Consider the following 57,671-nt stretch of genomic DNA (forward strand, 5'->3'; position numbering starts at 1 on the left):
ACAGCGCCGCGCCGACCGGCGCGCCGGGCACCGGCGGCGAGCCGACCGGCGTGCCCGACGACGACGCAGAGCGGCCCGGCGCGCCCGGAGACGGCGCGGAGCCGCCTGCTGCGCCCGGGGACCGCATCGCGGGGCCCAGCGCCCCGGCGGAGCCAGCGTCCGCCCGACCCGGGTTCACCCTGGAGGACACGCTCCCGGACGGCCTGGCGCTCGACGACGGCGACGTCGGCCCCGGACCGGACTGGAGCGCGCCCGAGCCATCGTGGAGCGCGCCCGGCGGGTCGCTCGCCTGCGTGGGCCCGCGCCACCTCGCGTACGCCGGGAGCTCCGGGTTTCGCGAGCCCGAGGTGGAGATCCTCGGCGCCGACGTCGACCCCGAGGGGTACGGCGTGTTCGAGCTGCTCAGGGATGCGCCCGCGCCGGCGCTCGCGGCGCTCCGGGTCCTCCGGCACCGGCTCGATCAGCGGCGGGGGGGCGAGCCGCTCGCGATCGCGGTGGTGAGCCCCGGCCGGGCCGAGGGCAAGACCGCGCTCGCGGCGCGCCTCGCGATGACCCTCGCCGAGGCCGAGCGCGCGCGGGTCCTGCTCGTCGAGGGCCACCTCGCGCGCCCCCGCGTCGCGGCGCTCCTCGGCCTCCGGCTGCCCCCGCACGCGAGCTTCTCGGAGCAGCTCCGCCGGCGGATGGCCGGCGAGGCCCGTCCTCTCGGCGTCATCGCCCTCAGCCCCTCGCTGTCGGTACTGGCGGAGCCGTCGCTCGAGGCGAGCTATCCAGCGGCGCTCCACTCGGTCCACTTCGAGGCCGCGATGCGCACTCTCCGGCGCTACTTCGACTACGTGGTGATTGACGGCCCGCCCGTCCTCGGGTCGGGCGACGCCAACGTCATCGAGGACGCCTCCGACGGCATCGTCCTGGTCGCTCGCGCCTCGCTGACCCGGGCATCCTCGCTCACCAGGGCCGCCGAGCAGCTCGGCGAGCGCCGCATCCTCGGCGTGGTCCTCAACGACATCGCGGCGAGGCCGGTCGCGAGGAAGCGGATCTGCATCGAGGGGGAGCCGGCGCGGCGGTCGTGTTGATGAGAAGAGAATAAAACGCGAAGGCGCCAAGGCGCCAAGGGAGAAGAGAGGAGGAGTGTACAGAAGAGAGAGGGCTCATGGCATTGCTTGCGCCCTTGATTTCTTCTCAGGTGAACTCTCTCTCCGGGTACCAGCTGGGTCTTTGCAGGTCAGAACGTGATCTTGATCGCGTCCGCCGACCTGTTCGCCGGGCCGTGATGGACGACCTCGATGTTGTTTCCGTCGGGATCGAGCACGAACGCCGCGTAGTAGTCGGAATGGTACCGTCGCGCGCCTGGAGCGCCCTGGTCCTTTCCGCCCGCGGCGAGCGCGGCGGTGTGGAAGCGCTCGACCGTGGCGCGGTCGTTCGCCTGGAAGGCGAGGTGCGTCCGGCCGGTGAGGACGCCCGCAGCTTCCTTTGAGCTCACGCTCGATACGAAGAGCTCGTCGGCCCAGAAGTGATCGTCGGCCTCGCCGCCCATCGGAATACCGATCGCTCCGAAGACTGCCTGGTAAAATTTCTTGCTCGCCGCAATGTCCGCCACGACGAGCTGGATGTGATCGATGAGACGCCCGCGGTAGAGCTGTTGGGTTTCCATAGCCTCGGATATCCCCACGACCCGTGGCGCATGGCAAGCCCGAACGACGACGATCCCCTCTGCGCGCTCGTTGAACCGGGCGCCGGGCGCGGGCGCCCCGCAGCGCACCTGCGCCGCGCGCCGGGGCCCTCAGCCGATCTTGAAGTTGATCGACTTCGGCCGCGTCAGGTGCAGGAACCCGAGCGTCGAGAGCGTCGCGCCCTTGCCGCTGTTCTTCGCGCCCGTCCACGGGAGCGCCGGATCCAGGGTGTCGCACTGGTTCATGAAGACCGTGCCGACCTCGAGCTCGCGCGCGAGCCGCGCCGCGCGCTCGCGATCCCGCGTCCAGACCGACGCGGTGAGGCCGAGATCGCTGTCGTTCATCAGCGCGAGCGCCTCCTCGTCCGACGAGACGGGCACGATCGGCAGCACCGGCCCGAACGACTCGATGCGCATCACGTCGAGATCCGGCGCCGCGTCGACAAGCAGCGTCGGCTGGAAAAAGCGCCCGCGCCCGTCGATCTGCGTCGCCCGGCCGCCGCAGAGCGCCCGCGCGCCCCGCGACAGCGCCTGATTCACCTGCGCCTCCAGGAACGCCGGCGCGTGCGGCTGCGCCATCGGACCCAGGTTCGTGCGCTCGTCGGTCGGATCGCCGAGGACGTAGCCCTTCATCAGCGCCAGCGCGGCCTCCACGAACTTCGGATAGAGATCGCGGTGAACATACGCGCGCTCGACCGCGCAGCAGCTCTGTCCGGCGTTGTAGCAGGCGCCGTCGACGATCCCGTCCACGGCCTTCTCGAGGTCCGCGTCGGCTGCGACATAGGCGCCGTCCTTCCCACCGAGCTCCAGGCCGGCGTCGACGGCCACCTTCTTCGACGTGGCCGCGTAGATCCTCCGTCCGCCTTCAACGGAACCGGTGAACGCCACGAAGCTCACGCGCGGGTCCGACGCGATGCGCTCGGACGTGGCGTGGTCGCAGTGGAAGGCCTGGACGAGGCCGGGCGGGGCGCCGGCCTCGGCGAACGCGGCCGCGAAGTGCTCCCCGCAGAGCGGCGAGCGCGGCGAGTGCTTGAGCAGCACGACATTGCCCGAGAGCACCGCGGGGATGACCACGTTCACGGCCGTGAGGAGCGGGTAATTCCAGGCAGGGAGGTTGAACACCACACCGAGCGGCGCCCGCACGATCCGCCGCTCCAGCCCCGGGAGCTCCGGGAGGACCACCTCGGCGAGCGCGCCCTCCGCGATCGAGATCATGTGCCGGGCTCGCTTGGCCATCCCCGCGACTTCATTGCGGGATTGACGCAGGGGCTTGCCCATCATGCGGGTGATGTCGGCGGCGATCGAGGGCGCGCTGGCCTCGATGCGCTCGACCGCGCGCAGGCACAGGGCGGCGCGCTCGGCGATGGATGTGCGCGAGAAGCTCCGCGCGGCGGCGGTCGCGGCGTCGAGGAGCCGGTCGACCTCGGTCTCGCCGGCGAGAGGCCGGCGGACGGCTTCTTCGAGGGTATACGGGTTGTCGATCACCAGGTCGGGCATGGCGGGGGAGATTAACCCAGTTCCCTGCGAGGCCAAGCGTCGTCTAGACTCGGGGCGAATGCGCGCCACCGCGGCAGGGCTATCGGACGTCGGCAGGGAGCGGATCCACAACGAGGACCGATACATCCTCCTCCCCGAGTTCAACGTCTACGTCGTCGCGGATGGCATGGGCGGGCACGAGGCGGGCGAGGTCGCGAGCCGCATCGCCGCCAGCGCCATCGCCGGCTACTTCCGCGAGGCGAACGGCAAGCGCCGCAAGGCGTCGACCGGCGACAGGCTCCGCGCCGCCGTGACGTACGCGAACGCGCGCATCTTCGCGCACGCCGACGACTCGCGGTTCTACCGCGGCATGGGCACCACGGTCGTCGCCGCGGCGTTCGCGCCGCGGGAGCGGAAGCTCTACGTCGCGCACGCCGGCGACAGCCGCTGCTACCTGCTCCGCGGGGGCGAGTTCGCGCAGCTGACCCGCGACCACTCGCTCATCGCGGACGCGCTCCTCGAGCGGCCCGACCTCACCGAGAGCGACCTCGCGTACCTGCCCCGCAACGTGATCACCCGCGCGCTCGGCATCAGCCCCAGCGTCGACGTCGACCTGCGCGCCGAGAGCGTCGAGGCCGGCGACGTGTTCCTCCTCTGCTCCGACGGCCTCCACGGGCTCGTCGACGATCTCGAGATCGCGCGCATCATCGAGCAGAACGCCGTGCTCGCCGAGGCGTGCTGCAAGCTCATCGACTGCGCCAACGAGAACGGTGGCCGCGACAACATCACCGCCGTCCTCGTCCGGATCGAGGAGACCGCCTCGGCGTCGCAGAGCCAACGCCAGGGCGCGAAGAGCCGCAACGCGCGGTAATATCCGGAGACGGTCGGAGGGGGCGAGGAAAGACGACGCATCGTCGCGCAGGTCGCCAGCGGCGGCGCGGCGGTCGCCTGCTCCTCTGTCGTGTGCAGTTGTGATGGAATAATGCGAGGTCATGGCATGAAAACCACGTGGATCGGGATGGGGCTCGTCGTCGGTGCGCTGCTCGCCTGGGGCTGTGGCGGCGAGGCGGCGCTCGGCGAGGCGTGCGAAGCGGAGGGCGTGGACGGCGAGTGCGAGGACGGGTCGATCTGCGGCAAGCCCGACGACAGCGCGGCGCTCGAGTGCCTGAAGACGTGCGTCGAGCAGACGGACTGCTCCGCCGACCAGGAGTGCAACGGCGTCTCCGGGTCGAGCCTCAAGGGCTGCAGGCCGAAGTAGGGCAGGCCTCGGCGGAGGCGGCGTGCTCCGAGGGGGGCGCGCCGCCGCAGCGCCGCTGGGCTCAGCGCACGCCGGCGCTGCGCCGCTGGGCTCCGCCGCGTACCGCGCTCAGAGCACGCCGGCGTGCGCGCGGTCGAGCAGCTCGTCCATCACCTCGAACAGCCGCCGGTTGCCGTCCTGGGAGTAGCTCGCGAGCTTCTCCTCGCAGCCGGGGATGGCCTTCACGAAGTCCGTGATGACCGCCGGGTCGTCGAGCGAATCGGCGGCGCGGCCGAACCCCTCGCGCTCGAGGTAGCGGGCGTTGAGCACCTGCTCGAACTGGCGGCCGAGGGGGACGGCGAGCATCGGCTTGCGCAGGTAGACCGCCTCGCCCATCAGCGTGAACCCTCCGCCGGCGATGACGGCGCGGCACGAGGCGAGGTCGTCGATGAAGCCCTCCTCGCTGAAGGGGCGGTAGCGCAGGTTCCCCTCGACCTGCTCCTCGGTGATGCTCCGGCGCATCCCGTAGATGCGGCACTCGAGCCCGGTCCTGGCGAGCGTCTCGGCGAGCGCCTCGTTCCCCTCGGCGGTCTGGTAGATGAGCAGGTGCTCCCCGGGGCGGCGGTTCGCGGCGACGACCTCGGGCCGGAGGATCGGCGGCACAAGCGTCGTCTCCTGCTTGCGGACCGGGGGGCGGAAGAACGTGGCGATGACGTAGTGCTTGCAGAACGGCAGCTTGCTCTTCACGAACGCGCGCGTGAGCTGGAAGCCCCCCTCGTGACCGGCGACGATCTCGGGGTCGTGGGTGCACCGGTTGATGATCTGCATGTTGTCGATCGAGAGGATCGGCAGCCGGTGGAGCTTGGCGTAGAGGTACGTCCACGACTCGAAGTCGCTGATCGTGAGCTCGGGGCGAAAGTCCTTGATGAGCTCGAAGTACGCGGCGATGTTCTTCGGCGTGCCCGTCGCGCCGGAGAGCACGTTGGACCAGAGCGTCTTGCCGCGGCGGACCCGGTTCTCCTCGTAGATCATGTGGAGCCCGTGAATGCGGTTCACCCCGGCGAAGCGCTTCGACAGGAAGTCGGTCGCCCGGCCGGACGCCATGATCTCGATCTCGTGTCCCAGCTCGAGCAGGCGCTCGATGACGACGCGCGAGCGCATGGCGTGTCCCATCCCTTCGCCGACGACGCCGTAGAGGATCTTCATGAAGCGCGAGTGTAGCGGGGGCCGCCGGGGGTTCGGAAGGAAACGGCGTCGCCGGGGCGCGGGCGGCGCAGGGGTCGCGGGCGTCCAGCCGCCGCCGCGCCGCGGGCGGCGGGCGTGACGCCGCGCCGCCGGATCTGGAGCGAGCTCCTGCCGCTCGAGGCGGTGCGTGCGCCTGGGACGCTCGCGCTCCTCCGGCGGTACGCGCTGGAGCTCGCGGTCGCCGTGCGGCCGGAGACGGCCGCGGGCCTGCCGGAGCTCGCGGCGGCGTGCGCGGACGCGGGGGTGGCGGTCGCTGTGTGGCCGATGATCGCGGACGAGGACGGGCGGTGGGCGAGCGCCGGCAACGCGGCGGCGTTCGGCGGGTTCGTCGCGCGGCTGCTCGACGCGCTCGACGCCCGAGGCCTGGCCGCGGCGGAGGTCGCGGTCGATCTGGAGCCGCCGATCCAGGAGGTGCGCCGGGCGCTCGCGGGCGGCCGCGGCGCGCTCGATCTGCTCGGCGGCGGCCCCCGCGGAGCGCGGGAGCGCCCGGGGGAGCGGGGTGCGTGGTGGCGCGACGCGCAGCGCGCGTACGTCGAGGTGGCGGGCGCGATCCACGCGCGCGGGGTGGCGACCTCGGCCGCGATCGTGCCGCTCGTCCTGGCCGACGGGTCGGCGGGCGGCTGGGAGCGGATCCTCGGGACGCCCGTGTCGGCGCCGCCGTGGGGGCGGGTCAGCGCGATGCTGTACACCTCGCTGCTCGAGGGCTACTCGCGCGGCGCGCTCGGCCGGGACGACGCTGTCGCGCTGCTCGCCCTGGGGTGCCGCGCCGCCGCCCGGCGGTTCGGTCCGAGGGCGGGCGTCTCGGTGGGCGCGGTGGGGAAGGGGGCGCTCGGCGACGAGCCGGTCTACCGCTCTGTCGCCGAGCTCCGCGAGGACGTGGCCGTCGCGGAGGCGGCCGGCGTCCGGGATCTCTCGCTGTTCGACCTCGGCGGGGTGCTGGCGCGGCCGCCGGCCGAGGCCTGGCTGGAGGCGTTCGTGGCGCCGCCGATCGAGCCGCGCCTGCCCCGGGCAACGCTGCGGGCGCGCGCCGCGGTGGCGGCCGCCGCGCTCGTGGGACAGGCGGCGGGCGCCTGGGGGAGCTGGTCGCGATCGTGAGAGGACCGGGGTGCGCCGTCGCCGCCGGCGAGTCGCGGAGCTCGCCGGAGCGGCTATCCGTGATGCGACTTGCCCTGGCCGCGGTAGCGCTTCCAGTGGTGTCGTTTGTTCTTGTTCTTCGGCCTGCTGTTGCTGGAGAGGCCGATAGACGTCTTCTTCGTCGGCAATGACATGGGCTGATCCGTGGCGCCGTCGCGGGCCGGGTGACAGGGGGCCGGCGTCGATTGCGGCGAGCTGGCCTCCATCGATGCGAGGCCGCGCGCGACAACCGATGAGCGAGCTCGCATGGATTGCCCGTCAGGGCGCGTGACGCACGGGAGCGATCACAAGCAGAGCTTTGCCGTCCGGTCATGGCGATTCACCCGCCGGCCGTGCTCTGGTACAGTGTCGCCCAAGTTCCTCCCTGGTTCCGTGAGGGGGAGAACTTGAACCACAGAGCGGCACAGAGGTGTCCGCCTGGTGGCCGGCGGGAGCGCACCTCGAGGAGACGCTCGGGCCTCGCTATGCCGTCATCGATTCCGCGGTCGGCGTCTCCGACGAGAACGGCATCGGCCGCCCCGAGGACGGTTCCATCGGCTGGTTGGGCGGCTTTGCAACGGGGTCACTCGTCGACAACTGACAAACTCTGTCGCTCGTACAGGGTCCAGAGACATCGGTGCTGAGCTTACCAGACGCGCCTGGGGCGAAGGAGGTTCAAACCCGAGGCGACGCCGCGTCGCTGGACGATGCCCGCGGATACGGCTAGCTCCAGTCCATGAACCTCACCCACGCCATGCGGGACCTCGGCGCGCTGTGCAACGAGAAGATGCGCGAGGTCAACGCCCGCGCCGGAGACGCCCACGGCGTGAACCTCACCCAGCTCCGCGCGCTCGCGAAGCAGCTGAAGACGGACCACGCCCTGGCCGGCGAGCTGTGGCGCACCGGGGACCCCGACGCCCGCCTCCTGGCGACGCTCGTGTTCAAGCCGAAGGCCTTCTCGGCGGACGAGCTGGACGCGATGGTTCGGGAGATCAGCTACCCCAAGCTGCTCGACTGGTTCATCGTCAACGTGGTGAAGGCGTCGCGCCACGTCGAGGAGCTGCGTGTCCGCTGGAAGGACTCCGCGAGCGAGCTGGTCGGGCGCGCTGGCTGGAGCCTGACGACGGACCGCGTCGTGAAGAGCCCTGCCGGCCTCGATCTCCCCGCGCTGCTCGACCAGATCGAGGCGGAGATGAAGGCGGCGCCGGGCCCGAAGCAGTGGTCGATGAACCACTGCCTCGCCGAGATCGGCATCCGCAACCCCGAATTGCGCGCCCGCGCAATCGCCATCGGCGAGCGGCTCGAGGTGCTCAAGGACTACCCGGCATCGCCGGGCTGCACGCCGCCGTTCGCGCCGGTCTGGATCGCGGAGATGGTGCGGCGGCAAAAGACCGAGAAGACGCGGGGCCGGTGAGGGGGTCGGGAGGCCGCCCAGGCGCTCTTCGAAGTCGAGCGCCGTCGGCTTCGCTGGAGAGCGCGCGGAGGCCGAGGACGCCGACGCAGATCGCGGGCACGCTCGCGCAGGTACGTGCGGGGCAGATCCGACTCCAAAAATCCCGCTGCCTCACTTCGAGGGTAAGAGCCGAGGACCTGGCGGCGTCTCATGGAGGCGGCGTGAGTGCCGCTTTCAACCTGTCGAGGAGGCCAGCATGAACGCTCTACATTCCACGGCCGCAGCGTCGCTGCTACGAGCTCTCGGTTCCGGGCGACGAACGGCGATCGACGCGTGGCTCGGCCGCGCGGCTCTTGTGACGCTGCGGTACGGACTCATCCTGATCCTGCTGTATTTCGGCGCCTTCAAGTTCACGGAGGTCGAGGCCCGCGCCATCGAACCCTTGATCGCGCCGAGCCCGCTGCTCGGCTGGACCTATGTGTTCATGGGTGTGCAAGGGGTCTCCAACGTGATAGGTGTGACTGAAATCCTCATCGCGTCGTTGATCGCGCTGCGCCCATGGTCGGCCAGAGCCTGCGCGATCGGCAGTCTGGCGGCGGTACCGACATTCGTCATGACGTTGAGCTTTCTGTTCACCACGCCGGGCATCTGGGTGGACGTGCCGGGCTTTGCGCTGCGCGTGCCGAACGAGCTCGGCGCCTTCGTGCTCAAGGATGTGTTCTTGCTCGGCGCAGCCCTGCTCAGCGCTGCCGAAGCCTTCGCCGCGTCTCGGCCGGCGCGAGCTGCCTCCTGAACGCCGGCGGCGAGCCACCCGAACCGACGTGGCGCACAAGCCACCTCAGGCGAAGAGGCGAAAGGTTCGGTCACGATCAGCCAGATTCACCCCGGAGAGTGCATGACCGCTTTCGAAAGAACTGACGCCGCGTGGTTGCTCGATCTGCGGGATCCAGGGCCGAAGGGTGCGCTGGCCCAGCGCGAGCTGCGCGAGCTCATCGTGCGGGCGCTGCGTCGGGGGCTCGCGCGGCGGCCGCAGGCCAGCGCTCTGATCGAGGACCTTGCGCAAGAGAGCATGTTGCGCATCCTGGCCAAGCTCGATTCATTTCGAGAAGAGAGCCGATTTTCGACCTGGGCCATTGCGATTGCCTTACGGGTTTCATTCAGCGCCTTGCGGCGCCGGCACTGGGGGGACGTGCCGCTCGATGCGCTCACCGACGGGTCCCCGATCGAAGCTACCAGCGCATCCGGCATGTCAGAGCCCTTCGAAGACAGCTCCGCGACGCCGGAGCAGGCGATCGCGAGGCGTGAGATCTTGACGCTGTTGCAGCGCTGCGTGGCAGAGACGCTCACCGAGCGGCAGCGTCAGGTCGTGCTGGCCGAGCTGCGGGGGATGCCGCAGGAAGAGATTGCAGCCCAGCTCGGAAGCAATCGCAATGCCATTTACAAACTGTGCCACGACGCACGCCGTGGCTTGCAACGAGCGCTCGAGCAGGCGGGCTACTCCGCAGAGACCGTGCGTTGGGCCTTTGAATGACTCGTCGAGAGGAAAGTCTCATGCTCTTGAAGCCGTCAGATCTGAAATTGCTCGTGCAGGCCACGCTCGTCACGCGTGAGCAGGAAATCGGCTGTGACACCTGTCTCGATCGGGTGGCTGCCTATGCCGAGGTGCATCTGGCGGGGCTGCCCACGCCCGAAGCGCTGCGCCTTGTCGAGGAACACCTGGCGATCTGCGGCGAGTGCCAGGAAGAGTTCGCGGCCCTCGCCGCGGCGCTCGATGAGGGCGCCGTCCGCTGAGCGGGGCGCAACGCCCCAGAGCGCTGCTCGTCGATGCGGCCCTCGACTACGCTCGGGGTCGTTGTTCGTGCGGAAAGCGCGGAAGGCATGCGACACGGAACATCGGAGATGGGTTGAGGTGACAGCGCTGGATGTTTCTGTCGATCGCCCCAAATAGGCCCTGCTTCCGCTGCGTGCATCGACGAGCATCGCGCAGCGTGTGATAGGCTGGCGCGGTCCGAACATTTTATCTTGCGGCTTTGGCTTGAGTGTACGGAGGTGCCTGTGAATCGAAGCAAGCGGTGGGTCCTTCACACGACGTGGGCGACGTCCGTCACGGCAGCGCATGCCAGGACGGGGGTCGTGCTCGGCGTGGTGCTCGCGGCCGCGGCGTGCTCCAGCGGGGACACGGGGACGGGCGTGGATGGCGGCGACCGGGGCGACGCGCTCACGGAGAGCGGCGCGTCGGGGTCGGGCGGCGCGCTCGCGACAGGCGGAGCCTCCGAGACGGGCGCCGGGGCTGGCGGCCCGGGGAGCACCGCGAGCGGCGGCGCGCCGGGGGACGGCGGCGCGCCGGGGGAGGGCGGTGCGCCCGGAGAGGGCGGTGCGCCGGGAGAGGGCGGCGGCGGCCCGGGCGGCGGCGCGGGCGAGGGCGGCGCGGGCGGCGCGGGCGGCGCGCCCGACACGTGCGGCAGGGCCGCGGCCTGCGGCACGCACAAGTGGGCGTGCTGGCCGATGCCCAATCCGGCGGGCAGCGACCTGCCCAACCCCGCGAGCTACACCGAGGTGGGGGACGGCGTTGTGCGCGACAACGTCACGTGCCTCGAGTGGCAGCAGAGCGCTCCCGCCGAGGCGTACACGTGGGACCAGGCGATCAGCTATTGCGACAACCTGACGCTCGGCGGGTCCTCCGACTGGCGCCTGCCGACGCGCATCGAGATGACGTCCATCGTGGACTTCACCCGGAGCCCGGCCATCGACAGGGCCGCATTTCCGGGGGCGCGGGGGGGCTTCCACAAGACGTCCTCCGACTGGATCCTCACGATCCGACAGGCAGGCGCCGGCGCCGGTCGCGACTATGCGTGGGCCTTCAACATGAGCGACGGAATCGTCAGCAACGCCTACTCCAAGGCGACCGCGGCGAGCCTGCGCTGCGTGCGAGGCAACGGCGAGGGGGAGGCGCCGAGCAGCCCGGCCGTGCCTCCGCCCGACCAGTACACCGTCGTATCGCCCGGTGAGGTGATGGACAATTACACAGGCCTCGTCTGGCAGCAGGGCTATTCGCCGGCCACGATGACCTGGGCCGAGGCGGAGAGCTACTGCGCGACGCTCGGCCTCAACGATCACACCTGGCGCTTGCCGAGCATCCGGGAGCTGGCGACCCTGGTCGATGAAGCCCAGGTGGCGCCGTCGATCCACCGGACGATGTTCCCGGACACGCAGTACGGCGCGCGCAGCAACGACTGGTACTGGGGCTCCCACGCCGCCGTGGGGAACGCCTCGGCGGCGTGGGCGCTCAACTTCGACGATGGCTTCACCGGCTTCAACGCCGGAGCCAGCGGCAAGTGGAACCACTTCACGGCCGCATGGGCGAAGTGCGTGCGCTGACGTCGCCGGCCCGGCCGCCGCTCCCGTCGGGCCATCGCGGGCAGGGCGGCGAAGGCGGCGGCCGGCGCGCCTCGTTTCGGTGGCGCGCGGCCGCCAGCGTCGGCTAGCGTGCCCGGGTGAGCCCGAACACGCTGCCGGCGCGCCCTCGCCTCGCCGCCCACGTGCTCGCGCGGCGCCACCTCGTCGGCGAGGACGAGCGCGTCATCCTGCACGACCTCCGCTCCGGGCAGCTGCTCCAGCTCGGCCCGCGGGAGTGGGCCCTGGTCTCCGCGGCCGACGGGACGCGCGACGTCGAGGGCATCGCGATCGCGGCCGCCCGCGAGGGCGCGCACGCGCGGGTGGTGGCCTAATTTGCCCCGGAATGATTCACATGAAGGCGGGAAGGCGGGAAGATCATTGAGTTTTTCTTCCCGCCTTCCCGCCTTCATGTTCAAATTAGGCCACCACCCGGCCATCGCGTTCTCGAGCGCGCCGGGGACGGCGACGCCGAGCCGCTCCGTTCTCACGCCCTGGACCCACGGGCTCCCGGTGAACCACCTGTAGAGCAGGTAGCCGGCGCCGACGGCGCCTCCCGCGACGCCGACGGCGAGGCCGATGGGCTGCGCGACCGCGGGCCCGGCCGCGTCGCCGCGCGCGATTGAAATTTGGTTGCCGAGCCAGGCGCGCTGCCGCGTCAGGCGAGGAAGCCCGGCAGGGGTCCGCAGTTCGGCTCGATGCCGATGCCGGTCGCGGCGTGGCCGAGCGCATTCATCACCGACGTGAGCAGCTTGTTCGAGCTCTGCGCGGTGGTGTTGTTGATGTACTGGCCCACGTTCACGCCCAGGTTCTTCCCGCCGATGACCAGGTACTGCATGTCCCGCGGGCTGTGGTTGTGGTTCGTGCCGCTCTCCACGCCCCAGAGCAGGATCGTGTTGTCGAGCATCGTGCCGCTGCCCTCGGGGATGCCCGCGAGCTTCTTCGCCAGGTACGCGACGTGGCTCGCCCAGAAGCGATCGAACTTCATGAAGGCCTCGCGCGTGGTCATCGATTTACCGTCGACGGTGACGCTGTCGTTCGTGCGGCTGACGTGCGCGACAACGTCGTGCCAGCTCTGACCGAAGCCGAGCAGGCCTTCGTGGTGGCCGCCGGAGAAGCTGAAGTGGTAGTCCGCGACCCGCGTGCGATCGCACGTGAACGCGTTGACGATGAGGTCGGCCTGGATCTGCGCCCAGCGCGTGATCGTGGTCGCGTTGTTGGTGCTGCCGTTGTAGCCGGAGGTGTCCACGCGCTCGCACGCGCCGCCGGTCGGGACCGACGTGTCGCTGCCCATGCCCGCGATGCGCTGCTGCAGCTCGAACAGCGCTTCCACGTGGAGCTCGAGCTTCTGGCGCTCGGCCTGGCCGAGGAAGCGCTGGAGGGTCTTGAGCTCGCCGGTGTTGATCTCGAGGATGCGCTGGTCGGCGCTGCGCTTCGCGGCCGCGACGGCGTCCGGTATCGAGGTGGGGGTCGGCGCGGTGCCGTCGAAGGTGACGCCGCTGAAGATCGTGCTGAACGCGCGCGCGGGATCGGCCGTGTGCGTCATGGGCTGGCCGGAGCCGCTGTACGAGATGATGTGGCGCTTGTCGGCGCCGCCGCGATCGGCGACGCACAGGTGGATGCTCGCGATCGGCGTGCCGCCGCGCAGGTCGGAGTTCTTGAGCAGGATCTGATCGAGCGAGGGACCGTTCGCGTGGCGTGAGCTGTCGTCGCTGAAGCGCGCGCCCGTGAACAGCTGCGCCATGCCCGCCTCGTGATGATTCCCGACCGTCCAGGCATGGTCGAGCCGGCGCAGGAACAGCATGTCGCCCTCCAGGCCGCGAAAATCGGCGAGCGGCTCCTGGAGCTGGAACGTCGACCCGCTGCCGGTCGGCCACCACTCGGGCGGGTGCGAGTCGGGCGTGAAGATCAGCACCAGCCGCTTGGGCACGAGGGTCTGCGCCCAGACCTCGCGGTGGCGCAGCAGCGGCGCCAGGAAAATCGCGCCGAGCGTCGTCTTCAGGATGTCTCGTCTGGATACGTCGAAGGGCTTAGGCATGTTCGTTCCTCGATGGGTCGGAGCTATTCGCGCACGCGCTCCACCGTGCTCGGCGAAGAGAGGAGCGCCACGAGCAGGTCGCGCAGGAGACCGGTGCGATTCAGCGCCGCCGTGCCCAGCGCGACCGGCGGAATACCGCGCGCAGACTCGGCCTGGCCGAAATAGAAGCGGAAGGCTTGCCGCGCCACGCACTCGCGGACCCAGGAGCTGCGCGACAGCGCTTCCCCCAGCTCGGCGGCGCTGTCGTACTCGCCGTCGACGTCGGTGTTGAGCAGCCGGCCCGCCGCGTTGATCGGCTGCGGCCCGGCCACGGGCGCGGTGAGCGACGGGCTCGTGTACTGCTCGAGCGTCCGATAGCGGCCCGCGCCGTCGAAGTTCTCGAGCATGTAGCCGACGTTGTCGGTCAGCGCGTGGCAGGCCTTGCAGGCCGACTGCGCGGCGTGCGTCTCGTACAGCTCGCGCGTGGTCTTCGGGGCCATGCGCTGCTCGCTCTCTTCGATCGGCGGCGGCGTGAAATTCTCGGGCAACGTGATGTGCTGGCACAGCAGCTGATCGCGGATGAACAGGCCGCGGAGCGTCGGAGACGTGAGGTACTGCTTGGCTGTCTTGGCGAGCACGGAGCCGAGCGAGAGCAGGCCGCTCCGCGTGGTGTCCGTCGCGCCCGAGGCGTCGCTGCGATAGAACGCCGAGAGCGCGGGATCGGCCTGGGTCACAGGCGCCGTGAACAGGCTCGCGATCGAGCTCTCCATGCCTCCGTTCGTACGGAGGAAGCTCTGCGTCTCGGCGAACATCGCCGCCTTCACCTCCGCGAAGCCGGGGAACACGTCCTCGAACTTCTCCACCTCGGCCTCGAACGTGTGCAACCGCAACCACTGGACGAGGAAATGACCGAGCTGGTCGGTGGCGCCCGGCGTCGAGAGCAGCTGCTCGATGTGACCCGGGAGCAGCGCGGGATCGGCCAGCTCACCGCGATCGGCGGCGGCGACCAGCGTCGCAGAGGGCGGCGCGCCGAGCGCGCTGTACGAAAGGAAGGTCGCGATCTCGTGGTTCGTCAGCCGGAACGCGGCGTTCGCCTCGTCGCTCGGCGCGCCGATCTCGGTCCGGTACAGGAAATAGGGCGAGCTCAGCACTCCCTTCAGCGCCCAGCGGAACGGCAGCGCCGGATCCCCGGACTCGGCGGCGAGATCGAAGACTTCGCCGTAATGGGTCAGGTCCTCCTCCGTCGCGGGCCGCCGGAACGCCTTGCTGACCGCCGCACGCAGGAAGTCCGCCTTGCACGTCGCGTCCACCTTGCCGCACGGGATCAACGCGCGGAGCTGCTGATCGCTGAGCGCGAGCACAGCGGCTTCGGCCTTGGCCGCGTACTGCTCGGCCAGGGTCGCGCGGACGAGCCCGCTGGTGGACATGTTCGGATAGACGCCGTTGTCCGGCACGGGCTCCATGTCGGAAACGTCGACCGGCACGCCGAGCACGCTCTGTACGGAGCGACCGTATTCCTCCGGGGTGAGCAGCCACGTGCGGGCGCGCAGCGCCGCGGAGGCGGGCTGCGGCGCCGCGTACGGCAAGCTGCCGTCGGCCTGCGGCGCGGGAACGTCGCTGCCGGTTCCGCCGCTCGCCGTGTCCGAGGACGGATCGCCGAGCTGCCCGGTGCAGGCGAGCGCCCATAAACCTAAACCGCAGATCCAGCCAAGAGATCGAAGACTCATATCGGACCTCCACATGGGCACGCGGCGTCGATTGACACCGTTTCCGCCCCTCTGCCGCCGCGCATCGTAGCCTCAGCCCGTCGATGCGGCGGAGCGAAGCCGCTGACGGCAGCGCTCCGGCCGCACGACGGCACGACGGCATCACCGCACCGTGATGTTGGGTCTGGGGGGCTCCCTCATGCCGCCGCCGATGTGGAAGCTGGTGTGCGGCGGCTGGTTGTAGCTCGCGTTTTGCGCCGAGACGTTGGCACGGTACTGCGGATCGTGCATCAGCGTGTAAATGCGGCGTTCGGTGATCTGGTCGGTGGTGTAGATGCGCAGGCTGTTGCCACACAGGAACACGACTTCCTCGCGCCAGTCCCCGAACAGATCCGCACTGAGTGTCGGCACCGATTTGCTGCCGTTGATCGAGGTGCAGCCGTTCGCGGTGAAGCCCCGACCTTCGTCGTCGAAGTTCGTGACGGTGTTGCCGTCGAGCAGCTCGCGACTCTCGTCGCCGTCCCACCAGATCAGGAAGTTCACCTGGCGGGGACGGGAGCCGATGTTGCGACCGTCGGCCGCATTGAACATGCCGGCGGTGTTGGTCCAAGCCTCACCTCCGGGGTTGTCGGGAGTGATGTCGCCGGCAGCGCCGCGGCCCGGCCCCTCGCCGTCGCTGTTGGGTCCGCGCCACAGGACCTCGCAGGTCTCCGCATCTCGAACGAAGTACCCGGGTACGCCGCCAGCTTCGGTTGGCTGAAACACCTCGATCCCGGGGCGCGCGGGGACCAGGTCGGTGATGTGGAGCGCGTCACCGTGTCCGTAGAAGTCGACGGCGCACTTGCCCTTGCCGTCGGGGCCGATCGTCGCGGCACCGGGGATGATCTCCTGCCTCAAGTCGCCGTCCGTATCCGCCGCCATGACGCTGTGAACGCCCTTGCCGGCGTAGGCACCGTTGCCGTTCGCGGACGAATCGAAGCTCCACATCAGGCTCAGCTTGCCGTCGCGGTAGTTGTACGCTCCGAACGTCGTTCGGGCGTAGTAGCCCCGCTGCATGACGACGCTCGGTTGGCCCGACTCATCGAGGAACGCCAGCGTGGCGTTGTAGCGATCCGAGCGGTTGCCGTTGTTGTCGCCGAAGCTGCCGCTCGTGATGGGGGCGTGGTACGCGATGGTCGCGAGCTCCGAGCCGTCGACGCCGCTGAAGATCGTGAGATATTCCGGCCCGCTCAAGATCTTGCCCGCCCCGTTTCGATAGTCTCGCGAGTCGTCATCGTCGGCGGCGGGACCGGTGTGCAGAAACGCTCCCTTCCCATCGCGCGTGCCGGGCGCGGTCTTGACGGCGATCTCAGCGCGACCATCGCCGTCCAGGTCGTACACGACGAACTGCGTGGTGTGCTCGCTCTCGCGGATGTTGATGCCCAGGTCGATGCGCCACAAGAAGGTGCCGTCGGTGTCGTAGGCCGCGAGCTTGGCCTGACCGGTGCGGCCGTCTTGCGACGGATCGCGCGGGCTGTTCTGCTCCTTGACCACGAGCTCGTAGTCGCCGTCGCCGTCGAGATCGCCGGGAGAGGCGTCCCCGGCGTCGTAATTGTTGGGCGTCTGGAGCGGGATGGTCAGGTAGTTTCGTTCCCACGTGGGTGTGCCCGAGTCCCCGTCACGCGTGTTGGCCGAGTCGCCCTGCTCGGCGCCGTCGATCACGGCGCGGACGGTGTACTTCGCGCCTCCGGGGGCCCCCGAGTCGAAGTAGTTGGTCGAGTCGGTGATGGGAGTGTCGTTCACCTTGGTGCCGTCGCGGTAGATGTTGAACCCGATCCCGGGATTTTCGTAGCCCATCAACCGCCAGCTGATGAAGTTGCCTTCGCCCGAGCGCACGGCCACCACGCCGCGGCACAGGTTCTCCAGCGTGACGTGGCCAGTCGCGGCGGCCGGCGTCACTCCGCAGACTGACTCGCCTGGATTGTTGGTGCCGCCCGTGCCGGATGATCCATCGCCCGACGCGCCGCTGGACGCCTGCGCCGACGCGCCGCTGGATGTCTGCCCCGACGAGCCGCTGGATGTCTGCCCCGACGAGCCGCTGGACGCCTGCCCCGACGAGCCGCTGGACGCCTGCCCAGACGAGCCGCTGGACGCCTGCCCCGACGCGCCGCTGGACGTCGGCCCCGACGCGCCGCCTTCATTCGGAGCGCCACCGGAACCGTCATCACCCAACTCGGCCCCGCTGCACGCACTCAGGGCTCCCGCCACGACCAGGGCCAGGGTCCCGTAAGCAATGTCTCTCATTACAATACTCGCCTTTCAAGCCAATCGAGAAGAAGCTGAACGCCGACGCCGGCGCCGCCGGAGCCTGGCGTGCTTGAGCTGGTCGCGGATCACTCCGCGACCGAGGGGCCGCTGAGCCCCCGCTACGGAACGCCCGAGATCATCGTTTCCAGAGCTCGACGGGTATGTTGGATGAGGTGCTGGCTTTCGGTCACCACTCTGAGGCGTCCATTCGCTTTTCTTGTGGCGCACCCCGAAGGAACGGCAGGAGTGGAATGTTGTGACCGGGTGGAATCGTCGTGGAGACGAGGCGAGCGCGGCTGCCGTGCTGAGGAGGGGACGATGGCGACGGACACGGCGACGACCCAGGCGAATGCACCGAGTCATGGGGCGCGCTGCGCCACCGCAGGGTGACACTGAGCCTCGATGAGCACCTCGTCGCGCGCTTCACGCGCAAGTTCAAGATCCCCTCCGTACCGTTGTCGTGCGCGAGCACGCGATGAAGGGCAAGGACCGCTGGCACGCGCTCTTCGTCTTGCACGACAACACGACGCCGGCCCTGGAGCTGCTGCACGAGTACCGCACTCGCCAGCACCACGAGCAGGGCCACCGAATCGGCGTCCACGACCTGTGGATCGATACCTCTGCGAGCGGTTGCCCCGAGCGCGGCCGGCCCGACCGCCCGGGGTTTCGTCAAGGACCGCTCGCGCTCTGCGCCTGGATCGCCGCGCTCGCCTGGGACGCGCTCCGCGCCCTGGGCGACGCGCTGCCCCCTCGCTTCCACTTCGCCCACCCGCGCACGCTGCGGCGCTGGATCGTGCGCTGAGGACACCGGCCCGGCCGCCGCTCCCATCGGGCCATCGCGGGCAGGGCGGCGAAGGCGGCGGCCGGCGCGCCTCGTTTCGGTGGCGCGCGGCCGCCGGCGTCGGCTAGCGTGCCCGGGTGAGCCCGAACACGCTGCCGGCGCGCCCTCGCCTCGCCGCCCACGTGCTCGCGCGGCGCCACCTCGTCGGCGAGGACGAGCGCGTCATCCTGCACGACCTCCGCTCCGGGCAGCTGCTCCAGCTCGGCCCGCGGGAGTGGGCCCTGGTCTCCGCGGCCGACGGGACGCGCGACGTCGAGGGCATCGCGATCGCGGCCGCCCGCGAGGGCGCGCACGCGCGCGTGCCCGCGGTGCAGGCCTTCCTCGCGCAGCTCCACGCCGCGGGCCTGCTCGAGGCCGACGACACCGGCGAGGACGCGGCGCGGTCGGCGCCGGCGGAGGGGGCGCCCGCGTCGCCCGCGCCCGCGCCGGAGGAGCGCGATGCCCGCGAGCGCCCGCTGGAGGTGCTGCCCGATTTCAGCCTGCACTGCGACGGCCGCGGGAGCTGCTGCCGGATCTACGCCTCGATCCTCTTCGACCCCGAGGAGGCGGCCCGGGCGCGGGCGCTGCGGCCCGATGTGCTGAGCGGCGGCGCCCGGCACGAGCTGGCCTTCATGCCGGAGCGCGGGACGTGGCCGTGCGCGGCGTCGGTGGTGGCGATGCGGGACGGCCGGTGCGCCTACCTGGAGGGCGAGGGGCGCTGCGCGCTCCACGCGCTCGGCGGCCCCGAGGCCAAGCCGCTCGGGTGCCGGACCTTCCCGGCCAGCTTCGTCGACGACGGCGAGTCGGTGCGGGTCTCGGTCGCCGTGGAGTGCGCCTGCGTGCTGGCCAGCGCGGGCCGCCCCGGCGGCGCTCCGCTGCTCGATCCGCGGCTGCGGGTGCGGGGCGATCTGGACGGGCGCATCGACGTCGCGCGGCTGCCGGATCGCCCGGCGGTGGCGCCCGGCGCGACCGCGGCGCGGGCCGAGCTCGTCGCGTGGTCGCGGCGGCTCGCCGCGGCGGCGCCGCCTCCCGACGTGGCCGCGGGCCTCTTTGCGCTCGCCGACGCCGTCGAGGCCGAGGGGCTCACGGGTGGGGCCATCGCGCGCTTCGAGCGGCCCGAGGCGCTGGATCCGGCGGCGCTCGGGCCGTGGCTCGCCGCGCTCCACGGGCGCGCGGCGCGGCGGGCGCGCGAGGACGCCGCCTGGCGCAGCGAGCGAGACCTCGCCCGGCGCGCCACCCGGTGGATCGCGGCCGCGACCCTCGCGCTGGCCGAGCCCGACCTGCTCGGCGCGCTGCTCCTCGCGCCCGCGCGCGCCCCCGACCGCGAGCGCTTCTACCTCCGCGCGGCGCTGCACGGCCACCGCCTGCTCGGGGCGCTGCCGCTCTCGCTCGCGCTGCGCGATCGCGCGGTGCGGCTCGTCGTGGCCCGGGCGCTGCCGGTGATCGTCGCCGGGGCGGACGCGGACGATCCGGCCTGCGCCGAGCCGCTCGCCCTCGTCGAGGCGATGCTGCGCGGCCACGGGCTCGACGCCTATGCCGTCGAGATGGCCGGGGCGCGATGATCGCGCCGCTGGAGAGACACGGCCGCCGATCTTGTCGATAATGCGCCCGCGATGGACCAGCCCCCGCTCGACAACAAGACGGACTTCGCCGTGCACCCGCAGCTCCTCGTCGATCGGGACGGCGAGAAGCTTGTCGCCATCGTCAAGGCGAGCTTCGAGCTCCAGGAAGACGGCGGCTTCGAGCTGTCGCCGCCCGAGCGCGCGCGGGGGGTCCGCTTCGCCGATCTGCCCTGGGAGGAGGACAAGCCGGAGAGCATCGCGTACCCGGCGGACGTGTGCCTCTTCAAGCCGGCCACCGACGTGATCTTCGTGGCCCGGGCGTGCGCGCCGAGCGGCAGGGCGGTGCCTTCCTTCGACGTGCGCGTCGAGATCGGCCCGCTCCGGAAGTCGCTCGTCGTGTTCGGCAGGCGGCTCTGGGTGGACAAGGGCGCCGGCCTCACCGCGCCGGCGCCGATCGAGGAGATCGACATGCGCTACGACCACGCCTGGGGCGGGAGGGACGACGAGGATCCCGCGGCGCTCGTCGAGGAGCCGCGCAACCCGATCGGCATGGGCGTCACGCGCGCGCCGGCATCGCTCACCCATCAGCCGGCGCCGAACATCGAGGACCCTGCGTACCCGATCCGGACCGCGAAGACCGCGCCGCCGCCCGCGGGGATCGGGGTCGTCGGCCGGCACTGGGAGCCGCGCCGCCGGTACGCCGGGACCTACGACGCGACCTGGCGAGAGCTCCGCGCGCCGCTGCTGCCCGAGGACTTCGACCCTCGCTACAACCTCTGCGCCTCGCCGGGCCTGATCGCGGATCCGCCGCTCGCGGGCGGCGAGCCGGTGCGGGTGCTCAACCTGACGCCCGACGGGGCGCTCAGCTTCGAGCTCCCGCGGGTGCAGGTGGAGATCGAGTTCCAGGTGAAGGACCGCGCGCCGGTCGGCTTCGCGCCCCACCTCGACACGGTGCTTGTCGATCTCTACGCCACCGGCCCGCAGAAGCCGGTGGCCGTCGAGATGGTCTGGCGCGCGCACGTCAAGGCGCCGCGGCGGATGAAGGACGCGCGCGTGATCGTGCGCGAGCGGGGGCGAGCGTGAGGCCCCTCGCCGTCATGGTGGCCGCGGGCGCGGTCACGCCCGTCGGGCTGCGCTCGATCGACAGCGCCTTCTCGCACCGCGCCGCGGCCGCGGCCATGCGCGAGGCGCCGCTCGTGGACGGGACGGGCGAGCCGGTCACGATGTGCTTCCTCCCCACGCTCGATCCGCTCGTCACGGGGGCGCCGCGCGCCGCCCTGCTCGCGGCGCGCGCGCTCGGCGAGGCGCTCGAGAAGCTCGGCCCCGCGGCGCGGGGGCTGCGGATGCAGATGACCCTGTGCCTGGACGAGCACCTCGGGCAGCGGCCGCCTGGGGGTGAGGCCCCGGCGCAGTGGCTCGCCGCCGAGCTCGCCGCGCGGGCGCAGGCGAGCGCGCCGGATCTCGCGGTCAAGGTCTCGACGCGCGGCCCCGCCGCGGCGGGGTTCGTGCTGCCGGAGCTGTGCGACGCGCTCGGGCGTGGCGCGATCGACGCGGCGCTGCTCGGCGGCGTGCACACCGACTACGATCCCGCGCGCATCGCCGCGCTCGACGCCGCGGGCCGGATCTTCCGGCCGGACAACCTCGACGCGCTCATCCCCGGGGAGTGCGCGGCGTTCGTGGTGCTCATGCGCCCCGACGTCGCGCGCCGCGCGCTCCTCCGCGATCAGGGGCAGATCGTCGGCGTGGCGACAGCGCACGAGCGGGCGCGCCCGGACAACGATGAATCCGCATTCCAGGCCGCGGGCCTCACCGCCGCGCTCCGCTCCGCGCTCGCGCCGCTGTCCGAGCGCGGGCTGCGCGCCGGCTGGATGCTCACCGACCTGACGTTCGAGACGTTCCGCCATTTCGAGCTCCAGGCCGCCTCGGTGCGCACACAGCACCTCTTCTGCGACCCGCAGCAGGTGGAGAGCCCCGCCCAGCGGATAGGCCATCTCGGCGCCGCGGCCATGCCGCTGCACCTCGCCATCGTGTCGGAGGGTTTCACGCGCGGGTTCGCGCCGCACCCGTGCGCGGTCTCCGTCGCGGGGAGCGACGGCGGGGAGCGCGCGGCGATGGTGGTCGTGGCGCCGGGCTGACGGCGAGCGCGGCGGAGGCGCTGGCTGGGGGGCGATGTGCCACGGCGCGGTCGGCTGCGGATCACCTTCAAGGGCGCTGGGGAGCTCCCGCGACATCGTCCGTGCAACCCGGATACGACAACGCGGACGGCAGGGGTAGCATGACCAACTATACCCCGCCGTTACCCAATTACCTCGGACCTCGCAAACGATATCGATGAGGTGGAGCTGATCTCCATGGTCGAGCAAAAAGGCAATTCGAACGAGCTGAGCGCGCTGGCCCGGGAGCTGCTGGAGCGGCTCGACCTGCGCCGCCTCGCGGAGTGGACCGTCCCGCGCGACGATCTGCAGCGCGAGCTCTCCGCCATGGGGTGGCCCTGCTCCGAGGCGGTGGTCCGCGCAGAAGAGGCGGTGGGCGGGTTCAGCCATCCTCCGAACGGCGTCTTCGGCGTGCACGCGTCGCTGCGCTACCTGCGCGGGGACGCGCCGTGGCTCCGCGACGACCTGCAGAGCTATGGGCTGCGCGCCGACCCGCGGGATGCGTCGTCGTGGTTGCTTCCCGTGTGGCTGGTACACGACCCGCGGCTCTGGCTCGCGCTCGATGGGCGCGTCTACTACGGCAGCCACATTGACGGCCCGGAATACCTCGCGCTCGCCTTCGAGGACGTGCGCCATTACTGGGAGGTGCTGGCGCTCCTGGACGGCTTCGTCGTGGCGTTCATGCGCCCGCTTGCGATGCCTCGCCCGCGCCTCGAGACGTCGAGCCTCGCCGGCGAGGCGATCGCGCGCGAGCTGGGGCTCGCCTCCTTCGCGCCTGCCTCGCGCGGCGCCACGCGGGCGTGGATCGGGCCGGGCCTGCACGCGGTGGAGCTCGATATCCCGGGGTTCAAGCGCGGCACCGACGTGGTCTCCGACACGACCGAGGGGATCGTCCTCGCCGCCACGCAGGCCCTCGACGGGGGCGGCACGGCCCGAATCACGAGCCCGGAGGCGCTGGACGCCGATCTCTTGGCAACGCTCCCGGCCCCCACCCGCGAAGAGCTTGTGACGAGCCACGTGTACATCTGGGGAAAACACGCCGATTACGAGGACGATCGCTACCGTCGTCGTCATCGCGGGTCGTAGTACCGGCAAGACTCGTCTCGGTCGAACGTCGACCGCTTCGCGCTCGACGCCGCGGGCCGGATCTTCCGGCCGGACAACCTCGACGCGCTCATCCCCGGGGAGTGCGCGGCGTTCGTTATTTCAGGAAGAGCAGAGCCGGACTCTCGCCCGGGAAGTAGTTGATCCCCGCGACCGGCGTGCCCATCCGCTCCTCCGCCAGCGTGTAGCCGTCGCGGATCAAGGCGCCGTACACCGGGTGCGCGCCGACGTTCGGCGTGTCGAGGGAGTCGACCTCATTCCGGTTGAACGAGTACACGGCGTTCCTGAACCTGAACGCGGGATCGTGCCTGTTGAACGCGGGGATCCCCTCGATCTGCGCCGCGAACTGCGACTTGTTCGGCTCCAGGTCCGACGGGTACTCCTTCGCGTGGAACACGATGATGACGTCGCCGTTCCACAGGTTGATGTGACCGTGAAACAGGTCTGCCCTCGAGAACCGGGAGGCGGTCATGACCCTCACCTTCTCGAAGACCGCGATGAAAAAGGCCCTCACGGCCACGTCGTCCAGGGTGCGGAGGCCGGTAAGAGGGTCCGCGGCTCCGCCGCTGGCCCAATTGTTCGTCCTGAGGTAATTGGCTCCGTTGAACTGGCCGTTGTACGCCGACAGCCCATCGATGTACGCCGGCAGCCGCACCGTGGTGAGCCCCACGAGGTTCTGCCGGATCTCGGCGGCGGTGGCCCCGGCCATCGCGTTCGCGAGCGCGCCGGGGACGGCGACGCCGAGCCGCTCCGTTCTCACGCCCTGGACCCACCGGCTCCCGGTGAACCACCTGTAGAGCAGGTAGCCAGCGCCTACCGCGACGGCGAGGCCGCCGACGGCGAGGCCGATGGGCTGCGCGACCGCGGGCTCGGCCGCGTCGCCGCGCGCGCCCGGACCGTCGTTTGCCGCTCGCCCGAACGCCGGGCGCGCCTGCGCGACGGTGGCTGGATGGGGGAGCGGCCGCGCGGGCCCCCGGAGAGCGGTTTGCTTCTGCGCCACCCCGACGGTCGCGGGGTGCGGGGGACGCCTCGCGCCCGCCGCCGGCTGGGCGACCGTCGCCGGGTGGGGAGGGCGCGGTGAGCGGGCGGCGGTGGCCGGAGGAGGTGTTTGCGCGCCCGTCGCGGCGCGAGGCTGGCCCGCTGTTGCAGGGGGGGAGGGTCTCTGCTGCACCACGGTCGCTGGATGGGGTTGCCGCGTCGCGCCGGCCAGAGACGGCGACGGAGACCGCGTACCCGTATCAGAATTTCGGGGTGGCATCGGGTTGAGATCGAGGCTACCCGACGCTGTTGCGCTGTTCAACCGCCGCGGCCCCCGCAGCCCCCGCAAGCGCGGCCGTTTCCACGCAGCGTGGCCGAGGTGCTGCCGAATCGAGGTCGCGGGCGAGCCCATCGATATCCCGCTCCCGAGCTCGCAGCCGGCGGGGTCGGGTGATCCGCGACGTGAACATTACGTGCTCAATGCTCATGTCGTTGCTCAAAACCAAGGCTTTCCATAGGCCACAAAAAGGGCGAAACCCGAGTCTGAGCGCCGAAAAATCCGACCCCACGCCGCTTTCCCTGCGTCGGTTCCGCGCCGCGGCCCAGCGCGGGGCTTGGCGCCGCCCGCCGATCGCTTACCATGACCCCGATGGCCGCCACCTTCGCCACCTTCTCCCTCGAGGGCGACAAGATCCCCGCGGACACCGCCGTGACCGGCTTCGAGGCCGTCGAGGCCGTCTCGACCCCGTACACGGTCGAGGTGCGCTTCGCGACGATGGACGCCGCCTTCCGGGTCGAGGACTGCCTGCGCAGCCGCCTCTGCCTGCGCGTCGTCGACACGGCCGGCAAGGAGCGCCTGTTCGACGGCATCGTCGACCGCGCCGGCTTCGCGCGCATCGTGGGCGAGGCCCGCCAGTTCGATGTCCGCCTGCGGCCCGCCCTCGCGGCGCTCGCGCACCGCGAGGGGTGCCGCATCTTCCAGGAGAAGAGCGTCGTCCAGGTCGTGCAGACGGTCCTCGAGGAGGCGGGCTTCGGCGACAAGGTCGAGTGGCGGAACGCGAAGGAGTACGAGCCGCGCGAGTTCATCGTCCAGTACCGCGAGTCGCACCTCAACTTCGTCTCACGCCTCCTCGAGGACAACGGCCTCTTCTACTATTTCCGGCACGAGGCCGACGGGCACACGATGATCATCACCGACGACCCCGCCTCCTTCGCGGCCTTTGAGGGGACGCCGGTGCTCTTCCGCATGGCGCAGGGCGGCCTCCCCGGGAGCGTGCCGCTCGCCAAGCTCACGAGGACGCGCGCGCTGCGCACGAACCGCGTAGTTCTCCGGGACTACGATTTCGAGAAGCCCGACGTGAAGCCCGAGTCCTCGCTGCCCCGCAAGGAGGCCCTCGACCTGCCCTATTTCGAGTACCCCGCCGGCTTCACCAAGGGGAGCGTGGGCGCGCGCCGCGCCGACGCCCGCATGCGCGAGCTCTCCGCCGACGCCGACGTGTGCGAGGGCGAGAGCCGCGCCTCCGGGCTCAAGGTGGGCGAGCCGTTCCTCGTCGAGGGCGCCGCGGAGCCGTGCCTGAACGGCGAGTTCGTGGTCACCCACCTGCGCTCGCGCGGCAACCAGACGCTCACCGGCGGAGAGACGAACTACGACGTCGAGAACCATTTCCGCGGCGTCCCCAAGGGCGCGCCCTTCGCGGCCGAGCGCCGCGCGCGGAGGCCGCGTATCCGAGGCATCCAGACCGCGGTCGTCACGGGGTCGAGCACCCAGGAGCAGGCCCTCCACGTCGACAAATACGGCCGCATCAAGGTCCGCTTCTTCTGGGACCGGCAAGGCCAGCAAGACCACACGGCGAGCTGCTGGCTGCGCGTCTCGCAGGTCGCGATGGGCGGCTCGATGGTCCTCCCCCGCGTCGGCTGGGAGGTCTCCGTCGCCTTCCTCGACGGCGACCCGGACCGGCCGCTCGCCCTCGGGCGCACCTACAACGCCGAGAAGACGCCGCCCGAGGCGCTCCCCGCCGCCAAGGCCTCCGGGACGCTCAAGAGCATGTCGTCGCCGGGCGCGGGCGGCCATAACGAGATCGGCATGTCCGACAGCTCGGGGAGCCAGGGCTTCGGCGTCCACGCCCAGAAGGACCTCAACGTCACCGTCAAGAATGACAAGGTCGACGAGGTCGCGGTCAACGAGGAGCAGCACATCAGCGTGAACGGCTCCCGATCGGTCAAGGTCGATGAGTCGATCTCCGTGGCCGGCGATCAATCGCTCGACGTCGGCGCGGTGCTCTCGCACAAGATCACGGGCAACCAGAGCATCTCGATCGGCGGCAACGACACGACCAACGCGATCAGCAACTACGTCGAGAAGATCACCGGCAACCGCGCCTACACGGTGAGCGGGAACCAGATCACGATCTCGAACGGCATCGAGCAGTCGATCACCGGCGACATGAGCCGCAAGGTCGGCGCGCTGCAGCTCTCGGGCAGCCTGGCCTCCATCAACGACAACGTCCTCGGCGGCATGACCGAGACCGTGGGCGCCGTGAAGGTGCAGCTCATCAACGGCAGCCACGGAGAGCAGATCTCGGCGAACAAGGACCAGACGTCGCTCGCGGCCGAGCTCCACCTCACGAAGGGCTCCCTCTCCCATGTGGCGGCCGGCGTCACGAACCTCGTGGGCGGTCTCCATTACCAGAAGCTGAACGGCGATCTCGTGGTGCAGGCGCCGCTCATCACGCTCCTCGGCGCGGTCGGCTCCTTCAAGGGCGGTGGCAGCGAGCTCAAGCTCGGCGGCGGACCCATCGTGATCAAGGGGACCAAGATCGCGGTCAAGGGCGCGCTGGTGGTCAAGATGGGCGCGTCGATGAAGCTCGGATCGTGAGGTCCAGGGGCGTTTGTGAGGTGAAGAGTGGCTGAACATCAACTCCTCGCCATCCCCGCCGTCAGCGTGGAGGGCAAGATCTACCGGGTGCTGCGCTTCGAGCTCACCGAGCAGCTCTCGGAGCTCACCCGCCTGGAATGCGAGCTGCTCGACGACGAGGCGGCGCTCCCGCGGCCGAAGGAGGTCGTCGGCAAGCGCGCGGTGTTCACGCTGTCGCGCAGCGACGACACGCAGACCCGCACCTTCGCGGGGACCATCGTCCTCGCCGAGCTCCTGCCCGACCCCGACGACGTGCCCACGCTGCGGGTCCACGTCGCGCCGGCGCTATGGAACCTGGCGCAGCGCGCCGACTGCCGGATCTTCCAGGAGAAGAGCGCTGTCGACATCGCGAAGGAGGTCCTGGAGAGCGCGGGCGTGCCCGCGAGCCAGCAGGACTGGCGCGTGACCGAGCCGCACCCCGCGCGGGTCTACACGGTCCAGTACCGCGAGCGGGACCTCGATTTCGTCCACCGCCTCCTCGCCGAGGAGGGGATCTACTTCGCGATCCACACGAAGGACGAGTCGGACGTGGCCGTCTTCAGCGATTCGCCGACCGGCCTCGAGGACATCGAGGGTACGACCTCGCTGCCGTTCTTCCAGGACTTCGGCGTGGAGGGCTCGGCGGATCGCGTGGTGCGCCTCTCCCGCGAGGTCTCGGTGCGGAGCGACAAGGTGTTCGTCCGCGATTACAACCCGGAGAAGCCGTCGCTCAAGCTGGAGGCGTCGGCCGAGGGGAGCGACCCCGGGGAGCACGTGCTCGAGATCTACGACTATCCGGCGCGCACCGCCGACGTGAGCGGGGCGGAGCGGCTCGCCAGGGTGCTGCTCGACGCCGTGCAGGCCGAGCGCGACGTCGTGCGCGGCGAGACCGGCTCGCTCGCGCTGCTCCCGGGCCGGCGCTTCTCGGTGGGCGGCCACCCCTACGACCCGCTCAACCAGGAGTACCTCGTGGTCCGCTCGCGCATCGCCGGCAGCCGGCCACGGAACTTCGAGCTCTCCGGCGGCGCCGCCGTGCAGGAGGGCGCGCGCGACCTGCGCTTCATCTGCGAGTTCTGGGGCGTACCGACCGGGACCACGCGCTACAGCCCCCCGCGGCGCGCCCGCGAGCAGGTCATCCCGGGCGCGCAGACCGCGATGACGACCGGGCCCTCGGGGCAGGAGATCCACACGGACGCGAGCGGGCAGGTGAAGGTCTCCTTCCACTGGGATCGATCCGGCAAGAAGGACGACACGTCGAGCCGCTGGATCCGCACGAGCCAGGTGCCGACCGGCGGCTCCATGCTGCTGCCGCGCGTCGGCTGGGAGGTCACGGTGCGCCACGTCGAGGGCGACGCGGACCGGCCCTTCGTGATGGGTCGCCTGTACAACGCGCTCACGCCGCCGCCCTACGCGCTGCCGAAGGAGGCCGGGAAGAGCTCCCTCCAGACGGCGACGACGCCGGGCGGGGGCAGCAGCAACGAGCTTCGCATGTCGGATACGAAGGGCGGCGAGGAGATGTTCATCAACGCCTCGAAGGACATGTCCACCGAGGTGAAGAACAACGCCACCGAGTCGATCGGCAACAACCACTCGAAGAAGATCGGCGCGGACCAGACGACGAACGTCACGAACAGCATGACGAGCAGCGTCGGGGCCAACCAGAAGATCTCGGTCTCGGGCAACCAAGCGATGAGGGTGGAGACCTTCCACGTGGACGACATCGGCGGCGACCACACGCTCGCGATCGGCGGGAACCGCGACATGAAGGTCGGCGGGGATCACAAGCGCGACGTCACCGGCGACAGCACGCTCAACGTCTCCGGCAACCAGATCGACCTCGTGGTCGGCTCGGTCACGGACCAGACCCTGGCCGCCTTCAACCACGAGGTCGGCGCGGCGCTCGTCGAGCTCACGCTGGGCCACCGCTCCGTGACGGTGCAGGGCGACCGGAGCGAGACGGCGACGGGCGCCAAGGTGATTGCGGTCAAGGCCGGGCGCGGCGTCCAGGTCGGCGGATCGATGAACGTGAAGGTCGGCGGCGCGATCGTCAACGTGGCCAACGGGGATCGCGTGGAGAGCTCGCTCGGCGCGTACACCGAGCTCGCGGGGGGCGCGCAGATCGTCAAGGCGAACAACGTCGTCTTCGAGGCGACCGGCGCGCTCACGCTGGTCATGGGCGCGTCGATCGTGTCGCTGACGCCCGCGAGCGTCGCGATCATCGGCCTGTCCGCGAAGCTCGACGGCGACGTCGCCGACACCGCCGCGCTGGTGATCGACAACTGAGGAGCAGGAGGCGAACGTGGCACGCGAGACGATTGCGCACTTCACGATCGACGAAGTCCCCGCCGCGCGGGTGCTCCGCTTCGAGTCGATCCACGAGGCGGGCAGGCCGCTCGTGCTCGACGTCGAGGTGATCCTCCACATGTTCCAGGAGCTCGACGCGATGATCGGGAAGAGCGCGGTGCTCTCCTTCGGCGCGCCCGGCGAGGCGCCGCGCGTCCTCGCCGGCACGGTGGAGGCCGCGACCTCGATCGGCTCCACCGAGCTCGGCATGGAGGCGATCGGCGCGCGCTACGCCGTGCGCGTCGTCTCCTCCCTCGCGCTCCTCGCGCGCAGCGTCGACTCGCGCATCTTCCAGGAGATGAGCGCCAAGGAGATCGCCCAGCAGGTCCTCGAGGACCACGGGGTCGCGCGGGTCGCGTGGCGGCTCAGCGGCGACTGCCCGAAGCGCGAGTACTGCGTGCAGTACCAGGAGAGCGCGCTCGCGTTCATCTCGCGGCTCATGGAGCACGAGGGCATCTACAGCTTCGTCGAGGTGGACTCCGACGGGGAGCTCCTCGTCTTCGACGACGACAGCACCGTGGCCGCGCCGATCCCCGGCGACCCCGCGCTGCCGCTCCGGCGGCGCACCGGCCTGAGCGCGGCCGACGAGCGCGACGCGATCTACGCGATCCGCGAGCTCGAGCGGGTGCGCTCCGGCAAGTTCGTCCTCCGCGACTTCGACTTCAAGCGGCCGCAGCTCGACCTCACGGCGACCGCGGCGTCGAGCGAGCACGCCGAGCTCGCGCGCTACGACTACCCGGGCGGCTATTTCGAGCCGAGCGACGGGCAGCGGCTCGCGCAGATCCGGCTCGAGGAGGAGCAGGTCGAGCGGCGCACGCTCGAGATCGACGCGGTCTGCCCGCGCCTCGCGGTCGGCCAGAAGCTCACGATCACGGACGCCGGTGAGCTCGACGGCGAGTATTTCCTCTTCGCGGTGACGCACACCTTCGTCCACGACGACGGCGAGGAGCGTGAGGGCGCCGCGCCGCGATCGAGGTCGCGGGCGCGCCTCGTGCCGGCCGACGTGAAGTACAGGCCGCGGCGCATCACGCCGATCCCGGTCATCGAGGGGCCGCAGACGGCGACCGTGGTGGCGCCGGCCGGCTCGCAGCCCGAGGCGATCCACACCGACGAGCACGGCCGCTGCAAGGTCAAGTTCCACTGGGATCGTGGCGAGGCGACCGACGACAAGGCCTCGTGCTGGATGCGGGTCGCGCAGCTCCAGACCTCGGGCTCGATGATGCTCCCGCGCATCGGCTGGGAGATGATCGTCGAGTTCCTCGAGGGGAGCCCCGATCGTCCGATCGTCACCGGCCGCCTCTACAACGGCGTCTACATGCCGCCGTACGCGCTGCCTGAGGGCAAGACCCGCACGGCGATCCGGACCGCGAGCACGCCGGGCGGCGGCGGCGCCAACGAGGTCCGCTTCGAGGACAAGGCGGGCGCCGAGGAGATCATGATGCACGCCCAGCACGACATGAAGACGGCCGCCGCGAACAACGCCAAGAAGAACATCGGCAACAACGAGACCACGGTGATCGGGAACAACGCGTCCCTCGAGGTCGGCGGCAACCAGACGACGAAGATCACGAAGGGCTCGTCGAACACGGTGGGCGCGGATCAGACGATCAGCGTGGGCGGCAACCGCACCGTCGAGGTGAACGCGGTGTCGGCGGTGACGGCGAAGGGCAGCGCGACGACCACGGTGGGCGGGAACCAGTTCGAGATGGACGGCAACCCGCTCGAGGCGATGCTCGCGCTCGCGGCGCAGGCGGCCGTGCAGTTCGCGAGCGTGATGGCCAACAACGCGATCTCGGCGCTCCAGGGGCAGGTCGACGGCGCCATCAACCAGGTGATGGGGCCGATCAACGCGTTGACCCAGAAGGCGCAGGGGGTCGCGGGCGCGATGAGCGCCGTCGCCGGCGGGGACATGAGCCGCATGCCCGCGATGATCGCGGGCGCGTCGGGCATCCCCGGCGCGGGCCAGCTCGCGGCCTCGATGGGCGGCGGCGCCGGCGGCGGCGGTGGTGGCGGCGGCGCGCCGGGTGGGTCCGGCCCGCCCAACATGCTCGCGTCGATCGCCGCGAACGCGGTGCACAGCAGCCTCGCCGGTCGGGTCTTCGTCAAGCCGGAGGCGCTCGCCTCGGCGCTCGGGATGGACTCGAGCGGCGGCGGCGGCGAGTCGATGGCGAACGCCGCCGGACCGGAGGGCAACGTCGATGGCGTCGACGCGACAGATCGCGAGAAGGGGCCCGGGCACACGACCGCGAAGGTCGCGGGCACCCACAAGGAGGACGTGGGATCGATGAAGGTCCTCGGCGCGATCAAGGACATCGACAACAACGTGACCGGCAAGAAGACGATCGACGTCGGCGCCGCGACGGTGCAGGTCGCGTTCGGCAGCTACGCGGAGAGCGTCACCGGCTCGAAGACCGAGAAGGCGACGGGGCTCGTGGTCCTCAGCAATGCGGGCGAGAGCGAGACGATCACCGGCTCGCGCACCGCGATGGTGGGCGGCGCGGTCGTCGACAAGCTCAAGGGGTCGCACGTCGTGCAGGCCGTGGGGCCTGCGACGTTCATCGGGGCCTTCCACAAGGTGGAGGCGAAGGGCGCCATCGTCTTCAAGTGCGGCGCCAGCGAGGTGGTGATCGACGGCGGCGGCGTCACCATCAGCTCGCCGCTCGTGGCGTTCCTGGCCCCGAAGATCCAGCTGCCGAAGAAGGTCTCGGAGGTGTGATGGCGACTCGTTTCGACGGTGGATCGGGGGAGGCCGGCGCGTCGCTCTCGCTCGCGGCGCCGGACGCCGAGGCGCCGGCGGAGGAGGCGTCCGAGTCGCCGCGCGTGACCCTGGACGACGTGCTCGCCGAGCCGGCCGCGGCGCCGCTTCCGGCGCGGAAGGCGCAGCCGCTCGGCGCCGCGATGCGGACCGCGCGCGTCGCCGCGATCGCGGGGCGGATGGCGTCGATCCACCTCCGTGGCGCGGAGGGGCCCGTCGACGCTCAGATCGCCTCCGACGTCGACCCCGAGGTGATCGCCGACGCCCGTGCCCGCGGCGACGCCGTGCTCGTCGAGCTCTGCGAGGGTGAGCCCCCGCTTATCGTCGCGGCCCTGACGACGCAGCGGCCGAAGGCGCTCCACCTCAAGGCGACCACCATCTCCATCGAGGGCGACGAGGAGCTGCTCCTCCGCTCAGGCAGCGGCGCTCTCCGCATTCGCAAGAACGGCGACATCGAGGTCGTGGGCAGCCGTATCAGCGCCGCGTCGCGGGGGCTGTTCCGGATCGTGGGGAGGCTCTTGCGGCTGAATTGACGGCACGCACAGCGTGTCCGCTGAAAGCTCCATTCATCATACCTTTCACCAGGGAGCGTAGAAGCAGCGATGCGAACGGCACCTGTCCCCAACATCCCGGCGATCCCGGGGATGAACCCCGGCGTATTCGTTCTCGGCGGAGGCGGCGACGGCGGCGGGGCCGGCGGCCGTGGAGGCGGCGCGGGCCAGGGCAAGCAGGGGGCGAACGGCAAGAACGGGGGCGACAGCGCGTCGGGTGGCGGCAAAGGCGCCTGCGGCTCCGGCCAGAACGGCGGGGCGTGCCCCAATCATCATGGAAAGAAAGGGAGCGGCAAAGGCTCCAAGGGAGACCCGGTCGACATCGTGACAGGCCGCGTCTTCACGATTCCCGTCACCGACTTGCACTTGCCGGGCCCGCTGCCGCTGACGCTGACGCGCAGTTACACGAGCGCTGCGCGCGACCGCGACGTCGGGCTCGGGCGCGGCTGGTACCACTCGTACGCGTGGGAGGTGGAGGTACGCCGCGGCCGGACGAGGCTCTGGACCGGGAACGGCATGTACGTCGACTTCACGCCCATGCGCGTCGGCGAGTCGGCGGTGGGCCCTTCCGGGTGGCTGCTCGTCCGCGGCCAGACCGGCTTCGTGCTCGATCGGGGGGACGGCCGGTGGCTCGTCTTCGAGCACGTCTGGCAAGAGCGGTACCTCCTGTCGGCGGAGACCGACTCTCACGACAACCGAATCTCGTTCTTCTACAAGGACGGCGTCCTGGCGCAGATCGTCGACTCGGTCGGGCGCAGGGTCGAGGTCCGCTCCACCAGGGAGGGACGCATCGCGTCCTTCGAGGTGAAGAACGCGGCGCATCGAGGCCAGCTGGTCCCGTTCGCGAAGTATCGTTATGACGACGCGGGAGACCTGGTGGTCGCCGAGGACGCGATGGGCGAGGCGACCAGGTATACGTACACCGATCATCTCCTGACGTGCCAGGCGCACCCGACGGGCCTTTGCTTCTACTTCCGCTATGACGGGGATGGACGGTGCGTCGAGACATGGGGCGCGTTCCCGGATCGTGAGGACGAGAGCCTCGCCGCCGATGTCCCGGCGCTGCTCGCCGACGGGATCACGGCCGCCAAGGGCATCTTTCACACGAAGCTCGAGTACGGGCCTGACAGCTACGTGGAAGCCGCCGACTCGATCTCGGTCGAGCGCTATTTCGGAAACGACTTCGGGAGCGTCGATAAGGCGGTCACGGCCGCCGGCGTCTTCAGCCGCACGTACGACCGGTGGGGAAACCTGTTGTCGTTCACCGACGCGATGGGAGCGACGACCCGCTGGGAGAGGGATGCCCGCGGGCGGGAACTCCGGATCACGGATCCTCTCGGACGCGTCACGACCTTCGAGCGCGATGCCGACGGGCACATCCGGAGGGCGGTCGATCCTGCCGGGGGCGTCATCGAGACCGGGCGCCTCACGGGCGGGCTCGTGTGGCGCGACGCCATCGGGGCCATCTTCGAGGTGCACTTCGATCGCCGCGGGCTCACCACGCGGACCGTCGCGCCGAACGGTGGGCAGACGCTGTATAGGTACGACGATCACGGAAACCTCGTCGAGAGGACCGACCCCACGGGCGCGGTGACGCAGTACGCGTACGACTACTGGGGCCGGCGCCAGAGCATGCTCGACGCGTCGGGGGCGATGGGCACGTACACCTACGACGACGCCGGCCGCCTCCGATCCGAGCGAACGCCGGACGGCGGCGTGACGCGCTACGAGTACGATCCGTCCGGAAACTGCACGGCGATCCGGCACCCGAACGGTCACACCACCATGCACCGCTATGCGGGATACAACCGCATCGTCGAGACGCGGAGAATGCCAACAGGTTTGAGACAGGCCAGACGAGAATCCTATGAGTGGATCGCGCTGAGGGGCGGGTTCCGGCTCTGGGCAGCATCCGGTCGAGGTCGGAGCGGCCGCGGCACGGCGGTGGGCGTGGCGCCAGGTTCGGGCGCGGCGCTGGTCGTGCCCGTGTGCGTGGGCGCCGCGGCCTCTCCGGCAGCATCGTCAACGGACAGCGGGTTGATGGCTACCGAAGCGGGCGGCCTGCGCACGACGGGCGGCCCGTTCGGGAAGCGTTCCGGATGCGCGGCGTAGGCCGTGTCCAGGGCGACCTGGCGCCGAGCCGCGATATCTTCGACTCGGCCGTAGAATACATCAGCAGGTGTGAAGAGCGCAAGTCCAGAATGCTGATGAAGGTCGTTATACCAGCTGAAGAACTCCTGGCACCACGCTCGTGCATGAGCCAGCGAGGCAAAGCGGTCCGGATAGTCTGGCTGGTACTTGAGCGTCTTGAACTGCGACTCGGAGAAGGCGTTGTCGTCGCTGACGTGAGGCCGGCTGAAGCTACGAACGACGCCGAGCGAGCCGAGGAGCTGAGCGAGCCCCTCCGACCGCATCGCGGAGCCGCGGTCGGCGTGCACCGTGAGCGAGCCGGGCTCGACGCCGTGGCGGGCGACGGTCTCTGCGAAGAGGTGCTCGGCAAGCTCCGCGCTCTCGCGCTCGGCGAGCAGCCAGCCAACGGTCATGCGACTGAACAGGTCGAGGACGACATACAGGCAGTAGAAGACCCCAGGCAGCGACCCGCGCAACTTGGTGATGTCCCACGTCCAGATCTGGTTGGGAGCCGTGGCGGTAAGCGTTGGCTTGGCATGCGTCATCGGTCCACGCTGGGCGCGCCGCTCCCCGCTCTCGCCGGAGGCGGCGAGCAGCCGGTACATGGTGCGGATGGAGGCGAGGTAGACGCCGCGCGACAGCAGCGTCGCGTAGACCTCCGGCGGGGGCTGGTCGACGAACTCCTCGCTGTGCAGCACGTCGAGCACGGCTTGCCGCTCGGGGTCGCTGAGCCGGCGTGGGCTCGGAGCGGGCCCGGTCAGCGCGGACGGCTTCGCGGGCTGAGTCTGCCGGTAGAGCGTGGCGCGGCTGACGCCGAGTGCCGCACACGCCTGGGAGATGGGGACGTGCGGGTCATCGAGCTCTTCGATGACGTCCATCAGCGCTCTTCGTCGTTCGTGAGGTTGATGCCCAGAATGGCAGAGACTTTTTTTTGGAGGTCGATGAGCTTCTCAGCGAGCGCGAGCTTCTCCTCGAGCCGCGCCGAGCGCTTCTCGAGTTCGGCGATGCGCCGGTCCTTCGCGTCGTGCTTCGGCTTGCGGCCGGGCTTGCGCCCCGCGAGAGCCTCGCTGCCGTGGAGGGCGAGCTGCTTGCGCCAGGCCGTCAGGAGGGAGCTGTAGATGCCCTCGCGGCGCAGCAGCGCCTCGATGTCCCCGCGCTGGGTGCACGCGGCCGCCTCGCGAACGATGCGCAGCTTCTCCGCCGCCGAGAACTTCCGCCTCTTGCCCCGCTTCGGCACAGTCTCGACGGCGACGCCACTCGGGCGGGGAGCAGCGCCCTGCGCCGCTGGGGCGGGGGTAGGATCGACGGATCGGAGATGGGAAGGCTTCGGCACGAGTCAGGTCCATTCTCCGCCCTCTCACCACAGATTTCCAGGGGGAGCTTGTCTCACCCGACGTTGGCACAGAGGGGACGCGAGAGCCCGATGGGCGGATCAGCAAGTACCGATACAACCGCGAGGGGCGCCTCGTCGAGGTTCACAACAGTCACGGAGAGGTGCACCGCATTCGGCTGAACGCCGCCCGGCTCGTATCGGAGGAGGTCACCTTCGACGGCCGCACCCTTCGCTACCGCTACGACGCCATGGGGCGTGTCGTGCAGTTCGAGAACGGTCTCGGCGAGAAGACCGAGTACGTGTACGATCTCGCCGGTCGCGTCGTGGAACATCAGTACCCCGACGGCGGCGTCGAGACGTTCGAGTACGACGAGCTGGATTACATCATCGCGGCGCACGGCCCCTCAGGCGACGTGTATTTCGATCGCAATCTCCTGGGCTGGGTGACGCGCGAGAGACAGGTGAGCGGCGGCGAGACGTTCTCCGTGGAGACGCGACATGATTTGATGGGCAATGTCGTCGAGCGAAGGACCTCCCGCGGACACCACCAGGCCTGGGTACGCGATGCCGCGGGCCGCGCGCTGCGCGTGACGCTCGACGGCAAGGAAGAGCTCGGCGTCGTCCGCGACGCGCTCGGGCGAGAGACGACCCGTTATTTGCCCGGCAGCGGGCGCGTGGACATCGTCCATGACGGGCTCGACCGCATGGTCCAGCGCACCGTGTCCCGCGTGGCCGCGGGCCCTCGGGTGGCCCCGGGCCAGCCCGATTGGGTCGGGGCGCTCCCCCACGACCTCACCCTCCGACAAGCGGTTCACTACACACCTCAAGGCGACGTGGCCGCGGTCGACGACGATCGCTCGGGCACCGAGCGATGGGATCACGATCCGCGCGGACAGGTGCTGGCTCGGACCGACACCTACGGGCACGGCGAGCACTTCCGGTACGACGCGGAGGGGAACGTGCGCGAGCTCGGCCCCGGCGCGCCGGAGCGCGAGTACGGGCGCGGCAACGTGCTGCTCCGGCGCGGGCCTGTATCGTACGTGTGGGATGGCGACGGGAGGCTGATCAAGCGCCGCGTGCTCACGCCGAGCGGTGACGAGGCCACCACGACCTACGAATGGAACGGCGCGGGCCTCCTCCGTGCGGTGGTGCGCCCTGACGGCATCCGGGTCGAGCATGTCTACGACCCCTTTGCACGACGCCTCGAGAAGCGCGTGCTCAGGAGAGACGAAGGCGGGCGCATGGCCACCGTGTCCACGACGCGGTTCGTCTGGGATGGGGACACGCTCGTCCATGAGATCAAACGCGTGTGGGGTTCGGAGGGCGATCGGGTCACCCAGGAGAGGACGTACTGCACCGACGAGGAGATGTCGGCGCCGTGGGCGCAGAAGGACACGCTGAGCGGCGAAGGCGACGCCGTGTCGGCCGAGTGGTACTATTACCTGAACGACGCGGTCGGCAGACCGGAACGCCTGCTCGACGCCGCCGGGAATGTCGCTTGCGAGCTCGACCGCACGGTGTGGGGCGCCGCGCGCCCGCGCGAAGGCGCGCGCACGGAGACGCCGCTGCGGTTCCTGGGGCAGTACTACGATGACGAGACGGGCCTCGCGTACAATCGTTATCGCTACTACGACCCCGCGGTAGGACGGTACATCAGCGTCGACCCGATCGGGCTGCTCGGCGGGCAGAACGGGTTCTCCTATGCGGGCAACCGGCCCACGAAGATGGTGGACCCCACGGGGCTGATGTTCTCGACCACCTCGGGGCGGACGGACGCGAACGGCAATCCGCTGCCGAACATCGAGGGGAAGAGCTCGACCGTCCAGAGCGACGATGATCTCGACCCGGCGCTGAGGGACGCGGTATCGAACTCCCGCGAGAAATTCAGGGATCCTGACAAGCCCGAAAGCGATCCTCGAAACCTGGACGCCGACGGCAAGGTCAAGCCGAAAGCTTCCAGCAAGGCCGGGAGATGCGCCGAGATCGACGGGTTGAACCAGCAGGCCAAGGACATCCGGCAGCGCCTTAGCAAAGATGCGAACGGCAGGGATTGCGAGAAGTGGGCGAAGATGTCCGAGGCCGAGCGGAACGCCCGAGTCCGGAACGAGCTGCGCGAGGAGTACCGTCGCGGCGCGAAGATCGAGGCGCACTCGAAGAAAGGGAAACCCAAGGATTCCTCGGAGAAGCCGTGTCCGTTCTGCGCGCAGGTCTTCCGTGAGCTGGGCATCCACCCGGAAAATATCAATGCTGATCCGAACAATGGTGTGTCCGACGAGGCCAAGAAGAGAGCTGGGCTCACCACGGGTGACGCCGATGGTGGCGTCATGTACAACGGCAAGAAATGGGATCACAAGAAAGACGGCGTCTACGAGCCGGACAGGAACGATCCAGGGAAGAATGTGGCGCGGGAGAATCCATCCGCGACCAACGTCGTCCCCAAGCTGAACCCGGACGGCTCGCAGCAGAAGAACTCGCGCGATCCGAACGCATTCCAGGACGAGCACGGCAATTACAGGCGACCGGACAAGCCGCCTCCGCCGCCGGACCCGAAGTTCGTACCGCCTGAGGACGACAGCACCGACCCGACCCGGAACCGGAAGAAGAGATGACAGACATCGGCAAAGAAGCTGCCATTTCAGGTTTGCTCACCGGGCTAGAGCGCGCGCCGGGCTCGGTCTGGCACGCCACGCGCGCCGTCCTCGCCTCTCCGGCTGTGACGGCCTGGCTTCACGGTGAGCCGCGTGCTCCCGCCTCGCCGGCGCAGCGCCCGTGGTCAGCGCTGGAAGCGCTCTGGGCGAGCTCCCGCCCAGGCGAGCGGGTCCTGATAAGGGCTCCCGCGTGCTCTGGCACGAGCTCGCTGCTCGGCGCGTTCTGTCTTCATCTCACGCGGCGAGGGCTGGCCCGCGTGGCGTTCATCCCGATCTCGGTCCACAGCGGCATGTCGGATCCATCGATATGGGTTACCGCGCTGCATGCGCGGCTCGGAGCGTTGACTTCCAGGAAGGCATCCGAGCGCGCGCTCGCCCCGCGCGTGGCAGATGACATCCGACCGATCCTCGACGGTGATGAGATTCCCGAGATGCCGCTGCTGCTCGTTCTCGACGGTGCCCACGAGAACGATGATCCGGCGGTATGGTCGCGCATCGGATGGTCAGCGGGGCTGCCCGGGAACGTCCGCGTGTGGGTGTCTGCGGACAACGACCCCGGTGTCACGGCCGCCCAATGGGGTGAGGTCCTTCATCGGTTGAACGATTGGTCTAATGTCGTCTTGGAGACGCCGCCGGAGTGCTCCGTCGCGGCGTTGCCTGGTGACGTTGACGCAGATACCGTGTGCGTCTTGAGCGCCGCTAGCGGGCCGATCTCGGAGGCAGAGCTAGTCCAGATCGTGGGAGGCGATCAGGCCGAGGCCCGAGTGTCTGCCACGTTGCGGAAGCTAGAACCATGGCTCTGTCACATAACGCATGGCGCTGCGTTCCGTCATCGAGCTCTCGGGAAAGAGCTTGCTCTGCGCTTGAGCAGCCTGGGCGACGCCCGTGGGCGGGCGCTCTTGACCGGATATGTTCGGGCGACTCTCGATAGCTGCTCCGAAGGGAGCATCGCCCCGGTCGCTCCATCGCAGTACATAATTCGATACGGGGCGATGCACTTCTTGCGACATGATGCCACGGCGGGAGAGCTCGATCGCGTGATCGCCGAGCCGATGCGCGCCGCCTGGGAACCCTTGGATGGCGGTGCGTTCGGCTTTCGTGCGCTCGTCGTTGCCGCGTGGCGGCGAAGCTACGCGGCGTTCTGCGAAGCGACGTCGGAAGCCTCGCATGGCCCTTGCATGGTGCAGGCGCTGCGGTTGCGAACTATCTTCGAGCAGCTCATCACTTCGTTCGTGCACGCGCTCCCGGACGTGGTTGGCGGTGCCATCCACGAGGGGATCTTTCAACCGGGCGCAGGCATCGAACTCGCCAAGCCGCTGAGCGAGAAAGATAGGCTAAGGCTGTGGCGTGCGGTCCGGCCCGCCGTGTCCGAGGCGGATGTGGTATGGCCAACGCCATTGCTGCACGAAGCAGATCGCGTCGTCGCAGGGAACGAGGCCGCCGGCGCGACCGAGACCCCCTCGGCATACGCGCGAGACCGCAGAGGCTTCGTATTGGGCGAGCTGAAATGGCGCCGTGTCGTGAAAGCGCTCGTGATCGGTGCGCTCCGGCGTATCGCCGAGCGGCTGCGCTTCCCCGCGCGGGAGGATGTTCTGCTGCTGGCGGCCAGGCGCCTTGCTGGGCTCCGTCCAGAGAGCCGTGCGTTCTGGGCTGCCCTGCTGGCGCCGCTCTACCCCGAGGAGCGCCGCGCCGAGCGACTCGACGACGTGGACGCGCAGATCTCCACCTTGCCGAAGCTCGGAGATCGCCTTGAAGTCTTGACGGAGCGGCTCCTGGGGACCTCAGCGGGAGCGAGCGCGATCGTTCAACGAGCCATGGGATGGCTGCTTTCCTCCGAACGGTTTCCGCTCACGGCGCAGCGCTTTCTCTTTCATGTTCCCGAGACTGAATGGAACCGGCGTGTTCCCGAGGAGGCCCGCGCGCTCGTCCGTCGCTGGCAAGGCGAATCGCGAGGATCCGCGGATTCGCTCGGGCCGCTCCGCTGCGGGCAGCTGCCTCCGTGGCTCGCGGCCGAGGTGCAGGAGGCTCCCCTCGCGGAGGTGAAAGAGCGGACGGACGTCTCTGACCGCAACTACGTCGCCTCCGAGCTCGTCTCCTTCGTCACGGCGGACGTCCGAGCGGAACTGGCACGCATGTTCTTCTCGGAACCGCCGGAGGCCTTTCGCGGCCAGGGCCGCGCTATCGAGAACTGGGCGGAATCGGCGACACTGGAGGAGCTCCGCCACATTCACCAGAAGGTGTTGCCATGCATGGGCTCTCAGATTGACGACGCGCTCGCGGCGCTCTCCCTCCGTGCAGTGGAGCTCGGCGACAGAGACCTTGCGACCAGCTTTTGCGCCGCGATGGCAGGGGACGACGACCGACATCACGCCGAGTTGGAAATCGCGCTTGCTCTGGGCTCGTTTTCCGACGTGGAGCGCCTCGTGCATCCGGATCTGGAAGACGAGGAACCATCTGGAATGCTTGAGATGGTAGGGAAGGCGCTGAAGAGCGAGGAGCACGCGGCTCGCTTCGCGGAGCTCGTGCGTGGCGCTGCCCGCGCATCGAACAGGCTGTCCGCGTGGGCGTCTGTGTTCCCGTCGCTCTCCCTGGAAGCGAGGGAGAGCTTGTCCGCCGCCGTCGCCGAGACGGTAAAGGAGGCGCTCCGCGTGCCGCCCGAAGAGTCCGACGACTCGCTCTGCAGCATGTTCCCCTGGATGTCGGTGGAGAGCTTGTGCGACGTGTGGCGGGAGCGCGCCTCGCCCGAGAACTGGCGCCCCACGATCGCCGAGATCACGCCTCTCTTCACGTACGATCGACGTTATGACAACGGCGCGTGCCTGGACACGCTCCTCCTGCGTCTGGGAGGTGAAGCCGCGCTCGTGGCCTGGGCCAGGACGCTCGCCGAGCTCGACGACTGGTTCTCGGAGATCGGGCCCGGGTCGGAGTGATCGAGGGCGCTCGCGCCGGCGCGGCGCACGTCGGCCGGTGTTGCAAGTACGAGAAAGCCCATGCGTCGGGGGACTCTTGGCATGGACTGTCCCATCGATGGCGATGGGGAGGTGCGCTGGCGATCCTCGCCGGTTGCGCGGAGGCTGCCAGCTGCCTCCCCCGGACCGTGTCCGGTTGCGCGGAGGCTGCCAGCTGCCTCCCCGGGACCGTGTCCGGTTGCGCGGAGGCTGCCAGCTGTCTCCCCGGGACCGTGTCCGGTTGCGCGGAGGCTGCCAGCTGCCTCCCCGGGACCGTGTCCGGTTGCGCGGAGGCTGCCAGCTGCCTCCCCGGGATCGTGTCCGGTTTGTACGAGCGGACCGCATGTGCCGTCAGCTCCCCGCGCTCTGCTCGACGAGCGCCTGCCACCGCGCCTTGAGCGCCGGATCGGACCGGAAGCGCTCGTGCCACATCGCGTGGAGCGCGGCCCAACCCTGCGGGCTGAGCCCGTAATGGCTCTGGATCTGCTGGATGTGTCTTGAACGGTCTCGCGCGTCAGCGCAGATGCGCGCGTACTCTCCGAGGGTGATCCGCTCCACGCGCCGCATCTCCTGCTCATCGACGCCGGGCTGCGCCTGCACGGCGGGTTCGGAGGTCGATGCGCTCGCGGGCGATCCGGAGGCGGAGCTCGGTTGCTGGAAGGGCAGGGCCCAGCTCCCCTGCGAGCGCTGAGGTGGTAGCGGTGCGGTCTCGTCCTTGACGGGGCCCGAAGAGGTGGGACGTGAGAAGGGCAGGGCCTTGTCGGCCGGAGGCGAAGGGGTAGGGCGCGAGAAGGGCAGGGCCTTGTCGGCCGGAGGCGAAGGGGTAGGGCGCGAGAAGGGCAGGGCCTTGTCGGCCGGAGGCGAAGGGGTAGGGCGCGAGAAGGGCAGGGCCTTGTCGGCCGGAAGCACAGGGGCCGTGCGAGAGAAGGGCAGGGCTCTGTCGGCCGATAGCGCGCCGACCGCGCCGATGCGCGTGGCATCCTTCCTCTTTGCGGCCGGGGTTGCGGCGCTCTCGGCCCGAGGTGCGCTCGAGGCGTCCTGACGGAACGGCAGCGCTTCGCGTGGCGCGACAGCCCGAGTGCCGAGGAGCGTCACACGGCCCGGCGGCGCCGTTGGCGGCGGGTCCGGGAACGGGGTGGGCGTGACCGCGGGCATTGGCGACGGCATGGCCGGCGGCAGCGGCGACGGCATGGCCGGCGGGAGCGACGACGCGATGGCCGGCGGCAGCGGCGACGGCATGGCCGGCGGGAGCGACGACGCGATGGCCGGCGGCACCGGCGACGGCATGGCCGGCGGCAGCGACGACGGCAGCGGCGCCGGCTCCACGACACCGAGCCCCGGCGGCGCGGCCGCGCCCAGCCTGGCCCACGGCGATCGCGCAGCCGCCTCGCCACCCGCGCCCGCGGCGGGCAGCGGCGTCGCCCGGTCTCGAGGCGCCCCCTGCAACGGGGAGAGGTGCGCCGCAGGCGCCACAGGGATCGGCCCCTCCGGCTTCCGGCGCGCGTGTCGCGCCCTCGCCTCGGCGCGGCCCTTCTGCTCGGCGACGAGCTCCAGGTAACGCTGGCTCGAGCGCAGCTGCCCCCGCGCCGCCCGCGCGGCGAGCCTCGACATCCAGCCCTCCCGCGCCGCCTCCCACGCCTCGACCGAGAGCCCCGCCCCGGCGAGCACCTCGTCCCGCGGCAAGCCCGCCTCGAGGGCCCCGGTGATGGCGGCGAGCTCCTCGAGCGTGATCGATCGGATCGTCCCCTCGCCCTCCACCATGCCTCCCCGAACCTACGCCCCTCTGCCGCTCAGCGGTGCGGTGCCTGCCCCGACCGATCTCGCCGCGCGCCCATCCCCGCTACCTCATCGCCCGCTGAAACTGCGCCATGAGCTCGTCGTCCTCCAGCATCGCCGCGGTCCATCGCTGCTGCGCGCTCAGGTAGTCCTCCAGCGTCAGGTCCAGCCGGCTCAGCACCGTCGCCATGTCGGTGCCCCGCTTCATCGCGCGCGCGGCCTCGAGGAACCGCTCGAACGACAGCTCGCGCTTCGCGCGGCCGCGCTGGACCCGGGCGAACGTCTCGGCGAACGCGGCCACGAGCGGCGGCACGCCCACCTCCTCGCCGTCGTCCTCGTCCGCCTCGAAGAGGCGCGCCTGCCAGGCGTCGTCGAGCGCCTCCCAGCTCGCCTCGTCGAGCCCGTGCTCGGCGAGGAGCGCCGCGCGGTCGGCGCCCGGGTCCGCGAGCCGGGCGGCCAGCGTCGCGTAGACCTCGACGTCCTGCGAAGGATCCTTCATCGCGCGGCCAGGCTACCTCAGCGCGCGGCTTGGGGCCTCCTCCGCGCAGGTGTATCCATGGGGCGTGTCCTTCTCCTACCTGCCTTTCGTCGCGCCCGGCGGTCAGGACGGGCAGCCCTCCGCGCCCGCCAGCATGGACCTGCTCGCCCACGACACGCTGGAGAGCGCGCACGCCGCGCTCCGCCGCGCAGCGCTGTCGCTCGAGCACGACGTCGAGCCCGTCACCGACCTGACCGGGCCCGCGCGCGCCCTGGAGCGGGCCCTCGGCGCGATCTACGACGCCTTCGACGGCCGCGCCGATCGCATCGCGGCCGTGCGTGACGCCATGGCGGAAATTGACATCGTTGCTGCCGCCGTCGGCGGGGCGGCGGGGCTCGACGCGGGCCTCGCGGCGGTGGGCGAGCGGCTCCGGAGCGCGCGGGGCTGGCTCGAGCGCGCCGAGGCGCGGCTCGCCACCGTGCCGCCGGCGCCGCCGCTCGACCCGCCGCCCATCCTGGCGAGCCGCGATCGGCCGCGGCTCCACGCGGTCCCGCGCGCGTCGCTCGTGCCGAGGATCAAGGTCCCGGAGCCGCCCCCGGCCGAGCTCGTCGCGAAGCCGCCGCCGCCGATCGCGCGGCCGAAGACGTTCGAGGAGCTCAAGGCCGCCGTCGAGGCGCTGAAGAAGCAGGCGCCCGCGCCCGGCGCGCTCCCCGGCGCGGCGGAGGCGCGGCCGCTCCCGGAGCGCCGTGACGAGCCCGCCGCGCCCCCGGCGCCGCCGGGGTTCGCGCGGGAGATCGGCGCCGCGATCGACGACCTCGCCTTCCTCCGCGCCCGCACCCGCGAGTGCTTCGAGGAGGTCGCGATGGTCGGCATGCAGCGGGCGCCGCTGCTCGGCGATCCCTTCCGCGGGGCGCTGATCCTCGAGCGGCGCATGCTCGCGGCCATCGACGTGATCGCGGCCATCGGGGCGCCGGCGCTCGAGCACGTGCCGCGGCTCGTGGCCGAGGCCCCCGTGAAGGATCCGAGCCTCGCCTTCGCGAGCGCGATGGTGCTCGGCTGCTTCGCGGGCCGCGACGCGCTCGCCGCGGCCGAGCACGCGCTGCTCCGGAGCGACCGCGACAGGGCGTTCATCGACGAGCTCGGCGCCGCGCTGAAGCTCGTCCCGCACGAGCTCTTGCCGCTCGCGCTCCGCGGACTGCTCCGCGAGCCCGAGCCGCTGGTCCGCGCGATGGCGATCGACGTCCTCGCCTACCGCGGCCTCGCCACCGAGGACGAGCTCGTCGCGGCGGCCTCGGACGAGGCGGCCCCCGTCGCGGCGCGCGCGCTCCACCACCTCGCCTGCGGGCCGAGCCAGCGCTTGCCCGAGCTGATCCAGCGGGCCGTCGCGGCGGAGGACCCGGCGCTCCGCGAGGCCGCCTGGACGGCCATGGCGCTCTCGGACCACCCGCACGCCTCGATCGCGCTGCGCGGCGCGCTGGAGGGGACCGAGGGCGGCGACGCGGCGGCGCTCCTGCTCGCGATCGCGGGCGACGAGGCGGACGCGCGGCACCTCGTCGCGCGCGCCTTCGAGGCGCCACGCCGCGGCCTGATCGCCGCCGTGGGCTGGACGGGCGCGGCCTCGGCCGTGCCCCTGCTCATCGACCTGCTCGAGCGCGACGGGGACAAGGCGGTGAAGCTCACCGCGGCCTACGCGCTGGAGCGGATCACCGGCGCCGAGATGTGGGAAGAGGTCGCGGTGGAGGACGAGGAGATCGCCGTCGCCGATCCGCCCGACCCCGACGTGGGCGAGCCCCGCGAGCTCAAGCTCGCGCAGCTTGTCAGCGATCCCCGCGACCCGCCCGCGGCTCCGGCGCCCGAGCTGGTGGAGCAGCCCACGGTGGACGCCGCGCGCTGGCGGGCCTTCTGGATGGAGCGCTGCCAGGGCTGGGACCTCGGCGCGCGGTACCGGCGCGGGCGCCCGTACACCCCGGAGGTCGTGCTCGACGAGCTCGACGCGGGCCGGGTCACCCCGGCCGAGCGCCGGCACCTCCAGCGCGAGCTCATCGTCCGCACCGGGCACTTCGTGCGCTTCGATCCGCACGACTTCGTCGTGGTGCAAGAGGAGGCCATCGCGGCGTGGCGGCCGATCGCCGCGCGCGCCTCGGGCACCCCGGGCCGCTGGACGCGGCCGCGCCGGCGCGCGGGGTGAGCGCGACGCGGACGCCTGCGGCGCCGAGCATCGACGGAGCGGCGCCGCGGGCGGGCCGCTCCGGGGCCGGCGCGACGTGATTCGGCTACTTCTTGGCGGGTGCGGCCGGCTTGGGCGCCGGGCCGGCGGGCTTCGCAGGCGCCGCGCCCCTGGCCGGCGGCGCGCCCTTCGCGGGCCCAGCCTCGCCGACCTGTCCGCTGTTGTACATCTGGATGGCGCGATCGGTGAGCTCGAGATCGGCGCGGTAATAGGGCGCTGCCGACTTGTCGAGGATGAGGTCGTAACCCTCCTGCGCGGCGAGGCGGCGGAGCAGGCCGAGGACCTTCTGCAGGATCGGCGTGGTCATCTCGCTCTCCTTGCGCTGCATCTCGCGCTGGTAGTCGACCATCGTCGACTGGAGCTCGGCGGCCTGACGCTGCCAGGTCTCGAACCTGCGCTGCAGCGCGTCCTTCGGCGTCTTGCCCGCCTGGGCCTCCTTGTCGAGCTTGTCGCGCTCGTCGGCGAGCGCGCGCTGCTTCGTGTCGAGCTCCACCTGGCGGCTGTCGAACAGCTTCTTGAGCGTCGCCTGGACGCGCAGCCCCTCCTCGGTCTCCAGCATGGCGCGGCGCACGTCGACGACGGCGATCTTCGACTGCGCCGACGCCGGCGCGGACGACAGCAGCGCCGCCCCGCCCAGCGCCGCTGCGGCGAGCAGCGGCAGGAAGCGCGCCGCGAAGCGCCGGCCCGCGATCGGCCGGGACCGGAGCGCAGCGCCCCGGCTCGCGTCGGCCGAACGCACAGAGCCGGAGATCGTGGAGCAGCGCACGAAGGGCCGCTCAGGAGCGTTGTTTTGCATCGCGGATGGCCTTAGCTACCCGGCCACCCAACGTCAAGAACGTGGCGCGCCCTTCTCGCGCGCCGGAGCCGCCGCGCCCTCGGCGTGAGCATCGTTGCCCTGCGCGGGGCCCGCGCCGCGCTGCCCCGCGGGATCGCCGCCCGGCGCCTCGGCGCGATCCTTCCGCGACACGGTGCCGCTGGCGGTCTTCGCGCTCTTGCTCCGCGACGGCGCCGCAGCGGCCTGCCTGGCGGATGGATCCGCGCCGTGCGGAGTCTGCAGCGCCGAGGGCGCGGGCAGCGACCGGCCGAGGCGCTCGCGGGCGAGGGCGATGAGCCGCTCGACGTCGTCGCTCCCGCGCAGGAACGCCTCGCGGTGGCGGGGATCCCGGAGCGCCTCGACGCGCGCGGCCAGGGAGGTGAACGCGGCGTCGAGCGCGGCGTCCGCCTCCCGCTCCTCCCCGGTCGCGAGGAGCGACTCCACGAGCGTGACGCGGATCGCGTCGTCCCACTCCTCGATGGGCCCGCCCTCCAGGTGGCGCGCGGCCTCGCGCGCCGCGTCGACCGCGGCCCGGAGCTCGCGCCGCGCCAGCTGGACGCGGGCGAGCGCGAAGCTCGCCATCGCCTGCAGCGCCGTCGCGTGGCGCGCGGTCTCCTCGCAGAGCCAGCGCGCGATGGCGTGGGCGGTCCCGTGGTCGCCGGGCGCGCCGCGCCACACGAGGAAGATCGCCTCGTACAGCCGGCCGACGATCCTGAGGCGCGCGACGTGGCAGTCGTCGGCGATCCGGCCCGCCTGGCGCTCGTGCGCGATGCCCTCCTCGATGTTGCCGAGCCGCGCGTACGACATGCCGAGGTTGTGGAGCGCGAAGCCCTCGAGCGCCCGGATCTTCCGGCTCCGCGCGCCCTGCAGCGCGCGCTCGAGCAGCGCCTGCGCCTCCTCGAACAGGCCGAGGTGGTTCAGCACCGAGCCGGTGTTCAGGCGGGCCTTCGCCGCGATGATCGCGTCGCCGGCGGCGTCGGCGTCCGCGATGAGCGACGCGCCCGCGGAGGCCGCGGCGGACAGGTCGCCGACGTGCATCAGCGCGGCGAGGTGCGCCTCCCGGGTGTGGAGGAGCGCGGCCGTCGAGCCGCTCGCGCGCGCGACCTCGATCGCCGCCTCGGCGGCGCACCGCGCCTCGGCGGGCCGGCTCAGGTCCACGAGGCCGCGGACGCGCGACGCGAGCAGCCTCGCGCGGATCGACGGGGAGAGCGCCGCCGCGAACTGCGGCGAGAGCGCCGAGGCGGCGCGCGCGTCCCCCTCGGCGCTCTGGCCGGTCGCGATCATGCAGGTCACCGCGAGGAGCTGCGCCTCGCCCCACAGATCCGAGCCGGGCAGCGCGAGGCGCGCGGCCTCCTCCGCGGCGTCGAGCCCCTCGGGGACGCGGCCCATCAGCTCGCAGACCTCCCCCCGGTGGACCAGGAGCGTCGCGCGCGTGGTCCCCTCGGCCCCGCAGGCGAGCCCGCGCGTCGCGAGATCGAGCGCCGCGTCGAGCTCCGCGCCGCTCGCCACCGCGCCCCGGGCCGCCCGCGCGTAGAGCAGCGCGGCCCGCGTCTTCTCGCCGCCGGCCTCCGCGTGGCGCGCGATGAGCCCCGGATCGACGTCGCCCGCGGACTCGAGCCAGGCGGCCGCGGCGCGGTGGAGCGCGGCGCGGTCCTCCTCGAGGATCGAGGCGTACCCCGCGTCGCGCACGAGCGCCTGGCGGAACGTCCACTGCACCTGCCCCGCGACGCGAGGCTCCAGCTGGCGCGCGATGATCTCGCCCGCCTCCAGCTCGGCGAGCTCCGCGCCCACGGCGCGCTCGAGCAGCGCCTCGACGCCCGCGGTCCAGAAGACCTGGCCGAAGACGGAGGCGGCGCGCAGCACCTCGCGCACCCCGCTCGACATGCGGTCGACGCGGAGCTGCACGAGCGCCTGCACGCTGAGCGGCACGTCGTCGCGCCCCTCCGCGGCGTGCCGGATGAGCTCCTCCAGGAACAGCGCGTAGCCGCCGGCGCGCTGCACGATGGCGCTGCGCGTGGCCGGGCTGGCCTGGGGGAGGGCGGTCGCCACGAGGCGATCCGCGGCCTGCGGCGACAGCGGCGAGAGCGTCAAGCGGGTCACGTTGCGCTGCTGCCACAGCGACGGGAACCGGCCCGCGAGCTCGGGGCGCGCGAAGCCGAACACGCCGAAGCGGAGATCGGTGCAGCCGAGCAGCCAGTCGACGAGCTCGACGGTGGTGCTGTCCGCCCAGTGCATGTCCTCGATGACCAGGATCTGCGGCGTGCTCTCGGACTTCGAGCGGAAGAACGCCTCGATCGCCATCCGCATGCGCGATTCCATCAGCTGCGGGGCCTCGCGGGCGGCGCGCAGCGGCTCGTTGCCGTCGTTGGGGAACGGCACGCCGGCGAGCTCCCCGATGAAGCCCGCGAGGAAGCGCAGCGGGCGGGCCAGGCGCACCGCCACGTGGGCGTTCACCTTCTGCACCTGGTCCTCGAGGCGCTCGCCGTCGTGGATGCCCATGAGCGCGCGCAGGGCGCGGCCGAGGCCGGAGAGCCCCGACCCCTGGCTCATCGGATCGCCGCGGCAGAGCAGGATGACCGGCGCGTGCGGCGCCATGTCGAGGCGCTGGATCAGCTCGGCGCGGACGCGGCTCTTGCCGATGCCGGCCGGGCCGGTCACGAGCGCGGCGCGCGGGATCCCGTCCTCGGCGACGTCGCTGAAGATGCCCTGGAGCCGCGCGATCTCGTGCTCGCGCCCGAGGGTCGGCGTGGGGTGCCCGAGGAGCTTGCGCGCGTCGAAGCCGGCCGCGTCCTCGTGCAGGAGCACGCCGCCGCGCGCGTCCTCCTGGACCACGAACCGCCCCTCGAGCGCCGCGGTCGCGTACCCGTCGATCCGGACCGCGCCGGGCACGGCGGACTCGAGCTGCTGCGCCGCGCGCTCGAGCGCCTCGCCGGCGAGGTTCGTGCGGCCGCGGACGGCGTGCCCGACCGCGACCGAGACGCGCGCGCCCGGCGTCGACCTGGCGACGGTCAGCGCCGCCCGCGCGGCGCGCATCGCCTCGTCCCCGCGCGAGCGCTCCACCCCGAGCACCGCGACCATCTTCCCGCTGAGGAGCGGCTCGAGCCGCGCGTCGTCGCCGAGGACCTCGCGGAGCGCGGCGTCCACCTCGGGGCGGAGCGGGCCGGCGCCCAGCTCGAAGAGCACGCAGGCGACCACGCGCCGCTCGCTCGTGGCGAGCCGCACCTGCGGCCGCTCGTCGATCGGCCCGGAGGGGCTCGCCGGGCCCGACCGGATCTCCGGCGCCGCCGCGCGGCGGATCGCCGAGGCGGACCTGTCGGTCGCGGGGGGGTCGTTGTTGAGCTCCCCGACCCGCGCGAGCGCGCGCGCGAGCTCGCCGCCGTTCTCGTACCGCATCTCGCGATCGCGGGCGATGGCGCGCGTGATCACCTCGTCGAGCGCCTCCGGCACGTCGAAGCGGACCTGCGCCGCGCGCGGCGGGTCCTCGAGGACGAGGCGGCCGAGCAGGGCGATCGCGTGCTCGGTCTCGAAGACGTTCCTGCCGGTGACCAGGCGGAACAGGACGGAGCCCAGCGAGTAGACGTCGGCCCGCGCGTCCACGGGCTCGCCGCGCGCCTGCTCGGGCGCCATGAAGTGCGGGGTGCCGATGATCGTGCCGCGCTCGGTGGGGCAGTCGTCCGGGACCGCGAGCCTCACGACGCCGAAGTCGATCAGCTTGATCGCGGTGCCCTTGCCGCGGACGAGGAAGATGTTGGAGAGCTTGAGGTCGCGGTGGACGACGCCGCGGGCGTGGATGGCCGCCATGGCAGCCGCGCTGCGCCGGACGACCTCCACCGAGTCGCGCAGGCCGAGCGGCGCGCGCCGCTGGCGCTGCCCGAGGTCCTCGCCGTCGAGCCACTCCATCGCGAAGAAGAGGCGCCCGTCGAGCCAGGTGCCGTGCGCGATGTACTGCACGATGTTCGGGTGCCGCAGATCGGCCAGGATGGCGATCTCGCGCGCGAAGCGGGCGCGCTCCTGGGGCGACGCGGCGGCGCGCAGGACCTTGATCGCGACCGGGGCGCCGGTGGACTGATCGGTGCCCTTGAAAATATCGCCCATGCCGCCGCTTCGGCTGCGGGCTTCGATCATGAAGCGGTCGGTCGGATCGGTGAACTCCGGGAGCACCGTCAGGAAAGGCTACGCGAATTGCGCGGCTTCATGCCAGAGAGAAGGCGTTCCGCGCCACGAGGAGCGCCGGCGGGCGGCCTGGGCTGACGCTCGTCTCGCGCCGCGGCGCCCGGCTCAAGCCGGTCCCGCGCGCCGCGCGGCGCCCGAAGGAGCGATGGCTGGCCCTCGAAAATTCCAGCCACGATCCACGCCGCCCGCCGTCCTCACCACCATCCATCCCGCGCGCGGCTCCTGCGCGCTCAGAACGCCGCGATCACGCCGGCGCCGACGGACGCGCTGAGATGAGGAGCTCGCAGGACGTCGACGTGCGGGCGCTCCTGGAGCCCGACGGCCGTGAGGAGATCCAGGTGGGTGGTGAACGAGAGCCAGTCGTTCAGCGCGAGCTCGACCCCGGTGCGGAACCCGAGCGCCGCGAACACAAGGAGCAGCGCGCTGTCGCTGCTGCGCTGCCCGGTGAGCGTCAGCAGGCCGAGCTCCACGAGGGCGCAGGTGGCGAGCACGTCGTTCGTGTGAAGGCACGGAACGACGGCGTTCGTGACGAGGATGCGGGTGTGCATCGGCTCCCCGCCCGGGCTCGATGTGTCCAGGCTCCACCCCCGGCCGCTCGTGCCTGAGCTCAGGGGGAGGAACGCTCTGCGGGCCTCCAGCGCGAAGGAGAGGCGGTTCGACCAGTGAACCCTGCAGAACCAGGAGACGCCGCCGATCAGCTGATCGGTCAGCCCGATCTGCGCGAACACGCCGGTGCCTCCCCGGAGCGTGCTCAAGATCCCGGCGGGCTCGCTCGCGGGGGCCGGGCGCGCCGGCGGCGGTCGTGACCGCGGCGGAGCCGGGGGCGGCGCGAGCTCGGGGCGAGGCGGCGCCGTTGCGGGAGCCTGTGCATCGCTGCCGAACGGCGTCAGCGTGAAGGCGATCGAGAGCGCGATGTAGCTGGTGAGCAGCTCGCAGCCAGCGTCGCTGTCAGGCGCGCTGAAATAGCGCGGGGCGGAGGCCCTGCCGCCTTCGTCCCGGTACCGGAGGGTTGCGATCAGTATCGCGTCACGCTTCCCGATCGCGACGTCGGCCTCCTCGGGCGCGTCCTCGCGGAAAGGGTCGTAACCCGTGCGCCGACGGACCTGCTCGCGCAGCGCGCCCTCTACAGAGCACGACGTCGCTCGCGCATCCTCGCTGTAGCGCATCCGCAGCATGCGGCGTGTCGGCTCTGCTGCGAGCGCGGGCGCGCTGAAGAGGAGAGAGGCGAAAACAATCTTGCAGAGAAAGGATCGGGGCATTCCGGTTCAATGGCTCCGCCGAGGAGCTGCTTGCGGCAGCCATTGAGAGCTCTCGAGGCATAGCGCGTCAAGAGCTCATGACGCTTCTTTTGACGCAAGATTGAGCCCAGTAAGCCAGTCATGGCGTGATAATCGAAGCGGGCGAACCGTAATGGGCGCGTCAACGCGATTACGAGCGAGCGTGATCCGTATCTGTGACGATTCTGGCCAGTGGCCGTATTCGGCTGTCGAGCGGCCCATCGAGCGAGTGTGTCTGTATTCGTGGCAATCGAATCGCGCTGTCCGTAACGACGCGCAACCCTGGCGTGTGAACAGCGCATGGCGACCGCCGGCGCGCGGCGGACGAGCGCGCTCCGCCGACACAGCGCGGACCGCTCGGTCGGCGCTGCGCGGGGTCGGTCTCGATGGAGATGGGGGGAGAGAGGGAGAGGGGGGCGAGAGGGAGAGGAGGGCGAGAGGACGCCGAGCGATCAGCCCGCGCCGGCGCCGGCGCTGGCGCGCGAGGCGAGCCGCGCGAGGTCCTTGGGGTCGCTGACCCGGACGAGGATGACGGTGATGTTGTCACGCCCGCCGCCCGCGTTCGCCTTCTCGATGAGCGCGTGGGACGCCTTCTCGGGATCGGGCTCGGCGAGGAGGATGTCGCGGATGGCCTCGTGCGGCGTCATCTTCGACAGGCCGTCGGAGCAGAGGAGGTAGACGTCGCCGGGGTGGGGGCGAGCGATGATCAGGTCGACCTTGACCGCGGGGGAGATCCCGATCGCCCGGCTCAGGTGGTTCGCCATCGGTCCGGTGATCCCCGCGGCGCCCATCGTGTGATCGGTGGTGAGCTGCGTCAGCTCGTTGTCGCGGAGGCGATAACAGCGGCTGTCGCCCACGTGGCCGATGTAGAGGCGCTGCTTGTTGGGGGAGAACCGGGCGCTGACGAGGGTCGTGCCCATGCCGTTGAGGCTCCGCTCGGCGTGGGCCCGCTCGTAGATGGCCTGGTTCGCCCGCTGGATCGCGACCGCGAGCTCGCTGCCGCGACGCGGGACGTCGGGGTAGGGGCTCTCGACGTCGCTGTCCACGAACGTCTGGTCCTTGAACGACCGCGCGATCGTGTCGACCGCGAGGCGGCTGGCGACGTCGCCGCCCGCGTGGCCGCCCATGCCGTCCGCCACCGCGAACAGGTAGTGCTCGTCCAGGCAGAGATAGCAGTCCTCGTTTTTCTTGCGCTTCTGGCCGGGGTCCGTCTGCCCGACGGCGCTGATGAGCAGGAGCGGCGACGAGCTGGTCGGCTCGTCGACGGCTGCATCGTCGTCGTAGATGATCGGGACAGCGGAGGGCTCCTCGCGCTCGTCATCGTCGTCGTCCTCGTCGTCGTCGCCACCGTACGACGGAGCGCTCGCGCGCCTGAGCGTGCTCTGCAGCACCTCCGGCGGCGCGAGCGTGATCAGCGTCAGGTCATCGTCGTCGTTGAAGGCGTCGTCGTCGTCGTCGAGGCGCGCTGGCCCGTTCGGTCGTTTCCAGTCGGCGCCCGAGACCCGCTCCGCGCGGCCATGTCCACCCGTGGTCTTTGCGTGCGAGCTCTCGCCTGCGGGCACACGCGCGCCGTCCTGCGTGCCGGCTGTGCCCGGCCTCGTCGTTGTATCTTCGAGATCTGCCTCCCCCTCGTCGAGGGCATGGGCTCCTGGGCCACCCAGCGTCGGCGTCGTCGCCGCGCGGGGCCGGGCCCGGTCGCCGTTGTTTGAACGAAAATACCAATAGATTAGCCCGAGAAGGGCGATTCCCATGACAAGGGCGGCTGCGAGATCGGCCATGTCCCGGCGACCAACGTAGCAAAGGCGCGCCGCGTCTCCGAGATCAACATGCAGGGGGACGGAAGACGGCGATCGATCTTGCCCCGGCCTCGGCCGGCGGCCCCCGTGCCGGAAGGGCGCACCTCGGGTACCCATCAGCGCAGGAGAGCGACGTTGCGTCCCGTCGCGGGGCACGCTGCCGCGGGCGTCCGCCAAGGCGCGCCTTAAAGGAGGCGGCCCCGCCACGGCGCGCCTCAAAGGAGGCGGCGCCGCCGTGCTGTGTGCGCTCGCCTGGGGTCGGCCGCGGCCGTGCTGCGTCGCGGCACGCCGCGCGGGAGGCTTCGCCGCCCGGCGCTGCGCGCTCCCCGGCGCCGGCTTCGTGAGCCGACGCTCGCGCCGGCGTGTTCGGCGTGCGTCCGCCGCAAACGAACTCGTGGAGCGGGTTGCCAGTGCTCGTGACGCTGACTAGTCTCCGCGCCCGCATGAAGCTAGCCCGCGCACTTCTCCAGACACCTCGCGTCGTCGGTGTGGGCCTCGTCGCCTCGATCCTGGGCGGGCTCGGGGTTGCCGGCTGCTTCGTTGACAGCGAGGGGCTCCCGCCGCCGGCCGAGGGGTTCTACTTCCCGACAGGCCTGGCGGCGTCTCTGGGCGGCCGGGTCCTCTACGTCGCGAACTCGGACTTCGATCTCCGGTACAACGGCGGCACGGTCCAGGCGCTGGATCTCCAGCGGCTGCGCAAGAGGGCGCTCGCTCTCCAGGTGTCGCTCAACCCGCGCGAGGCGGGCGAGGGCGCTGGCGCCGCCGTGAGCGCGGCGTGCCAGGCCGTGGGCCTCTCGACAAACCCAGCGCCGCTGCTCCACCCGGGGCCGTGCGCGCCCCTCGACCTCTCCGCCCTCGATGGCGACGAGGAGGTCGTGCGGGGCTCGGCCGTGCTCGGGGCGTTCGCGTCGAACGTCCTCCTCGTGCACCGGCCGCTCCTCGGCGAGCTCGCCGACAGCGCCGCGGACGCGCCTCAGGCGCGGCTGTTCGTGCCCGTCCGCGGCGACCCCTCGGTCACCTTCTTCGACCTCGCCGACGATCGGCTCGACGCCCCTGACGCGCAGCGCTGCAGCGGGGACTCCTGCTTTCGGCTGGACTGCGGCGCGGCCGCGGCGGGCGGGCGCTGCGGCAGGGACCACCGCATCGGTGAGGATCCGGGCCAGGGGCTCCTCCGGCGCAAGCTGCCGCTCGAGCCGCTCGGGATCGCCGCCGGCCCGGACGGGACGAGCGTCGTCGTCTCGCACCAGACGACGGACACCGTGAGCGTCATCGCGAACCCGTGGGAGAAAGGGGAGAGACCGCAGCTGGCCGCGGTCCTCCCGGAGCTCGCCCTCGGCCCCACGGAGCTCGCGGCCGTGCCGCGCCCGCGCCTCATCACCCAGGTGAAGGCAGCCAGGCAGGAGATCGACTACCAGCCCGCGTTCGCGCTCACGTTCATCGCGGCGCCGCAGCTCGATCTGATCCGTTACCAGGAACCTTTCGAGGGCGCGCCGGCGCTCCTCTACCAGTCGACGACGACCCCGATCACCGCGCTCACGAGCGGCACCGACAACCGCGGGATCGCGGTCGACGCGCACGAGCGCCAGGTGTGCGAGGCGGCTTGCGGGGCGTGCGAGGCGGACTGCAAGGAGGTCGTCGAACGCGAGGAGCTCCACTACGCGTGCCTCGCGCAGTGCGCGGCGATCCCGCTCCAGGTGTTCGTGGCGCATCGCTTCCCGAACTCGCTGCTCATCGGGGAGGTGATCACGACGCTGGTCGAGAACGAAGCGGCCGATCCCGCGAAGCCAGGGAGCAAGTGGGCCGCGGCGTACGAGACGCTCGCGATCCGCGACACCGCGCCGCTCGCGGCCTACCCGTCGCGGGTCGAGGTGGGCGAGGTGATCGGGCTGGACAACGAGCGCCACCGGAGGATCTTCGCGATCGCGTTCGACTCCGGGCGCGTGTTCTCCTACGACCCGGAAGCGCGCCGCGTCGACGCCGTCATCTCCACCGGGCGCGGACCGCAGGCGCTCGCGTTCGACACGGGCAACAACACCTGCGGCGACGAGAAGGAGCGCTGCGACTGCGCGCCGGGCAGCGCGCCGGGCAGCGACGGCTGCGAACCCTATTCCTTCATGTACATCGCACATTTCACCGACTCGTACCTCGGCGTCGTCGATCTCGACATGCGCAAGAACACGTTCGGATCGATGATCCTCACGGTGGGCACTCCCGTCCCGCCCCGGGAGTCCCAATGAAGCTGCGCGTTGCGCTCATCGCCCCCGCCTCGGTCATGGCGCTCGCCGGGTGCGGCGAGGAGCCCGAGCCGGTCGCCGTCGAGGCCCTGGCGCAGTCCGGCCGGAGCGCCTTCGTGTGCCTCGCCGTCGATCGGCCGGACCCGAAAGCGCCGGGCGTGGTGCGCTCGCTGCCGATCACGGATTGCTCGAGCCGCACGGTCGAATCGCCCGGCGACTTCGGCATCGAGGAGGGCAGCGGGGGCAAGGCCACGCTGCCGCACCTCTACGCGCTCGTGACGCAGACGTCGCGCGGCGAGATCGCGGTCATCGACATGACCACCGAGAGCTCGCCGATCCTCGATCAGGACACGGGCACGCCCGGCGCGAGCTTCCTCCCGGTCGGCGCGCAGCCGGTCGACATCGCCGCGACGCCGGGGGGCACCGCGTCGTTCGTGGCCGTCGCCGAGCCGGGGCGCGCGGGGATCTTCGCGCTCCCGTCGGCGAAGGTGCTGCCGCGCGGCGGCTGTCCGGTCCCGTCGCTCGTCTCGTGGCCGGCGTGCTCGCTCCCGTCGCCGCCCGGCGAGATGCTGCTCGTCTCCGATCCGCCCGGACCTGACGGCAAGCTGCGGGCCTCGTGCTCGAGCGACTACGACCTCGACCCGACGAGCCCCGCCGAGGCCGAGGCCGGCGGCGACGCCTGCGGCAGCGGGAGCGGCGACCTGAGCCAGGAGGGGCTCGGCCGGCAGAAGCTCCTCGTGACCCTGCCCGAGCTCGGCGGCTTCGCCGTGATCGACGCGCAGGCGCTCCTCCAGGACGAGCGGTACAAGGAGGGCGGGTTCGCGCCGTGCGAGGTGGAGCGGTGGGTCCCCCTCCAGGCCTCGCTGCCGCTCTCGCCGCCGGCCGCGCCGCCCGACGAGGCGCCGGACGGCCCGGCGGCGTGCGTCCAGCCGGCGGCCGCGGCCAGCCCGGCGCAGGCGCTCGGGACGCCGCGGCCCCGGGGGCTCGCGCTCGCCGGCGACCGGCTGTTCATCGCCGATCTCGACGCCCCGGTGATCCACGTCGTCGACCTCCCGACGCCCTGCGAGCCCACCGAGCTGCCCCCGCTCCTGCCCGCGTCGACGCTCGACCCCGAGCGCGTCGTCACCACGACCCGCCTCGCGG

General features: G+C 71.2%; 40 protein-coding genes and 1 pseudogene (2 of these 41 running past the window's edge). 26 read left to right on the forward strand and 15 right to left on the reverse strand.

The annotated features are described in order from the left end of the window. Positions 1–1,073, forward strand: the 3' portion of a protein-coding gene (locus tag WMF36_RS16065) for a hypothetical protein (protein WP_437580480.1). 1,591 nt of this gene lie to the left of the window's left edge; the window shows 1,073 of its 2,664 coding nt (coding positions 1,592–2,664); its start codon lies off the left edge, out of view; the stop codon is at positions 1,071–1,073. Between the two features lie 149 nt (positions 1,074–1,222). On the opposite strand, the gene WMF36_RS16070 is transcribed toward WMF36_RS16065, so the two are convergent. After that, complete coding sequence (locus WMF36_RS16070; RefSeq protein WP_437580481.1) at positions 1,223–1,651, reverse strand: VOC family protein; 429 nt, start codon at positions 1,649–1,651, stop codon at positions 1,223–1,225. Positions 1,652–1,780: 129 nt separating this feature from the next. Continuing rightward, on the reverse strand, positions 1,781–3,166 hold the full coding sequence (locus WMF36_RS16075) for an aldehyde dehydrogenase family protein (RefSeq protein WP_437580482.1): 1,386 nt from the start codon (positions 3,164–3,166) through the stop codon (positions 1,781–1,783). A 58-nt stretch (positions 3,167–3,224) separates the two neighbouring features. Here WMF36_RS16075 and WMF36_RS16080 point away from each other — a divergent pair, with 58 nt between their 5' ends. Together WMF36_RS16080 and WMF36_RS16085 are read left to right on the forward strand one after the other, a co-directional pair. After that, positions 3,225–4,016, forward strand: a complete 792-nt coding sequence (locus tag WMF36_RS16080) for a Stp1/IreP family PP2C-type Ser/Thr phosphatase (RefSeq protein ID WP_437580483.1) — start codon at positions 3,225–3,227, stop codon at positions 4,014–4,016. A 126-nt stretch (positions 4,017–4,142) separates the two neighbouring features. Beyond that, positions 4,143–4,403: a hypothetical protein gene (locus WMF36_RS16085; protein ID WP_437580484.1), complete on the forward strand. Its 261-nt coding sequence runs from the start codon at positions 4,143–4,145 to the stop codon at positions 4,401–4,403. Positions 4,404–4,511: 108 nt separating this feature from the next. Here WMF36_RS16085 and WMF36_RS16090 read toward each other — a convergent pair whose 3' ends face one another. Further along, positions 4,512–5,588 carry an MJ1255/VC2487 family glycosyltransferase gene (locus WMF36_RS16090; protein WP_437580485.1) on the reverse strand — a complete coding sequence of 359 codons (1,077 nt, stop codon included), beginning with the start codon at positions 5,586–5,588 and terminating at the stop codon, positions 4,512–4,514. A gap of 114 nt (positions 5,589–5,702) precedes the next feature. On the opposite strand from WMF36_RS16090, the gene WMF36_RS16095 reads away from it, so the two are divergent. From WMF36_RS16095 to WMF36_RS16130, 8 genes are all read left to right on the forward strand, one after another. Then, positions 5,703–6,722 carry a hypothetical protein gene (locus tag WMF36_RS16095; RefSeq protein WP_437580486.1) on the forward strand — a complete coding sequence of 340 codons (1,020 nt, stop codon included), beginning with the start codon at positions 5,703–5,705 and terminating at the stop codon, positions 6,720–6,722. A 448-nt stretch (positions 6,723–7,170) separates the two neighbouring features. Beyond that, positions 7,171–7,341 carry a hypothetical protein gene (locus WMF36_RS16100; protein ID WP_437580487.1) on the forward strand — a complete coding sequence of 57 codons (171 nt, stop codon included), beginning with the start codon at positions 7,171–7,173 and terminating at the stop codon, positions 7,339–7,341. A 135-nt stretch (positions 7,342–7,476) separates the two neighbouring features. Further along, entirely contained in the window at positions 7,477–8,154 is a 678-nt protein-coding gene (locus tag WMF36_RS16105; protein WP_437580488.1) for a DNA alkylation repair protein, read from the forward strand. Positions 8,155–8,389: 235 nt separating this feature from the next. Continuing rightward, positions 8,390–8,926 (forward strand): DUF417 family protein, encoded by a 537-nt coding sequence (locus tag WMF36_RS16110; RefSeq protein WP_437580489.1) that lies wholly within the window; start codon positions 8,390–8,392, stop codon positions 8,924–8,926. A gap of 102 nt (positions 8,927–9,028) precedes the next feature. Next, a complete protein-coding gene (locus WMF36_RS16115) occupies positions 9,029–9,664 on the forward strand; it encodes an RNA polymerase sigma factor (RefSeq protein ID WP_437580490.1) in 636 nt (211 codons plus the stop codon). Positions 9,665–9,684: 20 nt separating this feature from the next. Then, the gene (locus tag WMF36_RS16120) at positions 9,685–9,924 is read left to right on the forward strand and encodes a hypothetical protein (RefSeq protein WP_437580491.1); all 240 of its coding nucleotides are present in this window, start codon (positions 9,685–9,687) and stop codon (positions 9,922–9,924) included. 264 nt (positions 9,925–10,188) lie between these two features. Then, complete coding sequence (locus WMF36_RS16125; protein WP_437580492.1) at positions 10,189–11,511, forward strand: DUF1566 domain-containing protein; 1,323 nt, start codon at positions 10,189–10,191, stop codon at positions 11,509–11,511. 116 nt (positions 11,512–11,627) lie between these two features. Then, complete coding sequence (locus WMF36_RS16130; RefSeq protein ID WP_437580493.1) at positions 11,628–11,861, forward strand: hypothetical protein; 234 nt, start codon at positions 11,628–11,630, stop codon at positions 11,859–11,861. A gap of 323 nt (positions 11,862–12,184) precedes the next feature. Here the strand turns inward: WMF36_RS16130 and WMF36_RS16135 are convergent, their stop codons facing one another. The 3 genes from WMF36_RS16135 to WMF36_RS16145 all read right to left on the reverse strand — a co-directional run bounded on the left by WMF36_RS16135 (position 12,185) and on the right by WMF36_RS16145 (position 17,532). Further along, positions 12,185–13,564: a DUF1552 domain-containing protein gene (locus WMF36_RS16135; protein ID WP_437580494.1), complete on the reverse strand. Its 1,380-nt coding sequence runs from the start codon at positions 13,562–13,564 to the stop codon at positions 12,185–12,187. Positions 13,565–13,587: 23 nt separating this feature from the next. Then, on the reverse strand, positions 13,588–15,270 hold the full coding sequence (locus tag WMF36_RS16140) for a DUF1588 domain-containing protein (protein ID WP_437580495.1): 1,683 nt from the start codon (positions 15,268–15,270) through the stop codon (positions 13,588–13,590). 141 nt (positions 15,271–15,411) lie between these two features. Beyond that, positions 15,412–17,532 carry a rhamnogalacturonan lyase gene (locus WMF36_RS16145; RefSeq protein WP_437580496.1) on the reverse strand — a complete coding sequence of 707 codons (2,121 nt, stop codon included), beginning with the start codon at positions 17,530–17,532 and terminating at the stop codon, positions 15,412–15,414. A 463-nt stretch (positions 17,533–17,995) separates the two neighbouring features. Here WMF36_RS16145 and WMF36_RS16150 point away from each other — a divergent pair, with 463 nt between their 5' ends. The 5 genes from WMF36_RS16150 (at position 17,996) to WMF36_RS16170 (ending at position 23,156) form a co-directional block, all read left to right on the forward strand. Beyond that, positions 17,996–18,337, forward strand: coding sequence for a hypothetical protein (locus tag WMF36_RS16150; protein WP_437580497.1), 342 nt, complete (start codon positions 17,996–17,998; stop codon positions 18,335–18,337). 116 nt (positions 18,338–18,453) lie between these two features. Then, positions 18,454–19,917 (forward strand): YkgJ family cysteine cluster protein, encoded by a 1,464-nt coding sequence (locus WMF36_RS16155; protein WP_437580498.1) that lies wholly within the window; start codon positions 18,454–18,456, stop codon positions 19,915–19,917. A 51-nt stretch (positions 19,918–19,968) separates the two neighbouring features. Then, the gene (locus WMF36_RS16160; RefSeq protein ID WP_437580499.1) at positions 19,969–21,000 is read left to right on the forward strand and encodes a DUF2169 family type VI secretion system accessory protein; all 1,032 of its coding nucleotides are present in this window, start codon (positions 19,969–19,971) and stop codon (positions 20,998–21,000) included. Next, positions 20,997–22,052 (forward strand): beta-ketoacyl synthase N-terminal-like domain-containing protein, encoded by a 1,056-nt coding sequence (locus tag WMF36_RS16165; RefSeq protein ID WP_437580500.1) that lies wholly within the window; start codon positions 20,997–20,999, stop codon positions 22,050–22,052. The genes WMF36_RS16160 and WMF36_RS16165 overlap by 4 nt, the downstream gene beginning before the upstream one ends. A gap of 216 nt (positions 22,053–22,268) precedes the next feature. After that, positions 22,269–23,156 (forward strand): hypothetical protein, encoded by an 888-nt coding sequence (locus WMF36_RS16170; protein WP_437580501.1) that lies wholly within the window; start codon positions 22,269–22,271, stop codon positions 23,154–23,156. 115 nt (positions 23,157–23,271) lie between these two features. Here WMF36_RS16170 and WMF36_RS16175 read toward each other — a convergent pair whose 3' ends face one another. After that, complete coding sequence (locus WMF36_RS16175) at positions 23,272–24,174, reverse strand: hypothetical protein (RefSeq protein ID WP_437580502.1); 903 nt, start codon at positions 24,172–24,174, stop codon at positions 23,272–23,274. Between the two features lie 627 nt (positions 24,175–24,801). On the opposite strand from WMF36_RS16175, the gene WMF36_RS16180 reads away from it, so the two are divergent. From WMF36_RS16180 to WMF36_RS16200, 5 genes are all read left to right on the forward strand, one after another. Beyond that, a complete protein-coding gene (locus WMF36_RS16180) occupies positions 24,802–27,027 on the forward strand; it encodes a type VI secretion system Vgr family protein (RefSeq protein WP_437580503.1) in 2,226 nt (741 codons plus the stop codon). Positions 27,028–27,054: 27 nt separating this feature from the next. Continuing rightward, positions 27,055–29,328, forward strand: coding sequence for a type VI secretion system Vgr family protein (locus WMF36_RS16185; RefSeq protein WP_437580504.1), 2,274 nt, complete (start codon positions 27,055–27,057; stop codon positions 29,326–29,328). Positions 29,329–29,344: 16 nt separating this feature from the next. Beyond that, on the forward strand, positions 29,345–32,104 hold the full coding sequence (locus WMF36_RS16190) for a type VI secretion system Vgr family protein (protein WP_437580505.1): 2,760 nt from the start codon (positions 29,345–29,347) through the stop codon (positions 32,102–32,104). Beyond that, on the forward strand, positions 32,104–32,676 hold the full coding sequence (locus WMF36_RS16195) for a hypothetical protein (protein ID WP_437580506.1): 573 nt from the start codon (positions 32,104–32,106) through the stop codon (positions 32,674–32,676). The genes WMF36_RS16190 and WMF36_RS16195 overlap by 1 nt, the downstream gene beginning before the upstream one ends. Positions 32,677–32,745: 69 nt before the next feature. Beyond that, positions 32,746–34,806 (forward strand): DUF6531 domain-containing protein, encoded by a 2,061-nt coding sequence (locus WMF36_RS16200; RefSeq protein WP_437580507.1) that lies wholly within the window; start codon positions 32,746–32,748, stop codon positions 34,804–34,806. A gap of 77 nt (positions 34,807–34,883) precedes the next feature. Here the strand turns inward: WMF36_RS16200 and WMF36_RS16205 are convergent. Then, a pseudogene (locus WMF36_RS16205) lies at positions 34,884–35,702 on the reverse strand (IS3 family transposase); the annotation flags it as partial. After that, the gene (locus tag WMF36_RS16210) at positions 35,702–36,061 is read right to left on the reverse strand and encodes a transposase (protein ID WP_437573832.1); all 360 of its coding nucleotides are present in this window, start codon (positions 36,059–36,061) and stop codon (positions 35,702–35,704) included. The pseudogene WMF36_RS16205 and the gene WMF36_RS16210, both read right to left, overlap by 1 nt. A 257-nt stretch (positions 36,062–36,318) precedes the next feature. Here WMF36_RS16210 and WMF36_RS16215 point away from each other — a divergent pair, with 257 nt between their 5' ends. Beyond that, complete coding sequence (locus tag WMF36_RS16215) at positions 36,319–38,766, forward strand: RHS repeat-associated core domain-containing protein (RefSeq protein ID WP_437580508.1); 2,448 nt, start codon at positions 36,319–36,321, stop codon at positions 38,764–38,766. 1,031 nt (positions 38,767–39,797) lie between these two features. Further along, on the forward strand, positions 39,798–41,735 hold the full coding sequence (locus WMF36_RS16220) for a hypothetical protein (protein ID WP_437580509.1): 1,938 nt from the start codon (positions 39,798–39,800) through the stop codon (positions 41,733–41,735). 369 nt (positions 41,736–42,104) lie between these two features. Here WMF36_RS16220 and WMF36_RS16225 read toward each other — a convergent pair whose 3' ends face one another. Both WMF36_RS16225 and WMF36_RS16230 read right to left on the reverse strand, forming a co-directional pair. Beyond that, positions 42,105–43,514, reverse strand: coding sequence for a hypothetical protein (locus WMF36_RS16225; RefSeq protein ID WP_437580510.1), 1,410 nt, complete (start codon positions 43,512–43,514; stop codon positions 42,105–42,107). A gap of 79 nt (positions 43,515–43,593) precedes the next feature. Next, the gene (locus WMF36_RS16230) at positions 43,594–44,028 is read right to left on the reverse strand and encodes a hypothetical protein (RefSeq protein WP_437580511.1); all 435 of its coding nucleotides are present in this window, start codon (positions 44,026–44,028) and stop codon (positions 43,594–43,596) included. Positions 44,029–44,092: 64 nt separating this feature from the next. On the opposite strand from WMF36_RS16230, the gene WMF36_RS16235 reads away from it, so the two are divergent. Continuing rightward, positions 44,093–46,195 carry a hypothetical protein gene (locus WMF36_RS16235; RefSeq protein WP_437580512.1) on the forward strand — a complete coding sequence of 701 codons (2,103 nt, stop codon included), beginning with the start codon at positions 44,093–44,095 and terminating at the stop codon, positions 46,193–46,195. Between the two features lie 85 nt (positions 46,196–46,280). On the opposite strand, the gene WMF36_RS16240 is transcribed toward WMF36_RS16235, so the two are convergent. The 4 genes from WMF36_RS16240 to WMF36_RS16255 all read right to left on the reverse strand — a co-directional run bounded on the left by WMF36_RS16240 (position 46,281) and on the right by WMF36_RS16255 (position 54,249). After that, positions 46,281–47,030: an OmpH family outer membrane protein gene (locus tag WMF36_RS16240; RefSeq protein ID WP_437580513.1), complete on the reverse strand. Its 750-nt coding sequence runs from the start codon at positions 47,028–47,030 to the stop codon at positions 46,281–46,283. 33 nt (positions 47,031–47,063) lie between these two features. Then, on the reverse strand, positions 47,064–51,209 hold the full coding sequence (locus WMF36_RS16245; protein WP_437580514.1) for a serine/threonine-protein kinase: 4,146 nt from the start codon (positions 51,207–51,209) through the stop codon (positions 47,064–47,066). A gap of 242 nt (positions 51,210–51,451) precedes the next feature. Next, the gene (locus tag WMF36_RS16250; RefSeq protein ID WP_437580515.1) at positions 51,452–52,396 is read right to left on the reverse strand and encodes a hypothetical protein; all 945 of its coding nucleotides are present in this window, start codon (positions 52,394–52,396) and stop codon (positions 51,452–51,454) included. A gap of 554 nt (positions 52,397–52,950) precedes the next feature. Further along, complete coding sequence (locus WMF36_RS16255) at positions 52,951–54,249, reverse strand: PP2C family protein-serine/threonine phosphatase (protein ID WP_437580516.1); 1,299 nt, start codon at positions 54,247–54,249, stop codon at positions 52,951–52,953. 488 nt (positions 54,250–54,737) lie between these two features. Between WMF36_RS16255 and WMF36_RS16260 the strand changes: the two genes are divergently transcribed. Beyond that, positions 54,738–56,531 (forward strand): hypothetical protein, encoded by a 1,794-nt coding sequence (locus tag WMF36_RS16260; RefSeq protein WP_437580517.1) that lies wholly within the window; start codon positions 54,738–54,740, stop codon positions 56,529–56,531. After that, positions 56,528–57,671, forward strand: the 5' portion of a protein-coding gene (locus tag WMF36_RS16265) for a hypothetical protein (protein ID WP_437580518.1). 1,724 nt of this gene lie beyond the right edge of the window; only the first 1,144 of its 2,868 coding nucleotides appear in the window; the start codon lies at positions 56,528–56,530; its stop codon lies beyond the right edge, outside the window. Before WMF36_RS16260 ends, WMF36_RS16265 begins: the two co-directional genes overlap by 4 nt.

It is taken from the genome of Sorangium sp. So ce887 (assembly GCF_051521455.1).
In the GTDB taxonomy this organism is placed as follows: Bacteria; Myxococcota_A; Polyangia; order Polyangiales; family Polyangiaceae; genus Sorangium.

Coding starts and splice junctions, on each gene's coding strand:
- WMF36_RS16120 (WP_437580491.1), top strand. CDS start 9,685: ATGCTCTTGAAGCCGTCAGATCTGAAATTGCTCGTGCAGGCCACGCTC.
- WMF36_RS16070 (WP_437580481.1), bottom strand. CDS start 1,651: ATGGAAACCCAACAGCTCTACCGCGGGCGTCTCATCGATCACATCCAG.
- WMF36_RS16180 (WP_437580503.1), top strand. CDS start 24,802: ATGGCCGCCACCTTCGCCACCTTCTCCCTCGAGGGCGACAAGATCCCC.
- WMF36_RS16250 (WP_437580515.1), bottom strand. CDS start 52,396: ATGCTGCGGATGCGCTACAGCGAGGATGCGCGAGCGACGTCGTGCTCT.
- WMF36_RS16140 (WP_437580495.1), bottom strand. CDS start 15,270: ATGAGTCTTCGATCTCTTGGCTGGATCTGCGGTTTAGGTTTATGGGCG.
- WMF36_RS16255 (WP_437580516.1), bottom strand. CDS start 54,249: ATGGGAATCGCCCTTCTCGGGCTAATCTATTGGTATTTTCGTTCAAAC.
- WMF36_RS16110 (WP_437580489.1), top strand. CDS start 8,390: ATGAACGCTCTACATTCCACGGCCGCAGCGTCGCTGCTACGAGCTCTC.
- WMF36_RS16115 (WP_437580490.1), top strand. CDS start 9,029: ATGACCGCTTTCGAAAGAACTGACGCCGCGTGGTTGCTCGATCTGCGG.
- WMF36_RS16195 (WP_437580506.1), top strand. CDS start 32,104: ATGGCGACTCGTTTCGACGGTGGATCGGGGGAGGCCGGCGCGTCGCTC.
- WMF36_RS16225 (WP_437580510.1), bottom strand. CDS start 43,514: ATGGTGGAGGGCGAGGGGACGATCCGATCGATCACGCTCGAGGAGCTC.
- WMF36_RS16160 (WP_437580499.1), top strand. CDS start 19,969: ATGGACCAGCCCCCGCTCGACAACAAGACGGACTTCGCCGTGCACCCG.
- WMF36_RS16080 (WP_437580483.1), top strand. CDS start 3,225: ATGCGCGCCACCGCGGCAGGGCTATCGGACGTCGGCAGGGAGCGGATC.
- WMF36_RS16220 (WP_437580509.1), top strand. CDS start 39,798: ATGCACTTCTTGCGACATGATGCCACGGCGGGAGAGCTCGATCGCGTG.
- WMF36_RS16170 (WP_437580501.1), top strand. CDS start 22,269: ATGGTCGAGCAAAAAGGCAATTCGAACGAGCTGAGCGCGCTGGCCCGG.
- WMF36_RS16240 (WP_437580513.1), bottom strand. CDS start 47,030: ATGCAAAACAACGCTCCTGAGCGGCCCTTCGTGCGCTGCTCCACGATC.
- WMF36_RS16090 (WP_437580485.1), bottom strand. CDS start 5,588: ATGAAGATCCTCTACGGCGTCGTCGGCGAAGGGATGGGACACGCCATG.
- WMF36_RS16145 (WP_437580496.1), bottom strand. CDS start 17,532: ATGAGAGACATTGCTTACGGGACCCTGGCCCTGGTCGTGGCGGGAGCC.
- WMF36_RS16200 (WP_437580507.1), top strand. CDS start 32,746: ATGCGAACGGCACCTGTCCCCAACATCCCGGCGATCCCGGGGATGAAC.
- WMF36_RS16135 (WP_437580494.1), bottom strand. CDS start 13,564: ATGCCTAAGCCCTTCGACGTATCCAGACGAGACATCCTGAAGACGACG.
- WMF36_RS16105 (WP_437580488.1), top strand. CDS start 7,477: ATGAACCTCACCCACGCCATGCGGGACCTCGGCGCGCTGTGCAACGAG.
- WMF36_RS16260 (WP_437580517.1), top strand. CDS start 54,738: ATGAAGCTAGCCCGCGCACTTCTCCAGACACCTCGCGTCGTCGGTGTG.
- WMF36_RS16075 (WP_437580482.1), bottom strand. CDS start 3,166: ATGCCCGACCTGGTGATCGACAACCCGTATACCCTCGAAGAAGCCGTC.
- WMF36_RS16085 (WP_437580484.1), top strand. CDS start 4,143: ATGAAAACCACGTGGATCGGGATGGGGCTCGTCGTCGGTGCGCTGCTC.
- WMF36_RS16230 (WP_437580511.1), bottom strand. CDS start 44,028: ATGAAGGATCCTTCGCAGGACGTCGAGGTCTACGCGACGCTGGCCGCC.